The organism is Flavitalea sp., assembly GCF_035489435.1.
Lineage (GTDB): Bacteria > Bacteroidota > Bacteroidia > Chitinophagales > Chitinophagaceae > DATHKG01.
This window is the reverse complement of record NZ_DATHKG010000051.1, coordinates 1-57,671: the sequence shown is the minus strand read 5'-3', so window position 1 is coordinate 57,671 and position 57,671 is coordinate 1. Positions and strand designations below refer to the sequence as shown.

General features: G+C 42.5%; 46 protein-coding genes (1 of these 46 running past the window's edge). 30 read left to right on the top strand and 16 right to left on the bottom strand.

The genetic code is table 11. The annotated features are described in order from the left end of the window. From VK664_RS08255 to VK664_RS08225, 7 genes are all read left to right on the top strand, one after another. Positions 1-1,176 carry the 3' portion of a TolC family protein gene (locus VK664_RS08255; RefSeq protein ID WP_461398164.1) on the top strand. Its footprint begins 183 nt before the window's first position, so only the last 1,176 of its 1,359 coding nucleotides appear in the window; the start codon falls outside the window, past its left edge; its stop codon occupies positions 1,174-1,176. A 35-nt stretch (positions 1,177-1,211) separates the two neighbouring features. Continuing rightward, on the top strand, positions 1,212-2,519 hold the full coding sequence (locus VK664_RS08250; protein WP_461398163.1) for an efflux RND transporter periplasmic adaptor subunit: 1,308 nt from the start codon (positions 1,212-1,214) through the stop codon (positions 2,517-2,519). Positions 2,520-2,577: 58 nt separating this feature from the next. After that, positions 2,578-3,327 carry an ABC transporter ATP-binding protein gene (locus VK664_RS08245; protein ID WP_461398162.1) on the top strand — a complete coding sequence of 250 codons (750 nt, stop codon included), beginning with the start codon at positions 2,578-2,580 and terminating at the stop codon, positions 3,325-3,327. Positions 3,328-3,349: 22 nt separating this feature from the next. Further along, positions 3,350-4,576: an ABC transporter permease gene (locus VK664_RS08240; RefSeq protein ID WP_461398161.1), complete on the top strand. Its 1,227-nt coding sequence runs from the start codon at positions 3,350-3,352 to the stop codon at positions 4,574-4,576. 23 nt (positions 4,577-4,599) lie between these two features. After that, a complete protein-coding gene (locus tag VK664_RS08235) occupies positions 4,600-5,985 on the top strand; it encodes a deoxyguanosinetriphosphate triphosphohydrolase (protein ID WP_461398160.1) in 1,386 nt (461 codons plus the stop codon). Positions 5,986-6,044: 59 nt separating this feature from the next. Continuing rightward, entirely contained in the window at positions 6,045-8,705 is a 2,661-nt protein-coding gene (locus tag VK664_RS08230; protein ID WP_461398159.1) for an MGH1-like glycoside hydrolase domain-containing protein, read from the top strand. Positions 8,706-8,801: 96 nt separating this feature from the next. After that, a complete protein-coding gene (locus tag VK664_RS08225; protein WP_461398158.1) occupies positions 8,802-11,300 on the top strand; it encodes an outer membrane beta-barrel protein in 2,499 nt (832 codons plus the stop codon). Positions 11,301-11,399: 99 nt separating this feature from the next. Here the strand turns inward: VK664_RS08225 and VK664_RS08220 are convergent, their stop codons facing one another. The 3 genes from VK664_RS08220 to VK664_RS08210 all read right to left on the bottom strand — a co-directional run bounded on the left by VK664_RS08220 (position 11,400) and on the right by VK664_RS08210 (position 12,646). Further along, a complete protein-coding gene (locus VK664_RS08220; protein ID WP_461398157.1) occupies positions 11,400-11,612 on the bottom strand; it encodes a copper chaperone in 213 nt (70 codons plus the stop codon). A gap of 34 nt (positions 11,613-11,646) precedes the next feature. Beyond that, positions 11,647-12,006, bottom strand: coding sequence for a hypothetical protein (locus tag VK664_RS08215; protein WP_461398156.1), 360 nt, complete (start codon positions 12,004-12,006; stop codon positions 11,647-11,649). Positions 12,007-12,067: 61 nt separating this feature from the next. Continuing rightward, positions 12,068-12,646 (bottom strand): RNA polymerase sigma factor, encoded by a 579-nt coding sequence (locus VK664_RS08210; protein ID WP_461398155.1) that lies wholly within the window; start codon positions 12,644-12,646, stop codon positions 12,068-12,070. Positions 12,647-12,836: 190 nt separating this feature from the next. Between VK664_RS08210 and VK664_RS08205 the strand changes: the two genes are divergently transcribed. The 4 genes from VK664_RS08205 (at position 12,837) to VK664_RS08190 (ending at position 17,841) form a co-directional block, all read left to right on the top strand. Beyond that, entirely contained in the window at positions 12,837-13,445 is a 609-nt protein-coding gene (locus VK664_RS08205) for an NAD(P)H-dependent oxidoreductase (RefSeq protein WP_461398154.1), read from the top strand. Between the two features lie 3 nt (positions 13,446-13,448). Next, a complete protein-coding gene (locus tag VK664_RS08200; protein WP_461398153.1) occupies positions 13,449-15,392 on the top strand; it encodes a monovalent cation:proton antiporter-2 (CPA2) family protein in 1,944 nt (647 codons plus the stop codon). A gap of 71 nt (positions 15,393-15,463) precedes the next feature. Then, positions 15,464-16,909 (top strand): RapZ C-terminal domain-containing protein, encoded by a 1,446-nt coding sequence (locus tag VK664_RS08195; RefSeq protein ID WP_461398152.1) that lies wholly within the window; start codon positions 15,464-15,466, stop codon positions 16,907-16,909. A 17-nt stretch (positions 16,910-16,926) separates the two neighbouring features. Next, complete coding sequence (locus VK664_RS08190; protein ID WP_461398151.1) at positions 16,927-17,841, top strand: lysophospholipid acyltransferase family protein; 915 nt, start codon at positions 16,927-16,929, stop codon at positions 17,839-17,841. On the opposite strand, the gene VK664_RS08185 is transcribed toward VK664_RS08190, so the two are convergent. From VK664_RS08185 to VK664_RS08165, 5 genes are all read right to left on the bottom strand, one after another. Next, positions 17,838-18,086 (bottom strand): hypothetical protein, encoded by a 249-nt coding sequence (locus tag VK664_RS08185; protein ID WP_461398150.1) that lies wholly within the window; start codon positions 18,084-18,086, stop codon positions 17,838-17,840. The genes VK664_RS08190 and VK664_RS08185 overlap by 4 nt on opposite strands. Before the next feature lie 151 nt (positions 18,087-18,237). Continuing rightward, on the bottom strand, positions 18,238-19,644 hold the full coding sequence (locus tag VK664_RS08180; protein ID WP_461398149.1) for an MBL fold metallo-hydrolase: 1,407 nt from the start codon (positions 19,642-19,644) through the stop codon (positions 18,238-18,240). 108 nt (positions 19,645-19,752) lie between these two features. After that, complete coding sequence (locus VK664_RS08175) at positions 19,753-20,106, bottom strand: ArsR/SmtB family transcription factor (RefSeq protein WP_461398148.1); 354 nt, start codon at positions 20,104-20,106, stop codon at positions 19,753-19,755. Positions 20,107-20,236: 130 nt separating this feature from the next. Continuing rightward, positions 20,237-20,941, bottom strand: a complete 705-nt coding sequence (tsaB, locus tag VK664_RS08170; protein WP_461398147.1) for a tRNA (adenosine(37)-N6)-threonylcarbamoyltransferase complex dimerization subunit type 1 TsaB — start codon at positions 20,939-20,941, stop codon at positions 20,237-20,239. A 21-nt stretch (positions 20,942-20,962) separates the two neighbouring features. After that, positions 20,963-21,619, bottom strand: coding sequence for a 3-hydroxyacyl-CoA dehydrogenase family protein (locus VK664_RS08165; RefSeq protein WP_461398146.1), 657 nt, complete (start codon positions 21,617-21,619; stop codon positions 20,963-20,965). Between the two features lie 33 nt (positions 21,620-21,652). Here VK664_RS08165 and VK664_RS08160 point away from each other — a divergent pair, with 33 nt between their 5' ends. Further along, positions 21,653-22,033, top strand: coding sequence for a RidA family protein (locus VK664_RS08160; RefSeq protein WP_461398145.1), 381 nt, complete (start codon positions 21,653-21,655; stop codon positions 22,031-22,033). Here the strand turns inward: VK664_RS08160 and kbl are convergent. Further along, a complete protein-coding gene (gene kbl / locus VK664_RS08155) occupies positions 22,017-23,228 on the bottom strand; it encodes a glycine C-acetyltransferase (RefSeq protein WP_461398144.1) in 1,212 nt (403 codons plus the stop codon). The two genes, VK664_RS08160 and kbl, sit on opposite strands and share 17 nt — an antisense overlap. 132 nt (positions 23,229-23,360) lie before the next feature. Between kbl and VK664_RS08150 the strand changes: the two genes are divergently transcribed. The 5 genes from VK664_RS08150 to VK664_RS08130 all read left to right on the top strand — a co-directional run bounded on the left by VK664_RS08150 (position 23,361) and on the right by VK664_RS08130 (position 27,256). Beyond that, a complete protein-coding gene (locus tag VK664_RS08150) occupies positions 23,361-23,564 on the top strand; it encodes a hypothetical protein (RefSeq protein WP_461398143.1) in 204 nt (67 codons plus the stop codon). 139 nt (positions 23,565-23,703) lie between these two features. Further along, a complete protein-coding gene (locus VK664_RS08145; RefSeq protein WP_461398142.1) occupies positions 23,704-24,189 on the top strand; it encodes an RNA polymerase sigma factor in 486 nt (161 codons plus the stop codon). A 1-nt stretch (position 24,190) separates the two neighbouring features. Further along, a complete protein-coding gene (locus VK664_RS08140; protein ID WP_461398141.1) occupies positions 24,191-25,513 on the top strand; it encodes an anti-sigma factor family protein in 1,323 nt (440 codons plus the stop codon). Positions 25,514-25,541: 28 nt separating this feature from the next. Continuing rightward, positions 25,542-26,366, top strand: a complete 825-nt coding sequence (locus VK664_RS08135) for an outer membrane beta-barrel protein (protein WP_461398140.1) — start codon at positions 25,542-25,544, stop codon at positions 26,364-26,366. Between the two features lie 335 nt (positions 26,367-26,701). Continuing rightward, positions 26,702-27,256: a L,D-transpeptidase family protein gene (locus VK664_RS08130; protein ID WP_461398139.1), complete on the top strand. Its 555-nt coding sequence runs from the start codon at positions 26,702-26,704 to the stop codon at positions 27,254-27,256. A gap of 330 nt (positions 27,257-27,586) precedes the next feature. Here the strand turns inward: VK664_RS08130 and VK664_RS08125 are convergent, their stop codons facing one another. Then, a complete protein-coding gene (locus tag VK664_RS08125; protein WP_461398138.1) occupies positions 27,587-29,242 on the bottom strand; it encodes a serine hydrolase domain-containing protein in 1,656 nt (551 codons plus the stop codon). Positions 29,243-29,352: 110 nt separating this feature from the next. Beyond that, a complete protein-coding gene (gene acs, locus VK664_RS08120) occupies positions 29,353-31,266 on the bottom strand; it encodes an acetate--CoA ligase (protein WP_461398137.1) in 1,914 nt (637 codons plus the stop codon). 256 nt (positions 31,267-31,522) lie between these two features. On the opposite strand from acs, the gene VK664_RS08115 reads away from it, so the two are divergent. The 11 genes from VK664_RS08115 to VK664_RS08065 all read left to right on the top strand — a co-directional run bounded on the left by VK664_RS08115 (position 31,523) and on the right by VK664_RS08065 (position 42,703). After that, the gene (locus tag VK664_RS08115) at positions 31,523-31,888 is read left to right on the top strand and encodes a hypothetical protein (protein WP_461398136.1); all 366 of its coding nucleotides are present in this window, start codon (positions 31,523-31,525) and stop codon (positions 31,886-31,888) included. Positions 31,889-32,053: 165 nt separating this feature from the next. Then, positions 32,054-33,637 carry a SulP family inorganic anion transporter gene (locus VK664_RS08110; protein WP_461398135.1) on the top strand — a complete coding sequence of 528 codons (1,584 nt, stop codon included), beginning with the start codon at positions 32,054-32,056 and terminating at the stop codon, positions 33,635-33,637. Between the two features lie 83 nt (positions 33,638-33,720). Then, entirely contained in the window at positions 33,721-34,344 is a 624-nt protein-coding gene (gene can / locus VK664_RS08105; protein ID WP_461398134.1) for a carbonate dehydratase, read from the top strand. 210 nt (positions 34,345-34,554) lie between these two features. Then, positions 34,555-36,057, top strand: coding sequence for an MFS transporter (locus VK664_RS08100; RefSeq protein WP_461398133.1), 1,503 nt, complete (start codon positions 34,555-34,557; stop codon positions 36,055-36,057). A gap of 10 nt (positions 36,058-36,067) precedes the next feature. Continuing rightward, complete coding sequence (locus tag VK664_RS08095) at positions 36,068-36,304, top strand: DUF6814 family protein (RefSeq protein ID WP_461398132.1); 237 nt, start codon at positions 36,068-36,070, stop codon at positions 36,302-36,304. A gap of 52 nt (positions 36,305-36,356) precedes the next feature. Then, a complete protein-coding gene (gene gldA / locus VK664_RS08090) occupies positions 36,357-37,262 on the top strand; it encodes a gliding motility-associated ABC transporter ATP-binding subunit GldA (RefSeq protein WP_461398131.1) in 906 nt (301 codons plus the stop codon). A gap of 68 nt (positions 37,263-37,330) precedes the next feature. Then, positions 37,331-38,620, top strand: coding sequence for a phosphopyruvate hydratase (eno, locus tag VK664_RS08085; protein WP_461398130.1), 1,290 nt, complete (start codon positions 37,331-37,333; stop codon positions 38,618-38,620). Between the two features lie 85 nt (positions 38,621-38,705). Continuing rightward, positions 38,706-38,999, top strand: coding sequence for an FtsB family cell division protein (locus tag VK664_RS08080; RefSeq protein WP_461398129.1), 294 nt, complete (start codon positions 38,706-38,708; stop codon positions 38,997-38,999). 221 nt (positions 39,000-39,220) lie between these two features. After that, complete coding sequence (locus VK664_RS08075) at positions 39,221-39,457, top strand: hypothetical protein (protein ID WP_461398128.1); 237 nt, start codon at positions 39,221-39,223, stop codon at positions 39,455-39,457. Positions 39,458-39,503: 46 nt separating this feature from the next. Beyond that, positions 39,504-40,163, top strand: a complete 660-nt coding sequence (gene nth, locus VK664_RS08070; RefSeq protein WP_461398127.1) for an endonuclease III — start codon at positions 39,504-39,506, stop codon at positions 40,161-40,163. A gap of 164 nt (positions 40,164-40,327) precedes the next feature. Next, the gene (locus tag VK664_RS08065; RefSeq protein WP_461398126.1) at positions 40,328-42,703 is read left to right on the top strand and encodes a hypothetical protein; all 2,376 of its coding nucleotides are present in this window, start codon (positions 40,328-40,330) and stop codon (positions 42,701-42,703) included. Positions 42,704-42,711: 8 nt separating this feature from the next. Here VK664_RS08065 and VK664_RS08060 read toward each other — a convergent pair whose 3' ends face one another. The 3 genes from VK664_RS08060 to VK664_RS08050 all read right to left on the bottom strand — a co-directional run bounded on the left by VK664_RS08060 (position 42,712) and on the right by VK664_RS08050 (position 47,968). Then, complete coding sequence (locus VK664_RS08060; protein ID WP_461398125.1) at positions 42,712-43,308, bottom strand: hypothetical protein; 597 nt, start codon at positions 43,306-43,308, stop codon at positions 42,712-42,714. A 99-nt stretch (positions 43,309-43,407) separates the two neighbouring features. Then, positions 43,408-47,049 carry a BamA/TamA family outer membrane protein gene (locus VK664_RS08055; RefSeq protein ID WP_461398124.1) on the bottom strand — a complete coding sequence of 1,214 codons (3,642 nt, stop codon included), beginning with the start codon at positions 47,047-47,049 and terminating at the stop codon, positions 43,408-43,410. A gap of 43 nt (positions 47,050-47,092) precedes the next feature. After that, positions 47,093-47,968, bottom strand: a complete 876-nt coding sequence (locus tag VK664_RS08050) for a hypothetical protein (protein WP_461398123.1) — start codon at positions 47,966-47,968, stop codon at positions 47,093-47,095. 76 nt (positions 47,969-48,044) lie between these two features. Between VK664_RS08050 and VK664_RS08045 the strand changes: the two genes are divergently transcribed. Next, a complete protein-coding gene (locus VK664_RS08045; RefSeq protein WP_461398122.1) occupies positions 48,045-49,427 on the top strand; it encodes a Pycsar system effector family protein in 1,383 nt (460 codons plus the stop codon). 154 nt (positions 49,428-49,581) lie between these two features. Here VK664_RS08045 and VK664_RS08040 read toward each other — a convergent pair whose 3' ends face one another. Continuing rightward, the gene (locus VK664_RS08040) at positions 49,582-51,444 is read right to left on the bottom strand and encodes a 2-oxoacid:acceptor oxidoreductase subunit alpha (RefSeq protein WP_461398121.1); all 1,863 of its coding nucleotides are present in this window, start codon (positions 51,442-51,444) and stop codon (positions 49,582-49,584) included. 121 nt (positions 51,445-51,565) lie between these two features. Further along, complete coding sequence (locus tag VK664_RS08035) at positions 51,566-54,478, bottom strand: glycoside hydrolase family 3 N-terminal domain-containing protein (protein ID WP_461398120.1); 2,913 nt, start codon at positions 54,476-54,478, stop codon at positions 51,566-51,568. Between the two features lie 153 nt (positions 54,479-54,631). Between VK664_RS08035 and mutL the strand changes: the two genes are divergently transcribed. Beyond that, a complete protein-coding gene (gene mutL, locus VK664_RS08030; protein WP_461398119.1) occupies positions 54,632-56,500 on the top strand; it encodes a DNA mismatch repair endonuclease MutL in 1,869 nt (622 codons plus the stop codon). The last annotated feature ends 1,171 nt before the right edge of the window (positions 56,501-57,671 follow it).

Below are 57,671 nucleotides of genomic sequence, written 5' to 3'. Positions count from 1 at the left end.
CAGAGGTTGAGCGAACAGGATTATCTGTTTGCAAAAGCCTCAAGATTGCCGACCCTTAATGGCAGCCTCACACAGTCATTTACAAACAGTAAAAATGCAAACCCCGTTGTGGGAGGTTTTCAGACTCAATCAAGCTTTGCCGGCAACTATTCATTAAACACAGGATGGACACTCTATAATGGCGGATATCTCAGGAAAAACGTTGAGCAACAGGAATTATTTATTCAATCAGCAGGATTATCGGTCAGGGAAGCGGAAAATGACATTACAATCCAGATAACCCAGGCATTTTTGAATATACTGTTGGCAAAAGAAAACATTGTATACCTGGAAGATGTGTTAAATACCTCTCGCTCACAGTATAAACAGGCCGATCAGCGTTACCAGGCTGGTGCAATTTCGAAGAAAGATCTGTTGCTGCTGCAGAGCCAGGTTGCAAGTGACGAGTATACCCTCGTGAATGCACATACTTCTTACCGGCAGAATACAGTGAACCTTAAACAAATATTACAGATACCATCCTCCATAAATTTCCAGGCAGCAGAGCCGGATACAGTAGTTGCTACTGAAGCAATACCGACACTTGAAGAAGCATCAAGAACAGCTCTCCAAAACAGGCCGGAAGTGCAGAACAGCCAGCTTGGCATAACCATCGCTGAAGTAGAACTGGAGAAACAAAGGGCATTGGGCAGGCCATCAATAACCCTGGGCGGAAATATTTCAACCGGGTATTCAGATAATCAAACCACGAAGTTTGTTCCCCAGCTTGATAATAATTTTTTCCAGCGTTTAGGCGTTACCGTTGGTATCCCTATTTTTAATAACAGGAATGTTAAAACCAATGTCGAAAGATCCAGGATAGCGATTGAACAGGCAAAATTAACACTGTTGGGAACTAAGACAACCCTGGACCAGGCTGTGGAGCAAGCTTATATAGCTGTACTTAATGCGCAGGCCCAATATACTGCTGCAGAAGTGCAGTTGAAGGCAAACGAGGAAACCTATAAGATCACATCGGGTGAACTGGAACTGGGAGCAGTAAATGCACTTGATTTGCTGTTGCAGAAAAATCTGTATGTGCAGGCAGCACAGGCTTTTGTTCAGGCAAAATACAATGCAGTACTTAGCATTAAGGTTTACAACTTCTACACCGGTGTTCCTGTAACATTAAATTGAGACTGATTAAAAGCAATAGCATAAACACAAACAAGATGAAAAGATATAGATGGATAATATGGATCGTTGTAATCGCCCTGGTTGGAACAGGTATCTGGTTCTGGAAATTCAGGGAAATGGAAGCACCGCTTGTATTGGAAACCGAAACTCCTAAAATGGGATATATCTCAACCAGCGTTACTGCCACAGGAACTATTCAGCCAGTGGACACAGTATCCGTCGGTACCCAGGTTTCGGGCACTATCAGTAATGTATATGCGGATTTTAACTCAACGGTGAAAAAAGGGCAGTTGATTGCGGAGATCGACAAGTCTCTTTTCGTTGCGGAGGTTCAGCAAATCAATGCAAATCTGCAACAGGCAAAAAGCCAGGTGGTTTTCCAGGAAAGTAATTATAACCGCCAGAAAAGCCTTTACGATATTGGTGCTATCAGCAAGGCAGAATATGAAAACGCCGTCTATCAGCGTAATATCGCAAAAGACAATGTAGTAAGTGTAGCGAGCCAGCTTGATGCAGCCAATCGCAACCTCTCATTTGCGAGTATTTTTTCGCCAATGGATGGTACTGTTATGGCCAGGAACGTCAGCGTTGGCCAGACTGTAGCTGCAAGCTTCAACACTCCCACTTTATTTATTATTGCCAGGGATCTTACTAAAATGCAGGTCAGGGCATCTGTTGACGAAGCAGATATAGGAAATGTTAAGAAGGGACAAAGAGTCACCTTTACCGTTGATGCTTTTCCTGATGAGGTTTTTGAAGGCAACGTTAAGGATATCAGGCTGCAGGCCAATGTTGCAGCAAACGTGGTTACATATGTAACGCTTGTAGATGCGCCCAATGATGATATGAAGCTGAAGCCTGGCATGACGGCAAGCATTACCCTGTTTACAAAAGAGATCCCGAATACGATGCTGGTTTCCTCCAGGGCGATAAAGTTTAAACCGGATTCGGCGATGATGAAAAAATATATTATAGAAGGTGCAGAAGATAATGCTGCAGGACCCCGGAAACGTTCAATGCCTGATGCCGATAACGGCCCGGGAACCATGCCGGGTGATACGACAAAACCGCTACTTAAGAAAAAAGCAGAACGGTCCTCAGACAAAGCAGTGGTTTGGGTGAAAAAAGATAGCACGATCAGTCGGAGAGTGATAGAGACGGGATTGAATGATAATGCCAATGTGCAGGTATTGTCTGGTCTCAACGAAGGTGATGTGGTGGTGAGCGGAATTATCCAGGCCGGGGATGAAAAAAATGGTAGCGCCGCGACTCGTAGTCCCTTTATGCCACCACGCCGTGGCGGCGGGGGTGGTGGTGGCGGTGCAGGACGTGGTCGTCAATAAAGCAATCCGCAACAAATGCGGGACAATCAATGTCGGTACTGAATAAAAAAACAATTTGATGGGCAAAATGATATTAGAGTTAGATGATCTGAAAAGAGAATTCAGAATGGGCTCTGAAGTTGTCCGGGCTTTGAAAGGAGTTTCTTTTGAGGTGAATGCCGGTGAATTTGTGACCATTATGGGAAGCAGTGGATCTGGTAAAACGACACTTCTAAACATACTTGGATGTCTCGATAAACCAACATCCGGAAAATATTTGTTGGATGGAGTTGATATAGGCCTCTTATCAAGAAATGAATTAGCGTCTCTTAGAAATCAAAAAATTGGATTTGTCTTTCAGTCATACAATCTCCTGGCAAGGACAAGTGCGAGGGAAAATGTTGAACTACCTTTACTATATAATTCTTCCATCTCTTCAAAAGAGCGCAGAAAGAAAGCAATTGAGGCACTGGAAGCGGTTAAGCTGGGTGACCGGCTCAATCATTTACCAAACCAATTATCAGGCGGCCAGCAACAAAGAGTCGCTATCGCGAGAGCATTGGTGAATGAACCGGTAATGATACTGGCTGATGAAGCAACTGGCAATCTCGATTCGCGCACCTCGTATGAGATCATGTCGTTGATGCAGGAGTTAAATCAACAACATGGAAAAACAATTGTGTTTGTAACCCATGAGCCTGATATCGCTGCCTTCAGCAACAGAACAGTAACATTGAAAGATGGGAAGGTAGTCAGGGATAGTAAAAATGAAAACATCAGATCAGCGAAGGAAATGCTTGCTGGATTACCGGTAACGGAAGACTATTGATTCAATTGATAAATCATTTGTTATGAACATTCCAAATCTTATCCGCATAGCTTTCCGCGCATTGCAAAGAAATAAGCTTCGTGCTTTTCTCACGATGCTCGGTATCATCATTGGTGTAGCTGCTGTGATCGCTATGGTGGCAATAGGTCAGGGATCAAAACAAAGCATACAGGACCAGCTATCAAGTATGGGATCGAATATGATTACAATCCGGGCAAACAGTAATTCAACTGTCGGCGGTGGTGCAAGGCTTGAATCATCATCACTGCAATCATTAACCCTGGAGGATATTAAAGCGATTGAAAAACAAGCCAATTACATAAGCGCAATCAGCCCTGCTGTACAATCGCGGGGCCAGGTCATAAATGGTGCATTGAACTGGCCAACACAGATGCAGGGCGTAGCTCCCGATTATCTTGAAATCCGCGGCTGGCAGATCAAAGAAGGAGTTGCATTCACAGATGAAGAGGTTAACGGTGCGGCAAAAGTTTGCCTGGTGGGTCAAACTATTGTAGATAATCTTTTCACACCTGGTGATGACCCGGTTGGCAAAATAATCCGATATAATAAAATACCTATCAAGATTATCGGCGTGCTGGCAGAAAAAGGCGAAAATGCTTTTGGATCAGACCAGGATGATGTGGTTCTTGCACCATACACAACCGTGCAAAAAAGAATCATGGCCATTACCTATATTCAAAACATCTATGCTTCGGCAATCGACGAAAAAAGCACAGAACCAGCTACAGCAGAGATCTCTCAAATTCTGCGGGCATCACACAAACTGACAGAATCAGATGACGATGACTTCAGTGTAAGAACACAGGCTGAACTGATCAATACATTTAGCTCGACCAGCGAGCTTCTGACAGTGCTACTCACGGCAATAGCTGGTATCTCTCTGATCATCGGTGGGATAGGCATCATGAATATCATGTACGTATCTGTAACAGAACGAACAAAAGAAATTGGATTAAGAATGTCAATAGGTGCCAAAGGAATTGATATACTGATGCAATTCCTTATCGAAGCGATCCTTATCAGCATTACCGGTGGAATAATAGGTGTATTGCTTGGCATCGGTGCAACAAAACTTATTACCAGCCTGCTCTCATGGCCAACACTGGTTTCCGAATCTTCCATTCTTTTATCATTTGCTGTTTGTGCAATCACCGGTGTATTCTTTGGTTATTATCCTGCACAAAAAGCATCGAGACTGGATCCCATTGAAGCACTGAGGTATGAGTAAATAATTGTAATTTGCCGCATATCATGGAATGGCAAAAGCTTTACAGCGCCAGAAGATCAGGCTCAGAAAACAGAACAGGAAATTCACCGGAGACCATCAGGAATTCTTTTCTGCGCGATTACGATCGCATAATATTTTCATCAGCTTTCAGGCGGTTACAAAATAAGACACAGGTTTTCCCTTTACCCGGCCCTGTTTTCGTGCATAACAGGCTAACCCATAGTCTGGAGGTTGCATCAGTGGGGCGATCGATAGGAAAAGCAGTAGGAGACGCTATAGCTGGAAAATACCTTGGCCAGGACGAAGAATTTAAAGAATTTTATAAGTATGAGCTTCCTTCAGTAATTGCAGCAGCTTGTTTAGCGCATGATATCGGTAACCCGCCTTTCGGTCATTCTGGAGAAGATGCGATCCGGGTTTTTTTCAGACAAATGGAAGGTGAGACAAGGAAAAGATTTACAGATCAGCTATCTGAAAATCAGCAACGCGATCTGCTGTTGTTTGAAGGGAACGCAAATGCCTTTCGTACACTGACACATCATTTCAATGAAAACATTCCCGGTGGTTTCAGGCTTACTTATGCAACACTGGCTTCAATAATAAAATATCCTTCAGATTCTTTAAACGGCTTTAACAAAGGTCAGCTTATTACAAAAAAATCGGGATTTTTTGATCCTGAAATAGGCACTTATAAAAATATCGCTGAAGTACTTGGAATACCTCAACCCGATTCATCAAAAAATGTTTTCGCCAGGCATCCGTTTGTGTTCCTGGTAGAAGCAGCAGATGACATATGTTATCGTATCATCGATTTTGAAGATGCACACCGGCTCAATATTATATCCAGAGAAACTATCAAGGATCTGTTTCTATCTTTTTTTGACTTTGAAGAAGGATACGATTCGCGCGATCGCGTTGAAGCCACCTTTAATTCAATAAATGATGATAATCAAAAGATCCAGTTCCTGCGTGCAAAACTGATTGGATTCCTGATCTTCCGGTTAAGGGATATTTTTATGGACAAAGAGGAAGAACTTCTTAATGGAACACTCACTAAATCGCTGATCGATTACTTGCCAGAGAGGGAAAAAGCCCTGATCAAAACCATAGATGAGTTTTCTGTAGAACATATCTATAATCACAGGTCAGTAGTTGAAATTGAAATCGCCGGATATAATGTTATCGGTGGTCTTCTTGAAGAATTTGTCGGAGCTGTTCTTCATCCAGGATCCTCAAAATCAGAAAAACTACTTCAGCTTATTTCGAAGCAGTTTACAATTACCGGTAAGGAACAATTTCTCTATCATGACGTGCTCTCAGTGGTGGATTATATTGCGGGCATGACGGATCTCTATGCCGTCGATATTTACCGCAAAATAACCGGCATGACTTTTCCACAGATAAGATAGGTGCGATATTGTACATAAATCTTAATTTCACCCCGCTTGCCCTAACACAAAATGAATTCATGACAGCAGAACATCAACGTCTGGCGGTAAACGCTGCAAAACGAATACCTTTAGAGCAGTGGGGCCCGTATCTCAGTGACAGGCAATGGGGCACTGTGAGGGAAGATTACGGACCATATGGCGATGCATGGCATTATTTTCCTTATGATCATGCTCATTGCCGCGCCTATCGCTGGGGTGAAGATGGCCTTGGCGGCATTTCAGACTTCTTTCAGAATTTATGTTTTGCAGTTTCATTGTGGAACGGAAAAGACTCCATACTAAAGGAAAGACTTTTTGGACTGGGAAACAGCCAGGGCAATCATGGTGAAGATGTTAAAGAACTCTACTATTATCTGGATAATATTCCATCGCATTATTACATGGAATTCCTGTATAAATATCCGCAACAGGCTTTCCCTTACGAGACGATAATCGCCGAAAACCAGAAGCGTTCAAAACAGGAACCGGAATATGAATTGCTCGATACAGGGGTGTTTAACAAAAATGAATATTTCGATGTCAGGATCACCTATGCAAAACAATCATCGACAGATATTTTTATCAAAATCAATATTCTCAACCGTGGGGAGAATGCGGCACCTATAACGGTGTTGCCTACTCTATGGTTTTATAATCGCTGGAACCAGACTGAAAAAAAACCGGTTATTGTTACCAGGGATAAATTTTCAGTTAAAGCAACTTATAAAAGACTTGGCTCATACTATCTCTATTTTCAACCTCCAAAGGATCGCTTATTCACCGAAAATGAAACCAACACTGAAAAAGTAAGCGGGATCCCCAATGCCACACCTTTTGTAAAAGATGCATTTCATGATGCTGTCATCAACAAAAAAAATGTAAATGAATTAAGAGCAAAAAAATCAGGGACCAAATTTGCTCCTGTTTATGAATACAATATCGAAGGTGGAAAATCCAAGGACATTTATTTGCGCCTGAGTAACAAAATATCTGATAATCCATTTGCAACCGGCTTCGAATATATTTTCAATCTTAGAAAAGAAGAGGCAAATAGCTTTTACAATGCCATTATCCCTGAGACCGGCAACGAAGATCTGTACAATATCCAAAGACAGGCGCTTTCCGGAATTCTGTGGAGTAAACAATACTATCATTTTGATGTTGAACGCTGGCTCAGTACAAGCGATGGCATTACACCAGTTAACCCGGGCAAACAAAACGGGCGCAATCACGACTGGAAACATCTCAAGAACCAGGATATAATAGCAATGCCCGACAAATGGGAGTATCCCTGGTATGCGGCATGGGATCTGGCTTTTCATTGCATTCCGATGGCTATGGTTGATCCGACTTTCGCAAAACACCAGCTGTTGCTGATCATGCGGGAATGGTATATGAAGCCTGATGGACAATTACCTGCCTATGAATGGAATTTCAGTGATGTTAATCCACCCGTTCAGGCCTGGGCAGCACTACAGGTTTATATCATTGAAAAAAACAAAACAGGCAAAGGGGATATAAACTTTCTAAAACGCATCTTTCAAAAACTGCTCATCAACTTTACCTGGTGGGTGAACCGGAAAGATGCCAGCGGAAATAATCTATTTGAAGGAGGATTTCTTGGACTCGATAACATAGGTGTATTTAACCGGAGTATCCAGTTACCCGGGCAGATGCAACTGGAACAGGCTGATGGAACAAGCTGGATGGGAATGTATGCACTGAATATGATGGATATCGCACTCGAGATAGCCATGGTTGACCGCGCATTCGAAGACACTGCTACTAAATTTTTCGAGCAGTTTGTATTGATAGCCGAAGCGCTGAATGAACAGGGCATGTGGAATGAAGACGACAAATTTTTCTATGACACCCTTGCAATTGCAGGCTCTCCACCCCTGCAACTAAGGATACATTCAATAGTTGGCCTCACTACCCTTTTTGCTGTTGCCATCATCGAAAAGAAGATGCTGGATAAACTGTCTGACTTCAAAAAAAGAATAAGCTGGTTTGAAAATTATCGCCTGAAAAACAACAAATACTGGCCAAACGAAGAACATAGTGACGGTGAACAGATCCTGCTTTCGCTGATTCCTCAGCAAAGGTTGATCTACCTTCTCGAAAGATTATTGAACGAATCTGAATTCCTTTCAGAAGGGGGTATCAGGGCCTTATCAAAATATCACGAAGCCAACCCTTATTCAGTTAAGATTGATGGGGTTGAGTATACAATCCAATATGATCCGGGTGATTCTACTTCCAATTTTTTTGGAGGTAATTCAAACTGGCGTGGTCCGGTCTGGATGCCGATCAACTTTATTATCATTCAGTCGATCCGGAAATACGGTGAATTCTATGGAGAAAGCCTTTTAGTGGAATGCCCGGTCGGTTCAGGCAATAAAATGAACCTGATACAGGTAGCTGATGAACTTACCCAACGAGTGATCAGCCTTTTCCGGAAAGACAAAAACGGTGATCGCAGTCTACATGGCGAATACAACTGGTTCTATCGCCAGCCCGGCAATGAGCATCTACTGTTATTTTTTGAGTATTTCCATGGCGACAGTGGCAACGGGCTCGGCGCAAGTCACCAAACCGGCTGGACCGCTGTTGTCGCGGAGCTTATCCAGGAAGCCGAAAATAAAAAGAAACGGGCGCAGGCACCTGCCCCGGTAATATCTGATGGACTTGAGGAGTGAACACCCGTTCATATAGCTATTTTTCCGCTGATGTTTTTGACCCCGGATGTTTGTAACATCAGGCGGTCATTTGCAACTAATTGTGAAATCAGATATATGAAGCGTTATCAATTCCTGTTCATCTTGCATTTATGCTGTGTGTCGGCTGCATTTGCACAAGTAACACCAGGACAATCAACAGGACAGGCAGCACCTGGCCAGACCATAAAGGGGAATATTGTTGATGAACAATCCCGGCCTTTACCAGCAGCTTCTGTGATGTTGAAGAAAAAGGTCGATTCTGCTGTCGTAAAAATTGCAGTAAGTGACAAGGATGGTAATTATTTATTCGAAAATATCAGTCCGGGAAGCTATTTCCTTAATACTTCTTTTGTTGGATATGCCCAGCATTTTTCAGATCCTTTTGAAGTTTCTGCCACAGCTCAAAAGGCTTTGACCCCGATAAAACTTTCGAAAAATACCAGCGATCTTAAAGCAGTAGAAGTAGTTGTTAAAAAGCCAATTGTTGAAATCAGGGCAGACAAAACCGTACTCAATGTAGAAGGCAGCATCAACGCAGTAGGGCAGGATGCCCTGGAACTACTGAGAAAGTCGCCGGGAGTGATGGTTGATAAAGACGATAACCTTTCGCTAAGCGGTAAAAATGGTGTCCAGGTTTATGTAGATGGAAGACCCACCCCACTTGCGGGTGCTGACCTGGCGGCTTACCTGAAAACACTGCAGTCCTCATCAATCGAAGCAATTGAGATCATTACCAGCCCATCAGCTAAATATGATGCCGCTGGTAATGCCGGTATTATCAATATAAGGTTAAAGAAAAACAAGGCTTATGGCACAAATGGTTCTGTAAATGCAGGATTTAACCAGGGCATTTATCCAAAATATCTTGGAGGTCTCTCATTAAATCACCGCAATAAATACATAAATTTTTACGGTAATTATAATTATAACCATTCAAAGAATGAAAGTTGGATGAACATATACCGGTTGCAACTGGATACTTTGTTTGATGGCAGTTCAACCGGCCAGTTTAGAAATAACTCGCACAACTTCAAAGCTGGTATCGATTATTCATTAAATAGCAGGAATACCATTGGTGTGATGTTTAATGGTAACTATGCCGATATTCAGTTTAATAACAATTCCAAAACGCCGATTTCATATGTTCCGACCGGGGAAGTGGTAAAGATCCTGGCTGCACAAAATAATTCCGAAGGTTCCCGCAATAGCACCAATTTCAACTTCAACTATCGCTATGCAGACACGGCCGGGAAAGAACTGAATGTTGACGCAGATTACGGCATGTACCGTATCATGACAGACCAGTTACAACCCAACATTTATTTTGACCCGGTTACCGGCAACATGATCTCTTCAAGGATTTATAATATGCTTTCACCCAGTGATATTAATATCTATACCCTGAAGGCCGATTATCAGCAAAATCTCCTGAAGGGAAAACTGGGTCTTGGCGGTAAGGTATCTTATGTTAATAGCGTTAACGATTTCCAGCGTTTTGATGTATTGAGTTCTGCAAAAAAGATGGATACGCTTCGCAGCAATGCATTTGAATACAAAGAAAATGTAAATGCTCTTTATTTGAATTATGACAGGGCTTTCAAAGGCTTTATGATTCAGTTGGGTTTTCGTGTGGAGAACACAAATATTGAGGGCTATTCAAGCGGATTCCGGCAGGATGGAACCGGTTACATGAAATATGATTCCACTTTCAACAGGCATTATACCGACCTGTTTCCCAGTGCAGGTATAACTTTCAATAAAAAACCAACAAGCCAGATCGGTATAAGATATAGCCGGCGGATTGACCGCCCGGCTTACCAGGATCTGAACCCATTCGAATTCAAGATTGATGAGTATACATTTCAAAAAGGTAACACTACTCTCAGGCCCCAATATACAAACAGCATTTCGGTTACCCATACCTATAAGTATAAACTGAATACCGTGTTAACTTATAGTCATGTAAAAGACGTATTCACTTCACTCATTGATACAGCTGAAAAATCAAAGAGCTTTATTTCCAAATCAAACCTGGCCACCCAGGACATTGTGAGTCTGAACGTCAGTTATCCATTGCAGATTAAATGGTTCACAGCTTTCGCAAATTTGAATTCTTATTATACAAAATATAAGGCGGACTTCGGGCCCGGACGTACCATTGATCTTGATGTGTTTGCCATGAGTATTTATATCCAAAACACAATTAATCTTGGAAAGGGTTGGACCGGTGAACTGACAGGATATTATAACTCACCATCCATCTGGCAGGGAACTTTTAAAAGCAAAGAAATGTATGGTGTTGATGCCGGGATTCTGAAAACTTTATTAAAAGGCAAGGCAACTGCTAAAGTATCTGTCAGCGATATTTTTAAAACGATGCGGTGGGGAGGTATCAGTGAATTCACCGGTCAATACATAAGTACCAGGGGTGGATGGGAAAGCCGGCAGTTAAAATTAAACTTTACATATCGTTTTGGAAATACCCAGGTGAAGGCTGCACGTCAACGCAAAACAGGAACTGAGGATGAAAACAAAAGGGCTGGAACACAATCATCAACAGGAGTGAATAATTAAGAAAATTTTTATTGATTGAAGGTCACTGTCAGGTTGAACAGTGACCTTCTTCAATTGTATCCGTTGAAAAGAAACTTTTAGAATGATTGAATTAAATTCTCATTCCAGCTCCTTGCAGTAATAACCTATGTTGGTAAGTGCTTCCTCAACTACCTGTGGTGCGAGATTGCTTGATTCAATCCGAAGCACTTTATCCCTGTCTTTCAAATCAACATTCCAGCGCCTGACGCCGGGAATCTTTTCAATATGACTCTCTGCTTCCGAGATATTTTTTTTATACCTCAGATTGGTTTTGAAAACAAGTATATCCATACTAAGGTATTTAAAGATGACAAAAAGGACTCATTCAATTAGTTGACTCACTCTCTTCCGAACTTTTGCTCCAGGGGGCCCGGCATCGGTTACGCAGATCCTGCTTGAAAGCTTCCCTTTGTTCAGGAGTCATGTCCTGCAGCTTTTGATTCATCCGTTCTTTCCATTGCTGTCTTTTATGCTTCCAGCCGCCATGAAACCCGCTGAAAAGTATCTTCGATAAAATCAGCAGACCCAACGCCTGCCAGAAAGTGATGGGATTGATTCCTGTGACCGCTGCGGGCAAAATCATATTCCAAAGGGTCATCACAATAAATGAAACCAGGGCAGCTACGGCTACAACGCAGACAAAAATCAACACTGCTTTACTTCCTCTTTTCATACCTGAATGCATATAAATACTTTTAATAATTGGTGGCCTAATCGATTGGTGGCCTAATTGATCTTTTAAAAACTTAGAGTTTCAGAAGCTCTTCCCTCATTACCTGCAGTCTTGCACGAAGATGAAGAACTGCATATCTTTTTCTTGATAACAATGTATTGATGGGGACTCCCGTTCGTTCAGCGATATCTTTAAAAGGAATGCCATCCATTTCATTCATCATAAATACTGATCGTTGTTCTTCCGGCAATTCAGCCAGGGCAGCGGTTAATTCCTCCCAGAATAAACTCCTGATGTAATCAGTTTCAGGATTTTCATTTTCTTCGGTAAAAATATCAGTCCAGTCAAAAGTCAGTTCACCGTCTTTGTCAGGATAAATGTCTTCCAGTAAATCCGGTTTATGTTTGCGTTTGCGATCAATTATTTTATTCCGTGCAACAGTAAATAACCACGAGGTCACCTGGTCAATAGGCTGTGTGTTGCCGATAAACTGGTAAAAAACGTCCTGCAAAATATCTTCAGCATCAGCTTCATTTTTAACCCTCTTGCGGATGAACCCAAGAAGGCGTTTGCTGTAAGCGTTGATAGTCTGAGTGATATTCGATTTTTGGGTCGCTGTCATGCCGCTTGGTATCGTCATAGCCTCATACATGTATGATATGGTTGACGATTAATAGAAAGGGATATTTTAAAAGTCCGTAAAAAATTTCAGGCCGTTGCCGGTTTCGGCCAGCAAATGTCCAGGTCCAATAACGTTCAAACCTAATATAATCTTTATTATTTCCAGCCGGGATATTTTCCGATGCGGAAGTAGTTATTTGTAATTTGCAGATTATTCTAATATGGCTAGAGTGTTGATTTTATTTGCCCACCCTGCTTTTGAAAAATCAAGGGTTCATAAGGCTATGGTTAAACAAGTGCTGAAAGTAGAAGGCATCACTTTTCACGACCTTTACGAGTCTTATCCTGACTTTGATATTGATCTTGACAGGGAGCAGGAACTTTTACTGCAACACGATGTTATAGTTTTTCAGCATCCATTTTACTGGTACAGCTGTCCTGCTATTCTAAAGCAGTGGGAGGACCTTGTACTGGAACACGGATGGGCATATGGCAGGGGAGGCACCAAACTGAGTGGCAAGATTCTTTTTAACGCGATCACGGCAGGAGGAAGAGAAGAAATTTACCAGGAATCCGGATATAACCGCTTCACGATAAAGCAGTTGCTTGTTCCATTTGAGCAAACGGCGCAACTATGTAAAATGATATATCTGCCGCCATTTGTCATTCATGATACGCACCGGATGAATCCTTCTTCAATAGAGCTTGGCGCTCTGAGATATAAACAGGTGATCGAAGATTTCAAAAATGATAAAATCATTCAAAAGGACCTGCAGAATCTGAAATATCTCAATGAAATTATCCCGGCTCCTTCAGAACTAAAAAACTAGAAAATGGATCAAAAAGATTTTCTTTTCCAGGCAATGATTTACCTGGCCGCGGCCGTAGTGATGGTCCCGGTTGCCAAAAAACTCGGTCTCGGCTCTGTACTCGGATATTTGTTAGCAGGCATTGTTATCGGTCCGGCTTTTCTTGGATTTATTGGGCAGGAAGGACAGGATCTCATGCATTTCGCTGAATTCGGTGTAGTGATGATGCTTTTTCTGATCGGCCTTGAGCTTGAGCCGGAATTATTATGGAAACTGCGCAAACCGATTCTGGGCCTGGGGGGTTCACAGGTGGTTTTAACCACAGCTGTTGTTACGATGATAGCCATGTTATTTGGCTTCGCCTGGCAGCCTGCACTGGCAATCGGCATGATTGTGTCGTTGTCTTCAACGGCGATAGTTTTACAGACCCTTAACGAAAAAGGATTGATGAAGCTGGCGGCAGGCCAAAGCTCCTTTTCGGTACTTCTTTTCCAGGATGTGGCTGTAATTCCAATGCTTGCTTTGTTTCCCTTACTTGCAACTTATGTTCCGCCGGAAGTGGCGGACGCGGAGCATCACACAAAAACACTGGTGGATGGATTACCCGGCTGGGGACATACGCTGGTAGTGCTCGGTTCCGTAGGAATCATTATTCTTGCCGGAAGATACCTTATCAAGCCACTGTTTCGCATTGTAGCCAGGACCCGGTTAAGAGAGCTTTTTACCGCCTCCGCATTATTGTTGATTGTGGGTACGGCGGTGTTGATGACACAGGTTGGTCTTAGCCCCGCCCTTGGTACTTTTCTTGCCGGTGTGGTACTTGCTAACAGTGAATACAAACATGAACTTGAAAGCGATATTGAACCTTTCAAGGGACTCTTCCTGGGCCTTTTTTTTATTGCGGTAGGTGCCTCGATAGATTTTGCATTAATCCTCCAACAGCCGCTGACTGTATTTAGCCTGGTTGCGTTACTGATAATAGTGAAGGGATTGGTGCTTTACTTACTCGGCAAAATTTTCAAACTCGGCACAGATCAAAACCTGATATTTTCTTTTGCACTCAGCCAGGTGGGCGAGTTTGCTTTCGTATTGTTTTCATATTCGTTAACTGAAGGTATCCTGCCGAAACCAACTATTGATATCATGATTGCTGTTGTTGCAATCAGTATGGGCCTCACACCGCTGCTTATGGTCCTCAATGAAAGATATGTTCAGCCAAGAATCGGTTCATGTACGGAGGTGCCGGTTGATAAGTTACCTGATAACATTGACGAAAAAAATCCGGTGATCATTGCAGGTTTTGGAAACTTTGGCAGCACCGTTGGCAGATTTCTAAGAGCACACAAAATCGGAACAACTATTCTTGATATTGATTCTGACCGTGTGGACCTGCTAAGAAAAATGGGTTTTAAAGTGTATTATGGAGATGCATCGCGGTACGACTTGTTAGTGTCGGCTGGTGCAGATACGGCCAAACTAATTATCATAACACTTGAACCCCCTGATAAAAGGCTTGAGATGATCGAGACGATCAAAAAACACTTTCCAAATCTTCGCATGCTGGTGAGAGCCCAAAATCGTTTTGATGCTTATGACCTGATGAATGCAGGTATGCTCCATGTTTACCGCGAAACGATTGATACCTCCGTTCGCATGGGGGTTGACGTGATGAAGCTACTAGGCTACCGTGCTTATACCGCGCAGCGTGCCGCCCGGACCTTCCTGAAAATTGATGAGAAAAACCTTAGGAAACTTTCAGCTATCCGTGATCCCGATCAATATATACTCGCCGCGAAAGAAAAAATTGAAGAACTTGAACAAATAATCCAGGCGGAACGTGGTGATCTGATCCTGCAGGAAGACGGCGCCTGGGATGAAGAAAGCCTCATCGCTGAAATGCAGGAAAACGGCGTCAGGTTGTTAACATCCTCTGCTCCTGAACCCGGTTCGCAAGAGAACGGTTCCTGAAATCACATTCCATATCTTTGCCGGCTGCTTCGAAATAAGCTGTGTATTTATTCGTTAACGGTGCCTTACTTATGCAAACTATTATACAGGACATAAAAGATCTGTTCGCAACGATCAGCCAGGAAGAAATTACATCGCTTGAAAAAATTCCCCAGTCGGGCAGCGACAGGTTTTATTTCCGGTTGATTACTCCTTTGCGTTCATATATAGCAACTTTTGGGAAAAACATCCGGGAGAACAATACCTTCATAAATTTCAGCAAACATTTTCGTCTGGCTGGCAGCCCGGTTCCGGAAATTTTTGCAGTGAATGAGTCGACCACAATTTATCTGCAGGAAGATTTTGGTGATGTATCCCTTTTGAATGTGCTCGAAGCAGAAGGGCACGGTGAAACTGCTTATAAGTTTTTTCAGAAAAGTCTCAGGAAACTGGCCGAAATTCAGATTTTCGGTGATGCAAATCTCGATTATAGCATATGCATTACGAGCCATGAATTCGGCAAGCAGGCTATCATCAGCGACTTGTTATATTTTAAGTATTATTTTCTTGACACCCTCGGGATTGCTTATGACAAAGAAAAGCTGCTCGATGATTTTGAGGCGCTCGGTACTTATCTTACTTATGTAGATTATAAATATTTCATGTTCAGGGATTTTCAAAGCCGCAATGTAATGGTGAGTCGTGATGAAGTTCATTTCATAGATTACCAGGGCGGTATGAAAGGCGCACTTCAGTATGATGTTGCTTCGTTGCTATGGCAAGCCAGGGCCGAATTGTCTAACGAGTGGAAACTCAGCCTGCTTGATTATTATATGGATTGTGTGGAAGAGATCCTTAGCACCACCATCGATCGTGCGCGTTTTGTAAGCCAATATAATGGATATGTGATGATAAGGCTGCTGCAGGTACTCGGCGCCTATGGTTTCAGAGGTTTATTCGAGAGAAAGGCGCAGTTCCTCACCAGCATTCCTCTTGCCCTTCGTAACCTTAAGTGGTTTGTAGAAGATAAGAGAATTGGAATCGGTCTTCCTGAATTTGAAAGACTGCTTGGCATTATCGTGGAAGATGAAATCATCAGTCGTTTCGAGCCGATCCAGGCCACTGAAGAAACCCCGCTGGTTGTAAGGATCAGTAGCTTCTCATACAAAAACGGGATTCCGATTGATGCCACTCCAAATGGCGGTGGATTTGTTTTCGACTGCCGTGGGATTTTAAATCCTGGCAGACAGCAGGTATTTAAAAGCCAGACCGGGCGGGATAAGGACGTTAAGGATTTCCTGGAACAACAAACAAAAATGCCGGATTTTCTCAACGGTGTATTTACGCTAACAGATATAGCCGTGGAAGATTATATCAAACGTGGTTTCAGTAACCTGATGATCAGTTTTGGCTGTACAGGTGGCCAACACCGTAGTGTATACGCTGCCGATGCCCTGGCGCGGCATCTCCGGAACAAATTCCATGTCAATATCATTCTTAATCACATGGTCCAGGACGAAAAAAAATGGATAAACTAGGCGTATAACTATTTCACATGTACTATCTTATTTACGGACCTATATACCTGCTCTCCCTTTTACCACTGCGTGTTTTATATGTGTTGGCAGACTTTGTATATGTGGTGCTCTATTACCTGGTGGGATATCGTAAAAAGGTGGTGATGAAAAATCTTGAGACTGCTTTCCCCGAAAAAACAGAAGCTGAAAGAAAACGGATTGCAAAGAATTTCTATAAAAATTTTGTTGATACTTTTATTGAAACCATTAAACTACTTTCTGCCAGTAAAGATTTTTTATCCCGTCATCTTACAATAAAAAACGGGGAGTTGATTCAATCACTTTACAACCAGGGCAAACGTGTGCAGGTTCATCTTGGACACAACTTCAACTGGGAATACGGCAACGCTGCATTCGCAGTGTTTACCCCTTACCCCTTTCTTGGTGTTTACATGCCAATCACAAATAAGAACTTCGACCGGATGTTCCGTAAACTTCGTTCAAGATTTGGCACCATACTTATCCCGGCTACGGATATGCGAAAAGCCATGCTGCCCTACAGGAATGAAGTTTATCTACTGGGCCTGGTCGCGGACCAGGTGCCCGGGGATGTTCAAAGGGCTTTTTGGATAGATTTTTTCGGAAAGCCTGCACCTTTTACGAGAGGACCAGAAAGAGGTGCCAGGGCGGGTAATATTTCCGTGGTGTTTGCTCAAATTTATAAAACAAAACGAGGGCATTATATTACAGAATTCAGCTTAGGTGTTGACGACCCTGCTTCCCTGAAAGAAGGAGAACTGACTAAACACTATGTTCGTTTCCTGGAAGAAGTTATCCGTAAATATCCTGACATGTGGCTTTGGAGCCATCGTCGTTGGAAACGCGACTGGAAGCCCGAATACGCCGGGAACTGGATTGGCGACACACCTCCTCCTTCTTCTGATTTATCCTAATTTTCAAAACGGGAGATAACCTTACGGAGAATCCTGATCTGGTTGCAGATCTCTGCGATCCGCAGCGGATGATCCAGGATATTTAAAGCTTGCAATTCAAGTTCAAGTTCGGTGATTCTCCGGGCATAATATTCCTTTTCGTCAGGATTGCAATCAGAGAGACTTTTGCGTGATTTTTGCTTCGCGGTAATTGGCCCCTGGTATAGTGGTAATGCGGTTTTTAATGCGCGTGTTGTGTACCTCATAGTATGGTTTTCAATTCATGAGCGGCACTTAATAAGCAAATGCTTCATAGCCTGAGCAAATTAACTGAATACCATACTAAAAGACTAGAGTATAAATTCTAAAACTTCGTAAGTACTAATACTTATTCATATCATGTACTTATCAAGCGTGTCAGTTAAGCACGCTTTTATCTTTTGCGACTTCAATCTTTTGTTGATCCTTGATAGCCGTCCATCCACCAACAATATTGCGGAGATTATGTATTCCCTGTCTTTTAAGCAAAGACGCGGCAATAACACTGCGGTAACCGCCGGCACAATGCACATAAAGATTGTGGTACTCCTCGATGTTCGCCATGCTGGCGGGATTGCTCATTTCATTCAGCGGAATATTCATAGCACCGGCAACATGACCATCAGCAAACTCTGCCTCCCTTCTAACGTCAATTACAATAAGGTTATCATCGAATGGAATATCCATGGCAAGTTCATCTGCTTCAATATCGATGATCAGGTCAATGTCATTGCCACCTGCTTTCCAGGCTTCAATGCCCCCTTCCAGGTAACCCATCATTTTAGAGAAACCCACGCGGGCCAGACGCACTACCGTTTCTTTTTCCTGGCCTGGCTCTGTCACCAGCACCATTGGTTTATCGAAAGGAAGCAAACCACCGGCCCATTCTGCAAAGCGGCCTTCAAGCCCGATGCTGATTGAACCAGGAATAAATCCAAGGGTAAACTCTTCAGCTTTTCTTGAATCCAGGACAATTACTTCTACCTGGTTTTTCCATTCTTTAAAAGCAGCCACAGACAATGGGGTGAGCGCAGTATTCAAAACTCCTTCAAGACTATCATACCCTTCTTTGTTAATTCGTGCATTGATTGGAAAATACTGTGGAGGTGCAGTAAGGCCAGACGATACAGAAGCAATAAACTTTTCTTTTGTCTGGGGCTGGAGTGCGTAGTTAGACAGTTTCTGTTCTCCTATCGTACTAAAAGTATCGGTACCAATATTTTTTCCGCAACTACTGCCTGCGCCATGGGCCGGATAAACTATCACATCATCTTCCAGGGGAATAATCTTGTTGTTTAATGACTCATAAAGCATCCCTGCCAGTTCTTCCTGGCTCAGGTTACCACTGCTAAGATCGGGGCGACCAACATCACCCACAAAAAGAGTGTCACCGGTGAAAATTGCATGTTGTTTACCGGATTCATCTTTTAACAAATAACAGGATGATTCCAGCGTATGGCCGGGTGTATGAAGCACTTCAATACTCACTTTACCAAGCTGGAAGATCTCGCCATCTTTGGCCAGGTGAATCGGGAACTCCGTTTCAGTTGCCGGTCCAAAAACGATAGGAGCTCCGCTTGCTTTACTAAGGTCAAGATGACCACTTACAAAATCAGCATGAAAATGGGTTTCAAAAATATATTTGATGGTAGAATTTCTTTCTTGCGCCAGCTGCAGATAGCTATCAATATCTCTCAGGGGATCGATCACGGCTGCTTCTCCCTCACTTTCAATATAATAGGCTGCCTCACTCAAACAGCCTGTGTATAGTTGCTTAATAAACATGATGCAAATTTAATAAATTAAAAAGTCAAAAGTCAAAAGTGCCAACCCCCGGCGGCTTATGCCACGGATTTTAACTTTTGACTTTTGACTTTTTGTTCTTTTAACTAATCAGGCATTTAAATCTTCCACACATTTCATGATGTGGGAAACCCGGTCAGTACTGACCGAATAATAAATGAACTTGCCGTCACGCTCGGTCTTCACAATTCCTGCCCTTCTCAGGATCGCCAGGTGTTGTGATGCTACAGATTGTTCGAGACGCAGGCGGATGTAAATCTCTGTGACCGTAAGCCTTTTGTTTTCATCGATTAGCTTAACGATCTGCTGACGCAGTTTGTGATTAAGTGCCCTTAGGATCATGGCTCCTTTCTTAAGATTTAGAAAGTCCACTTTCACGGGGCTACCTTCTCCGGACTCTGCATTCAACACCATCGAATAATTGGTGGTTGTAGTTACATTCATGAGCACATCAGAGCTTTTTAAGATTAAACATACTACTTAGCATTGGCTCAGTAGAACAAACTTAGAATCGGCAAATTTAATATGTAAATCTTAAATGCAAAGGTCAAAACTGATTAAAACTTATAGTTGCTTAATTTCTTTTATAAGTGTAAACTTCCTTAAGATAATACGGGGGAACATAGGCCAGATCAGCGAAAACCTTGCCTACGTACGATTGGTAGGATAAATATGCGAGATTAAAATATGCATAATCCCATTTTAGGAAATGGGCATTTTGATGCACGTTCAGGCGTTTCCACTTATCACTCCCGCTTCCAAAAAAGCCAATCTCGCGGTTTATCAACTGATCTGCATATGCAGTTTCGTCGAGTTTGAGTGCGATCGGAGGAACTATTTCCGAAAGATCAGAGTCGAAAACGGCCGTAAATACTTCCTCCCTTCTTGCGTCTATCATGGGAGCATAGTAAAGCGAAGACTTTGGCCCTACCGGATTGAAGTCCAGCGCTGTATATTTTGAATTCACCATCGACCAAGCCATCACTCTAAGGGTATTTTCAGTGATCAGAGGGATAGACAATGCATAAGCAAGTCCTTTTGCCGATGCCATTCCAACCCTGATGCCGGTATATGATCCCGGACCAGCAGTGACCGCGATTGCCTGCAGCTGCTTTAACTCAGTTGAGCTCTCTGCGATCAACTTAAGAATAGCCTCATGGATCCACGAAGCATGGTCTTTCTGATCTGTATTTATCAGCTTGCCTACTTCAAGGCCATCATTACCGATTGAAATGGAAGCGATCTCTGTTGAAGTGTCAATATTAAGAATGAGTGCCAATCTTGGATAGATTAAAATTTGTTATTTGTTTGCAAAGACGGGATCGGTTGAGTTAACTTCTTTAACGAGTTCAGCCGAAATCTCATACCGGTTATTCCTGACCTGTAGTGATCTCAGTAATCTTAATATCTTTCCAGCTCCGACTTTCGCCGCCCATTCGAATGGTCCATAGGGATAGCTTGTACCCAGCCTCATGGCTATGTCTATTTCTGATCTTGAGCTCAAACCTTCTTCCAGTGCGAAAAATGCTTCATTAACTATCATGGCGATAACCCGGGGAGTGACCATTCCTGGTAAATCCGGTACCCGGATATATTGCCAACCCAGCTTTTCAGCAAGAGATTCTACCCTGGATAATAGCTGATCTGTAAAGGCTAGTTCAATGATTTCCCTTTCTAGCATACCGGGCCATGAATTGATGCGGATAAAACGATCGTCTCCAATGGTAGCAAGGTTATCATTCACGCCTCCAATAAGTACCGTTTTTGGCAGTAAAGCGCGGAGTTTAGATATCCTTTCGACATCCATTTCGAATTTCAGGTCGAAATAATAATCTGCTTCAACCATTAAAAGAGAACTCAGTGAATCCGGCCAGATATACTCAATACCATCTTTTGTACTATTCTTTCCCAGAATTTCCGCTTTTAACTCTTCATCTGCAAGAACTGCGATCAACATGATAAAATATTTTAAAAGACATAAATTTGGTCAATGGAAAAGAAGATCATCGAAACCAAACAAGCACCAGCGCCAATTGGTCCCTATAGCCAAGCTGTTCAGGCAGGAAACCTGCTTTTTGTTTCCGGCCAGGTAGCTATCAACCCGGCAACCGGAAATGTAGAAGCGACAGACATCAAAGCTGAGACAATCCAGGTCATGAAAAATCTCGAAGCTGTATTGACGGAGGCTGGTTACCAGTTTTCAAATGTTGTAAAAACTACCATATTCCTCAGTGACATGAACCTTTTCGGCGCCGTCAACGAGGTCTATGGAAGTTTTTTCAGCAGCAATTTTCCCGCCCGCGAAACTGTAGCAGTAAAAGGCTTACCGAAAAATGTAAATGTTGAAATCAGCGTTATTGCGTCAAACTAGCCGGCGAACCGGTTAAAACTTTCAACTCCTTTCCAACTTTTGTGAAAGCAGCGATAGCCCGGTCAAGGTGTTCCTTCTCATGAGCGGCACTTAACTGAACCCGGATCCTTGCCATGCCTTTTGCAACCACGGGAAAGAAAAAGCCGATAACATAAATGCCTTCTTCAAGCAGTTTTGCAGCAAAGTTTTGTGCAACCACCGCATCGTATAACATGATGGGAACTATCGGGTGATCGCCCGGTTTGATGTCAAAACCTGCTGCGGTCATATTCAGGCGAAAGTATTTTGTGTTTTGCTCCAGCTTGTCTCGAAGCTCTGTTGTTTCGCTCAACAAATCCAGTACGGCAATAGACGCTCCGACTATGCTAGGTGCAAGGGTATTGGAAAAAAGGTAGGGTCTTGAACGCTGGCGAAGTAACTCAATAACTTCCTTCCGGCCACTGGTGAATCCACCTGAAGCGCCACCTAAAGCCTTACCCAATGTGCCGGTAATGATGTCGATCTTTCCCATTACTCCACGATATTCATGGGTTCCCCTCCCGGTTTTTCCTAAAAATCCGCTCGAATGGCATTCGTCAATCATGATTATTGCATCGTATTGTTCTGCCAATACAACAATTTTATCCAACTGGGCGATGGTTCCATCCATACTAAAAGATCCATCTGTGACAATAATCCGGCTCCGGGCTTCCTGGGCTTCTTTTAATCTTGATTCCAGGTCCTCCATATTGTTATGTTCATAGCGGAAACGTTTTGCCTTACAAAGGCGCACTCCATCAATAATTGATGCATGGTTCAGCGAGTCGGAAATGATTGCATCCGGTTCACCAAACAACGGTTCAAACACACCACCATTCGCATCAAAGGCTGCAGCATATAAAATAGTGTCCTCTGTTCCAAGGAAAGCGGAGATCTTCTGCTCCAGCTCCTTATGTATGTCCTGGGTTCCACAGATAAATCTTACGCTACTCATACCATAACCCCGGTAATCGATATATTTTTTTGCAGCTTCCAATACCTTTGGATGAGAAGACAGGCCCAGGTAATTATTTGCACAAAAATTCAAAACCTTCTTACCATTAACAATAATTTCAGCTCCCTGCGGAGATTCTATGATTCTCTCAGTCTTAAATAATCCATTAGACCTGATTTCTTCCAGTTCGGCCGATAGCCTGCTTACCAGATTTTCATTCATAATTTTATCGTGGTTTCGTACGAAGGTAAAAGATTGTTGTCACAGGTTGTTCCTGGCCGTCACACAAAAAACTTTAGTAATAGTGTAACATTCACTGGAAAACCTCGTCATATATTTGAACATCGAAATTTTATGAAAAGGAATTTACTGATACGTTTTATGGTGGTAAGTTTCGTTGCGGTTTGCAGCCTTGTTTTTATCCAGACCGGTATAAACAAGCAAATCGCTGAGGATCAATGTAATGACGAAATACCCTTGACCACAAAAAAAAGGGTTTCAGGTGAATTTATTATCCTGCAATCGGTTACACGTTATCTCACAGCTGGCTACCATTAAAACCTGGAAAACAAAAAATACCTTATGGCTCCCCCGGGAGCCATTTTTTTTAAAAATAGTTCTTCGGTTTTGTAACTTTCGGTCTCATTGTACGTACAACTTATATAACTGCCTCAATAATGCCAGTCAAGCACTGTTTATGACAGAAAAAGAGTATAATCAATGTGTTAACGAATATGCGGACAATGTGTTCCGTTTTATCATGAAAAATCTCCGGCATGAGGAGGACTCGCGTGATGTAGTGCAATCGGCTTTTGAGAAGATGTGGATCAACCGGGCGGATGTGGACAATGCAAAATGTAAAAGTTACCTTTTTACGGTTGCCTATCACCAGATGATAGATCATATCAGGAAGGCAAAAAGAATCACGCTGAAAGATGAATTCAAAGAAGAATCGAGGATTTACGATAAACCGGTTCAGAATACAAAGAAAATACTGGAACAGGCTTTAGGACGATTGCCGGAAACACAGCGATCATTGGTTTTGCTGAAAGATTATGAAGGTTACTCCTATGAAGAGATTGGAAAAATAACGGGACTCAATGAGAGCCAGGTAAAAGTATACCTGCACAGAGCAAGGATCCAGTTAAAGAATTATTTGGTAAGTCCCGAAAATGTAATGTAACATGAACATCAATCGTGATAACTACGAAGAATTTTTTGTTCTCTATATAGATAAAGAACTCAACCCGGCCGAACGTGCTGCAGTTGAAAACTTTGTTAAACAAAACCCTGATCTGGAAAGAGAAATGGAAATGCTTGAGCAAACCATTCTGCCACTGGATGAAATGGAGACATTTGGTAACAAAGATGTTTTATTCAGAAAAGAAAACGAACCGGTAAATGAATTGATCAATGAATTGAATTGTGAAGAGTTTTTTGTTCTGTACGCTGACAATGAACTTAACAATAATCAAAATGCACTTGTAGAAGAATTTATCTATCGCCATCCACAATACCAGGAACATTTCGAACTTATACAACAGGTAAAATTTCAACCTGAAAAACATATTGTGTTTCCGGACAAATCCATACTGTACCGGTCAGAACATGATAATAAAGTAGTACCAATGTTTTCCAGGATGCGTTCCTGGAAAATGGTTGCAGCTGCGGCAGTGCTTTTGATGATTGGTGGCACTCTATGGTATGCTCTAGATAACACAACAGGAACCGGAAATGATTTAAGTGGTGTAGCTTCCAATAATCAATTGCCTTTGAAACCTACCGTTATTGATAGTGTAAAGAAACCTACCGAACAACAGTCAACGCTAACCGACAATAATGCAAAAGAAAGGAAGGAAGTTTTACCGGCCACCATTTCAACAGAAAGCCGGATCAATAAATCCCCGGATTTAGCTTCCACTAATGGCCATGATAAGAAAGACGCATCAAAACCAGCAAAGTTAAATGATGCTGAGTTGAAAAAGCTGGTCGAAAATAGTGGTCAGTCAACCGAAAAAGCATTCGCCCAGACACCATCAAAAAAAGATAACAGCAAAAGTAACATTATCAGCATTCCAAACGTAACACAAGAGAACGCGGGCACGAAGATTGAAGGTTTGAAAAATGAGAGCACGAATAAGAACAATGGTCCTAAAAAAGATGGTTCTGACAAAGCTGATGGATTGAATAAAAACATTGACAAGGGAAATAATTCAATCATTGTTCCGGAAAAACCAAATAAAGATGAAGTGATGGCGATGGTTGAACCGGAAAATAATAATTCAAAAAACAAGGTGGCCATTGGACCTGTAGAACTGAAATCAGATAATGTGTTTACAAGAATGGCTAATGAAAACGACGAAGAATTCGAACAATCAAATAAGAAAAATAAAATGCGTGGTATTTTTAGAAAAGTAACCCGCGTCTTCGACAAAGCTACGAACAGGGAACCCTCAGAAAACAGACGAGATGTTCGCATAGCAAGCTTTTCCATCGGTCTCAAATAAATTCAAAAAACATAGTAAAAAGACAAACATGAAAAGGATAATTATACTCCTGACCGGGATAACTATGGGTATATCAGGCATAGCTCAGACCGATTCCACTACGAAAACGCCTGATACCATTAAGATTGGCACAATGATCATTGTGAAAACACCTGGGGACGAACCCGGCGATAAAGAAAAAACCCGGATCTATCACAGGAAAGAATATAAGCCTTCTGCGGTCAGCACAAACTGGCTGGTACTTGATCTCGGCTTTGCCAACTACGATGATAAAACTGATTATGCCGCTTCTTTTGCCAGCGGGTTTACAGGCGCCGGTGTAGGTAAAGATCAATTGAAACTTCGCACTGGTAAATCCGTCAACGTTAATATCTGGCTATTCATGCAAAGATTAAACATGGTAAAAAATGTTGTGAATCTGAAATATGGTCTCGGACTTGAATTGAACAACTATCGTTATAGTGAACCTGTGCTTTTTGAAACAAGTCCGACACAAATCGTGATCGACAACAGCACAAACTATTCGAAGAATAAACTCGCAGCAGACTATGTTACCATTCCAATGATGTTAAACTTCAACTTCACACCAAACAAACGTCGCGGCTTTGGTTTAAGTGTGGGTGCAAGCGCAGGATACCTGTACTCAAGTCGTCAAAAAACCATCACAGATTTAGAAGGCAAGGAAAAGCTTCGTAACGATTTCGATCTTCGCAAATGGAAAATTTCTTATATCGGGGAATTGCAACTCGGACCAGTAACTCTTTATGGTTCCCTGGCAAGCGAAAGTATGTTTGAAAAAGGCCTGGATCAAACACCATATAACTTCGGACTCAGGCTTTCCAGCTGGCATTAAACATCAGAATAAATTCAGAATAAAATGCTGAACAGGATTCTGAATAAATATGAGCGCCTGTATGAAGAATGTAGAAAAATAATTGAGATTTCAAATAGCTCAACTCCCAAAACAGAAGAAAATCATAATTAAATAAAGAAATCACAAAAAAAAGTGCGTCTGTTGACGTGCTTTTTTATTTTTGAAGAGTCTGTTAAAACTTATCCCCTTTAAAAATAAAGAAACCATAGAAACGTTTCTTCTTTAACCCACAAAATTCGATAAGCCGTGTTAAATAATAATCTATCACTAAATTTTTAAACTATCGCCTGGTCTTTACTTAAACCATGGTTATTATGAAACGCAAACTTCTTTTCGCCATCCCGGTCATTGTGGGGATTTCTTTGGGTGCCTTCAGATCTGTTGAACAACGTTTAATTAAGAAAAGACTTTTTCGGAACGGACCGACGGGTACGGTATACCTTGTTGTAGACAAGACGGACTATGAACTGAAAGTATATGATGACGAAGGTTGGTACGCAACTTACCCCGTTGTATTTGGAAATAAGAACCCTGCCGATAAGATGATGGAAGGTGATCGTAAAACCCCCGAAGGCAATTTCAAAATCATCTCTAAAAGAAGACATGAGAAATGGCATAAAATGCTGATGCTTGATTATCCTAATAAAGACAGCTGGGCAAAATTCAATGAACGTAAGGCGAAAGGCATGATACCAAAAGGCTCAAAAATTGGTGGGGGCATTGCTATTCACGGTACCTGGCCCAACGATAATATTGTGGTGGATGATTTTACAAACTGGACAAACGGTTGTATCGCTTTAAAAAACGACGACCTTGACGAGCTGGAAGGTTTTCTGCCCGTAGGCACACAGGTTTCTATCCAAAGATAAGATAAGCGATTAAGGATCAACGTCTTATTCCCCGAATTTTATACTATACAGTAAGTGTTAACTCTTTGGCCCCCGCTTGCACCGGGGGCTAACTTATTGTATCTTTCCGGCAGGCCAAGGAACGAAAATTCAACAGAACGAAAGTTTAGATGCTGAATTCAGCGGCCCTATTAATCCGGAGACAAATAAAACCATACTGCATTGTAATTGAAAACGGCAATGCACCGTCTCTCTATGAAAACCCCACAAATTCCAGCCAGTGGGGTTTTTCATGTATTATAGCTTTGTTTTATAGCTTTGTTTTATAGCTTTATTTTTCATGTATAATAGCTATTTCGATAATGGCGATAAAGCTCCCATTCTAAACTCCTGGATTAATGCCGGGTTCTCGGGTGACAAGGTAAAATACACCGGGATCGTACCATTTTCAGCGTTAATGATAAACTGCCCTCTTAGTTGGTTCCCGGCACGTACAGGACTAACCGAAGTAATTTTTCCCGCAGCCTTATAAGCGAGCCGGCTGTATTTAAGCAGCGAATCTACCGGGTTATCAGGAAAAAAATTTTCCGCGAAGATGCCGCTTGCAGCTGCGTTTTGCCAATCCGGGAAAAGCGCTACCAGTTCATTTTTTCGTTGTTCCAGGATGTCGGAAGCGGGCAAAATACGTCGCTGAAGCCCAGCCCTTTTTACTAATGTGTCGAGAATATGAGGATTGATTCGTGCTGCGCCTGCATAGGTCCGGTTAGCCAGGGTAATGATGCCGATTCCATAATCAGGCATTATTCCCCAATGAGAGCCAAAACCCGGAAGACCGCCGCTATGGCTGATTACCGTTTTGCCTTCGCAGTCCTGCATCCATCTAAGTCCATAACAATAAGCTGTGACAACAGGGCAATTCCGGCCATCTGCGTAACGGTATTGCAAATTCATGGCGTCAAATCTCCAGGGATGATGCATCTCGCGCAGAGAACTTCTTCTCATGATCCCTGATTCCGGGAGATTTGAGGCTGGCCAGGCTTCCAGGTGAACAGCCAGGTATTTGGAAAACTCATCAACCGAACTGATCAGCGCACCCATAGCCCCCCAGGATCCGTCAGGCTGATCATGTAGCAACTCTTCTTCATTCCATTTTTCATTTAGCCAACGGTAACCATGCGCTAGTTGCGGGGGCGGAATATTGGCATATTCATAACCCGAGTTTTTCATTCCCAGCGGCACAAAAATCTCATCATGAATATATTGCTGGTAAGGCCTGCCCGAAACCACTGACACAATCTTGCCGAGTAATGCAAAACCGAGATTACTGTACTCATAACTCACTCCGGGTGGGTTCGAAAATGTAATTTTTTTGTTCATGAGATCAGTCAAATCCTTATCAGTATCGGCTAGCTGCCGGTCACCCCAAGGGTTGTCTTCGGGGAAACCGGCGCTATGGGTGAGCAAATGCCGGATCGTGATTTCAGGCGCATCAGCTGTAGCATATTGTTGAAGGTCCAGGGCCGGGACATATTTTGCAGCCTTATCTTCCAGCGATAGCTTCCCTTCATCGCGCAGTTTCAGGATAGCCATTGCCGTTACACTTTTACTCATCGAAGCTACCCGGAACATGGTGGATGAGGTGACCGGTATCTTTTTGCTGATATCCGAAAAACCAAAATTTGCGGTATGAACCAATTTTCCATCTACAACAATGCCATAAGCCAATCCTGGTATATGATTTTCTTCAATAAATTTTGTTAGCATACTGTCCGCTGCAGGATATGCATTTTTAAGTTTTTCTAACCTAGCCTTATCCTCAAAATAAGCCGCTTTGTAGTTCATATTGCTGCGCGGAGCTTTACTTACCGGCACTTGTGAATTCGGATTATTGCAGTAAGCAAAACCAACTGCGCCAACCAGGGTAATACCCGTCCACTTGATTATGGGGAAGGAAGGACCGGCTTTCAGGACTATAACGATCTTAGACTTAATACCGATAAGAGTCATCAGCAAACTGTTTTAATATTGTTTGTATCAATAATTTCTCGCTCTGCCCGGTTATTTTTCTCTTGTCAAAAAGTACATAGCTCCCTATAAACTATGGGTGATATTAGAAATCATAATTTACCTTCTGCAATTACTTTTACAACTCCCGGATCAAGCAGGGTGGAAGTATCACCCAGGTTTTCTGTTTCTCCTTCGGCAATCTTCCTCAGTATCCTTCGCATTATTTTACCGCTTCTTGTTTTTGGCAGGCCGGTTACAAACTGAATTTTGTCTGGCCTGGCGATAGGTCCGATTATCCTGGTGACTGTGAGGGAGATATCTTTTTTTGTGAGTTCCGCATCATTGTGCAGGTCGTTGAAAATAACAAATGCGTAAATACCCTGCCCTTTAACGTTATGAGGGTAACCGACTACTGCGCTTTCAACAACCCCGGCGTGCATATTAATAGCATTTTCAACTTCGGCTGTACCAATACGGTGGCCACTCACGTTCAAAACATCATCTACACGGCCTGTTATCCGGTAAAAACCATTTTCATCCCGAAGGCAACCATCTCCGGTGAAATAGAGGTTCTCATAAGATGAGAAATAATTCAAACGGCATCTTTCATGATCTCCATAGGTTGTTCGCAATATACCTGGCCATGGGAAGCGGATGCAAAGATTGCCGCTTACATTATTTCCTTCCAGCACTTTCCCATTCTCATCTACCAGGACTGGCTGAATACCTGGTAATGGCAAGGTTGCAAATGTCGGTTTCGCCGGGGTTACACCAGCGATATTTGAGATCAGTATCCCGGCAGTTTCAGTCTGCCACCAGGTATCTACAATCGGACTTTGTTTTTTACCAATGTTTTCATCGTACCAATGCCAGGCTTCTTCATTGATGGGTTCTCCAACTGTTCCCAATACTTTTAGTGAACTGAGATCATGACCTTTGAGGGGTTCAAGTCCGAAGCCCATCAGTGACCGGATAGCGGTTGGAGCAGTGTATAGGATATTCACCTTGAATTTATCGATGATCTGCCAGAACCGGCCTGCATCGGGCCAGGTTGGGATCCCTTCGAACATCAAAGAAGTAGCGCCGGCACTCAGCGGTCCATAAACGATATAACTATGACCGGTGATCCACCCAATATCCGCTGTACAGAAATGAATATCCCCGGGTTTGTACTGGAACACGTTTACAAAAGTGTAGTTGGTATAAACCATGAAACCTCCGCAGGTATGAACAACGCCTTTCGGTTTGCCGGTAGAGCCAGAGGTATATAAAATAAACAACATATCCTCGGCATCCATCTCCTCGGCAGGACAATCGGGATTGCCCTGTGTTTCAACTTTTCTGATTTCATCTTCCCACCAAACATCACGTCCTTTGATCATGCTGACCGGTGTTCGTGTTCGGGTGAGAACAATCACTTTTTTAACAAATTTGCATTGAACCAGGGCATCGTCTATTACGCCTTTCAGGGGGATCTCTTTATTGCCCCTGAATGCACCATCGCAGGTTATTACGAATTCAGCCTGGGCATCCTGCAATCTGTCTGCAATACTCTGGGCACTAAAACCGCCAAAAATCACTGAATGGACCGCGCCAATCCTGGCACAGGCAAGAACGGCTATCGCGAGCTCCGGAACCATTCCCATATAAATACAAACACGGTCGCCTTTTTTTGCGCCGATATTTTTTAAAACATTTGAAAACTGGACTACTTTATTAAAAAGCTCGCGGTAGGTCAGCATCCGGTAATGTTCTGCCGGATCATTAGGCTCCCAAAGGATTGCAGGAGTATCTGCTTTTTCGGCCAGATGACGGTCAAGGCAATTTTCAGTGATATTTAGTTTACCCCCTGCGAACCATTTGATATCGGGAGTTGTAAAGTTCCATTGGAGGACTTTATCCCATGGTTTGCGCCATTTAAAGGTTGAAGCGATCTCACCCCAGAACCCTTCCGGATCGTTTACACTTTTTTCGTAGGCGTTTTGGTAGTCTTCCGGAGTTTTTAACTGATAAGAATAAGACATAACTGGTTTCAGATTTTCATATTAAAGCCCTACTCCACAAGGAGTAACATCAGGCGGTAAATTAGCCCAATAAAAAATATCAGCAAAAATGTGACAGGTATTGAGAAAAAATGTGACAGGTATTAAGAGTAAATGACGTCTTAGTCTGGGGGTGTGTAATTGATAGCTTTGAAGATGATAAGCGTTTTTATTGAAAAATTATTAAAAAAATGTTAACGGATTCCTTTTCCGTTCTTTGAAGACTATATTTGCAGCGATGATATCACAGAAAAATAAATATCAGAATAATTCATTAGGCAGGTCGCTTCTTGCTGTGGTGATGATATTTCTGTTACTTTTTCTGACGACAGCTAATTTTTTCTTCTTCTCAGTAGATTCGAAATCGTCATATTCCCTTATGTCCAACCAGGATGATGAATCCGAGGCGTTTCCTTGTTCACCATCAGGGCCAGACGAAAAAGCACCGGGCGGACCAGTTTCGTTTTCAGAAGAATACATCCACGGTCATCTTGAAATCAGTGATTTTTTACTCAGTAACCGATTGTTCAAACACCTGATCACAGCATCAGAAAAAATTGAACTTATCCATTTCGAGTTACTTTCTCCTCCTCCCGAATGTTAGTTCTCTATTAAGGATTTGTGTGCCCATACATTGAGCACATTGAATGACTATTTTACAATTGCACATAGTGATCACATTGCATAAGCTTTAAGCAAACCTTAAACCCGCAGGGTTATTATTACCATTTCATAATTCATAACTCATAATTCATAACTCTCTTACGCTATGTCTAACCAAGCAAAAAATTATTTACGTTCATTTGGATCCGATTTCCCGGCTTCCGTAGTAGTGTTTCTTGTAGCACTGCCTTTATGCCTTGGAATTGCGCTGGGCTCAGGCGCACCATTATTTTCCGGTCTAATAGCCGGTATTGTGGGTGGGATAGTAGTAGGGTCATTAAGTGGCTCTCAGTTAAGCGTAAGTGGACCGGCCGCCGGGCTCACCGCCATCGTGGCTATAGCAATAATAAAACTTGAAGCTTACGAAGTCTTCCTGCTTGCTGTAGTAATCGGTGGTATCATTCAATTGCTGCTTGGCTTTCTGAAGGCGGGTATATTAGGAGATTATATCCCCTCAAACGTAATCAAAGGGATGCTGGCTGCTATTGGTTTGATCCTCATATTGAAACAGATCCCGCATTTTGTAGGTTACGAATCAGATTTTCAGGGCGATGAATCTTTTGAACAGAAAGACGGAAAGAATACTTTTTCTGAACTCTACTTTTCAATCAAAAACCTTTTGCCTGTGGCGCTTATTATAGGTGTCGTCTGCCTGGGGATACAGATATTGTGGGATAAGTTACTTGTAAAAAAATTAAAATTTCTGAAGCAGGTTCCATCTCCCCTGATCGTAGTTATTGCCGGAACGCTGATCAACGAGTATCTGAAAGTATCAAAGCCGGAGATTGCTCTTACTGCCGCGCACCTGGTAAATATTCCGATGGCCGAGTCGCCGAAAGAGTTTTTTTCGTTTTTTACCTTCCCTGATTTTAGTCATCTTGGAAATTTTACAATCTGGACAACGGCGCTTACTCTTGCCATTGTTGCCAGTCTTGAAACACTGTTGAACGTGGAAGCATCTGATGAGCTTGATCCGCTTCAACGTGTTACTCCAACAAACAGGGAATTAAAAGCGCAGGGAGTGGGAAACATTATTTCCGGTTTGATTGGTGGATTACCCATCACTTCAGTGATTGTAAGAACCTCAGCCAATGTTAATGCCGGCGCAAAAACAAAGTCATCTACCATCATGCATGGTTTGTTATTATTGTTATGCGTGGCGTTAATCCCCGCTTTATTAAACCGGATCCCGTATTCTTCGCTTGCAGCTATCCTGATTTACACCGGATATAAACTCACAAAGGTTACATTGTATGCTGAATATTTCAGGAGAGGCTGGGATCAGTTTGTACCATTTGTGGTTACTGTACTTGCTATCCTGTTTACAGATCTGCTGATAGGAATTCTGATAGGTTGTTGCGTCGGATTATTTTTTGTTATGAGAAGCAATTTCAAATCAGCAGTCTTTGTGGTTAATGACAACAAAAATTATCTTTTCCGATTGAGGAAAGATGTGTCTTTTCTTAATAAACCAATTATTAAAAACAAACTCGAACAGGTTCCCGAGGAGTCTTTCGTTTTAATTGATGCTGCAAGGGCAGATTTTATAGACAAAGATGTAATTGAGGTGATAGAAGATTTTATGAAGCGTGCCCACCTGAAAAACATTAAAGTGGAACTTAAAAAAAGTGCTCATAAAGAACAGGGTTTCGGAGATCCGAAATTCGCTTCGGCCTCATCGAAACATTGATTGCTATAACAAGCCCGATTTAGTCGTTGATCGAATCCTTCTGCCAAAGTTGTACTGAGGCGATAAACTTAAAAAATGAACAGATGAAATCTTTTGAGAAATTACTACTTGAAAACAAAGCATGGGCAGCCGAAAAAGTAGAAGAAGACCCAAAGTTTTTTGAAAGGCTTGCGCATATACAGACACCTGAATTTTTATGGATAGGTTGCAGCGACAGCCGTGTTCCTGCAAACGAGGTAACCGGGACTGATCCCGGTGAAATCTTCGTTCATCGTAATATTGCCAACCTGGTTGTTGAAGATGACCTCAATGTTCTCTCTGTAGTTGAGTATGCCGTTACTCACCTGAAAGTTGAACATGTAATTGTATGTGGCCACTATGGATGCGGTGGTATCAAGGCTGCAATGGGTGATCAAAGCTTGGGCATCCTTGACAAATGGCTGGTGAATATCAAAAGGGTTTACCAGCAACATTTCGAAGAGGTCAATTCTTTGCCGACGCAGGAAGAGCGCGCAGATCTGCTAACTGAATTCAATGTAAAGCAACAGGTGATCAATTTGTCAAAAACAGATACTATAAAACGAGCCTGGGAATCCGGACATCGCGTGAATATTCACGGCTGGTGTTATGGATTGAAAGATGGCATCCTAAACAAAATATTACATATTGCACCCCCTAAAGTAGATGAGAAATATGTGATCGTTTAGCCTGAACTATTTGGCTTTTTGCCATAACATCTATTTACTATGAAAAGCTCCTGTAACCGGTACCTTCCGGGCAGGGGCTTTTTTATTTATTCAGATGATCCGGTTATTTATCATATGTTACGGCAGCCCTGAGTTCATGAAAATTTTATGGGAGCAGCACCCGGTAAAAACTTTACTTATATTCGGTGCTATAAAAACGCAAGGCTGCTTATGAATTCACCAACCCAGGGGATTTGGAAAGTTATTACTGCTTCATCGGTTGGAACTCTGATCGAATGGTACGATTTTTACATATTTGGCAGTCTCTCAACGATCATCGCACAAAAATTTTTTCCTGACACCAACCCGACTGCCGCACTTTTATCAACCCTGGCAACCTTTGCGGCAGGATTTATTGTTCGTCCGTTTGGTGCATTATTTTTTGGCCGGCTGGGTGATATCATTGGAAGAAAATATACCTTCCTGCTAACACTTGTGTTGATGGGTGGGTCTACATTCCTGATAGGTTGTGTGCCAACCTATGCAAGTATCGGAGCGCTTGCGCCTATATTGGTGCTTTTATTAAGGTTATTGCAGGGGCTTGCATTAGGAGGGGAATATGGAGGCGCAGCTACCTATGTGGCGGAACACGCACCAGTCAACAGACGCGGCTTTTATACCAGCTGGATACAAACTACAGCCACTCTCGGCCTTTTCATATCCCTCGGGGTTATCCTCTCAATCAGAAGACTGGTAGGGGTGGAAGAATTTACAAATGGAAACGGCTGGAGATACCCGTTCCTGCTATCCATCATACTGGTAATTGTTTCCATATTTATCCGCCTTCGGATGAACGAGTCGCCCTTGTTCAGTAAACTCAAAAAAGCCGGCAAAACTTCGTCTAACCCGCTGAAAGAAAGTTTTGGTAATAAGACGAACTTCAAAATGGTGCTGCTGGCCTTGTTTGGTGCGACTATGGGTCAGGGTGTAATCTGGTATACCAGCCAGTTTTATGCACAAAATTTCATCCTCACCAAATGCCTTGTTGAATACGAACAGGCAAATTCAATTATACTCATTGCACTTCTGATCTCAACCCCGTTTTTTGTTTTATTTGGTTCCTTGTCTGACAAGATCGGTCGCAAGCATATCATTCTTACCGGTATGTTGCTTGGCATTATATCCTACCATTACATCTTCCAGGAACTGTACAATATTGCTGATGTAAGGGCCAAAACTGTTCAGCCTGAAAAGGAGCTGGTACAGAATTCAAGATCCCTCAGTGCCGGCAAAGAATATATCCAATTGAAAACGGTGACGCAATATTATACCGACGGTTCACTGATGAGAACCTCGAGCAGGCTGAGCACCCATAGCGCGATAAAGCTGCCGCCACCTAAACAGGAAATAGTTCTGGGTGAATCTGCGAAGTGGAAAATGATTGGGTGGATCGCTCTTATGGTGATTTTTGTTACTATGGTTTACGGACCCATTGCTGCCTTTCTTGTAGAGCTCTTTCCAACCCGCATCAGGTATACTTCCATGTCCCTGCCCTACCACATTGGCAATGGCGTATTCGGTGGATTAGTGCCTTTTATTGCTACACTCATTACAACCATCCCGGGAAGCAATCATCTTTCGGGTCTTTGGTACCCGGTCGGGGTTGCGATACTAAGTTTTATTATCGGCGCATTATACCTGACCAACCGGATAGATAAAAATGTAACTGATTAAAAAACTGAAAATGAAACTACTGAAACGATACCTGGGAATTTTATGGATCCTGCTCGGACCGGTCATTATCATCGTCCTTATCAAAGCTGCTGTTTTTAATATCAGCTCCGGCGGCACAGGTGATATCAATAAACCCATTCCCTGGATAATAGTGATTGCCATATTCACCCCGATTGCTATCGGGCTGTCAATCTTCGGATGGTATGCCTGGAAAGGCGAATTTGATGTTATCGAAGATCATTCATGATACCATCACCCGATGCGCTACAGTATTGATCATTAATCACTAGTTTTGTCAGATGTCTATTGAAGTAACCAATCTTTCCAAATTGTATGGCGGACAGAAAGCGGTCGACGCAATCTCTTTTCGTGTAGACAAGGGTGAGATCGTCGGCTTTCTTGGACCGAATGGTGCTGGCAAATCAACGACGATGAAGATCATCACCGGCTTCCTGAAACAGGATGGCGGTGACGCAATAGTTTGTGGATTGAATGTAAAAGACAAACCGCTTGAAACAAAAAGCCGGATTGGATACCTGCCCGAGGCGAATCCACTTTATTACGAAATGTATGTGCGGGAATACCTGGATTTTATAGCAGACATCCACCAGGTTGACAATAAAAAACAACGGATTGAAGAAGTGATTTTAATGGTTGGATTAAGCGTAGAGAGTAAAAAGAAACTTGGGCAACTTTCGAAAGGGTATAAACAACGTGTGGGTCTTGCAGCGGCGCTGATCCATGACCCCGAAGTCCTGATTCTCGATGAACCTACCACCGGTCTCGATCCAAACCAGATTCTTGAGATCCGTGAAGTGATCAGGAAACTCGGGCAACACAAAACAGTTTTATTTTCTTCGCATATACTACAGGAAGTTGAAGCGGTTTGTGATCGTGTAGTGATTATCAACAAAGGCAAACTTGTTGCGAACGATACCATATCTGCCCTGCGTGGAAATATGGAACAAGCCAAACATATAAGAGTAACTTTCCAGGAAAAAATCAATGCCGGCTTGCTAAACGGATTGCCATCAGCTACCGGTGTCCGTTCAATTGATGAATACAATTGGGAACTTCAAACCAGTTCACCGGACAACCTCCGCAAACAATTGATGGAACTATCTTTGAAAGAAAATCTGAATATAGTTTCTTTGCAGAGCGGTGAGCAGAGTCTCGAGGAATTATTCAGAGAACTAACGAAGTAATAAAAGAAATAACGAAAACAGACACAAACAGGAACACAACAATCAGACAAATATAAACAAGTAATACAATGAGTTACATTTCCGAGATTCATGCGAGACAAATTTTAGACAGCCGTGGAAATCCAACGATCGAAGTTGATATCCTTACAGATGAAGGTGCGCTTGGACGCGCAGCAGTGCCAAGCGGTGCAAGTACTGGTATTCATGAAGCGGTTGAATTGCGTGATGGCGACAAAAAGGTTTATGTTGGTAAAGGTGTATTGAAAGCAGTTAAAAATGTAAATACCCTTATTGCAGAAAAACTGCTAGGTTTTGATGTGGCAGACCAGGCAGGGCTTGACCAGGCGCTGATTGATCTTGATGGAACGGAGAACAAATCTCATCTCGGAGCAAATGCAACTTTGGCCGTAAGTATGGCTGTTGCAAAAGCTGCTGCTGCAGAATCAGGCTTACCATTGTTCCGTTATATAGGCGGCACCAATTCAAGGACTTTGCCAATACCAATGATGAACATCCTGAACGGTGGCGCTCATGCTGATAATAAAATAGATTTCCAGGAATTTATGGTTATGCCGGTCGGAGCTACCAGCTTCAGCGAAGGTTTACGTTGGGGTGTAGAAATCTTTCATGCATTGAAAACAGTGTTGAAGAAAAAAGGATTCAGTACAAATGTGGGAGATGAAGGTGGATTTGCACCAAATATCCAAAGTAACGAAGAAGCAATCGAAATAGTTTTAACTGCTATTACTGCTGCCGGTTTTGAAGCAGGTTCACAAATCATGATTGCGATGGATGCAGCAAACTCTGAACTTTGGGATAGCAAAAAGAAAAAATACGTTTTCCATAAAAGTGATGGCAAGGAATTGACAAGTGAAGAACTGGTAAAATATTGGGAAAGCTGGGTGAATAAATATCCAATCTGTTCTATTGAAGATGGTATGGCTGAGGATGATTGGGATGGATGGAAATTACTGACCGAAACAGTCGGAAAAAAATGCCAGCTTGTTGGTGACGATTTATTTGTTACAAACGTAACCCGTCTGCAACAAGGGCTTGACCGTGATATTGCGAATGCATTACTTGTTAAAGTTAATCAGATCGGAACTATCACAGAAACGATCAATGCAGTAACACTTGCTCAAACTAATGGATATAACACCATCATGAGTCATCGCAGCGGTGAAACAGAAGATACAACCATTGCTGATCTGGCAGTAGCATTAAACTGTGGCCAGATTAAAACCGGATCTGCTTCAAGAACTGATCGTATTGCAAAATATAATCAATTGATCCGCATTGAAGAGTCCCTGGGCAACAACGGAATTTACCCTGCCGGAAAAATTAAGTTCGGCAAGTAAAATCAATATTATTTTAATAATCGGTTACTGATCGGTGTTAGCGCACCAGCCGCGGCCACTGATCAGTAACTTTTTAAATTGTGCCATGAAACTGATTCAACAACTTCCCGCCTGGCTGAGAAATAAGTACTTCCTTACCGTAGTGGTTTTCGCGGCCTGGTTGCTATTTTTTGATGACAGGGATATTGTAACCCAGTTCAGGCATAACCGCGAGTTAAACCAGCTTGAACAGAGCCGCAACTACTACCTCGAAGAAATCCGCACCACTTCTGCCGAACTGGAAAAACTTAAGTCAGACCCGGCTACCCTTGAAAAGTATGCCAGGGAAAAGTACCGGATGAAAAAAGACGATGAAGATCTCTTTATCATAGCGGAATAAATTTCCAGTCATTAGTAACATTCCTATTCCCCTTCCGGCAATCATTTGTTATCTTACCTGCCGGCGCCCATTACAGACCGATTCCCCCAATCCCTAATCCCATTGAAAATCAGAGAAATCTGAATCCCATGCAATAAGCGACTTCTTTAATCGTTTTTGTATACGGACGGACACCCGAAACTGACTATTTCGGATTTTTTTGGACATAAATGGATTTGCACATGTATTTACTCTTTACACCAGAGGAACTTATACAGTATCTGTATAAAGAAACCTCTCAGGAAAAAACTATTGCTATAGAAGCAGCACTGCGTGAAGACTGGACCCTTCGCGAAAAGCTGGAAGTTTTAAAAGCATCTACTCAGAAATTAGAAACCATTCTCGAATCACCAAGGGCAGAAGTAATAATGAATATTATGAACTACGCCCGAAATACTGAAGTGAATTCGGTTCCCTGAACATTGATTTAGGCTCATCTTCCTGTATTTTCGCAGTCATTTATTGATGACACGAAAAGAACGTTACAAAGTCGTAATAGACTTTTTCCAGCAGCATGCGCCCGACGCAGAGACTGAACTGATCTATGATAGTCCTTACCAGTTACTGGTGGCGGTTATTTTATCAGCCCAGTGCACAGACAAACGCGTAAACCTGACTACTCCTGCAATATTCGAGCGATATCCAGACCCTGATGCACTCTCAAAGGCTACGATAGAGGAACTATTTCCGCTTATCAGGAGCATCTCATATCCAAATAACAAGACCAAACACCTGATCGGAATGGCCCGGATGCTTATGGACCAGTTCAACGGCGAGGTGCCCCTTTCGGTGGAGGAACTTGTAAAGCTCCCCGGTGTCGGCAGAAAAACGGCCAATGTTATCACTTCGGTTATTGATCAACAACCAAATATGGCTGTTGACACCCATGTTTTCAGGGTTTCCGCAAGACTTGGTCTGACTGTTGGCGCAAAAACCCCGCTTGCCGCCGAAAAACAGTTAGTCAGTAATCTCCCGAAAGAATTAATCCATAAAGCCCATCACTGGCTAATTCTCCATGGCCGGTACGTCTGCCTGGCCCGCAATCCTAAATGCGGAGAATGCGGCCTGCGGAATATTTGCGTTTATTACCGCCGGGTTGTTATCAGCGCCAGATCGGCTTTTTAGGTCGATCTACTATCGCTCATCCTATTACCGGGACTCAAATCAAGGCCCCCGAAAAAAGTAACCAACCGCCCATCATAGGGTATATTAAAATCTCTGATCATTTTTTAATTTTGTAGAATATTTGGAACGGTGAGCCGTCAATCATTTATAAAAACCGGCATGTGATGGAATGTAATTGTACAAACTTTAATTCAGTCTTTTCTTTTCGACCTCTTATAAACACCTGGACAGAGCTTGCTCAAAATGGAAGGGAAGGTTCGAGACAACTTTACAGCGAGCTGCTTGAGAAAGTCAGCCGGGTTCCGGAGCTTTTGCTGCCGATAACAGACGAGAGTGTTATCGAAAAAAACCGGAATCTCATAGAGCAGATGATGGCGACCATTTTTCCTGTTACCTTATCTGACAAGGAGGACGTATATGGTACACTCATCCCTTTTAAGCTTAAGGTGATCTACGGTTCTGAAAGATTCAGGAAACTTTTCCTGGGCAGTGCGGATAACCGGATCATTATGCCTGATATCCACAATCCGAATTCTTTGGAAAAGGAGAAACTGATAGGAGCATATCAACTGATCCTTTCCCGGCTGTATAATGTTCCTATACCTGATATTATGACAACTGTTCACTCTTACAGTTGTCCTAACACCACATTAGACAGGTACATGGAACTTGAGATTGATACCAGGTTTGTGAACGTTACCTATAAAGGTGACCTTCCTCCGTTGTCGGCAGAGTGCCTGAACGGATGGATGAATGGCTACGAGATCCCGGATATTCCAGGTATCCAGCAGGCCTTTACGCTTGAAAACTTCGAGTTTGAAGGAATGGTGATCTTTAACCTGAAAGATGTTACGGAACGTGAAGTGTATAATATTATCCGGAACAGGCTTCTCCAGATCGATAATTTTTCAGATGCGACCATTTTTAGTGAACTCCAGCGGCAGATCCAGAACCTGGTTAGTGTACCCGGTGCTCAAACCGCCATCAAGCCGTTTTACCGGGTAAATGATCACCTGGTAATTTCCGAATTGTATTCTAATACAACTGTACCTAAGGAAGTAATGCCTGCCCCGGAGAAAGTAAATGAGCTATACAATGTTGTCGTGGATGCATTCAAAGACGCCCAGGGTCCGAGAGTAATTCCATTTATCACCCAGGCTCTTATAAATAAGTATCCTTTCCTGGATTCAGTGGTGAAGATGGGCTACAAAAGTGCTATCATGTGCCCCTTGTTTACCTCATCAAAGGTGATGATAGGGATGGTTATGATTATGTCTGAGAAAGAAAACCAATTCACCTGGAAACATGTAGCCAAACTTGAGCCGGCGATTCCTTTATTCAAACTTGCGCTTGAAAAAACCCAGCAGGACCTGGATCACCAGGTTGACAGGGTGATAAAAGACCAATTCACCGCAGTTCAGGATGCTGTTGAATGGAGATTTACAGAAACAGCACTAAATTATCTTATCAGTAAACACCGGGGCGAACAGACCAAGATTGACCCAATCACATTCAATCATGTATATCCATTATATGGTGCAATTGATATCCGTAATTCTTCTGTTGAAAGAAATCTCTCAATCCAGCAGGATATGCTTGAACAACTGAAGCTCGCACAAAATATCATCAAGCTTGCAAAACAACAAACATCGTTTCCACTTCTTGACGAAATATTATTTAAGCTGAAGAAGTATATACATGCTGTTAACAACATACTTTTCGCAGATGAAGAAATCGCTATTCATCATTTTTTGAAAACAGAGATTGTAAATATGTTTACTCATATTCAGTCAATCATACCTTCATTGGATAGTGAAGTCAAAGTTTATCTTGCTGCTATTGACTCACCGGTTGAAATGCTTTACAATCACCGTAAGTCATATGAAGAGAGCATAACCACCATTAATAATGAAGTAGCCAGGTTTATAGATGAAGAACAGAAGGCAGCACAAAAGATATTTCCACATTACTTCGAACGTTTTGTAACAGACGGAGTTGATTTCAATATTTATATCGGGCAATCAATAACCCCTGATAAAAAATTCGATTTTTTCTACCTGAAAAATCTGAAGATCTGGCAATTGAATACACTGGCTAAAGCCGCGATACTAACAAATAAATTAGAGAAGAAACTGAAAGTGCGTTTGCAAACATCACAGCTGATCCTTGCACATAGTCAGCCTATTTCTATAAGCTTCAGAACAGCCGAAAGGAAATTTGATGTGGATGGCGCTTACAATATAAGATACGAGATCATCAAAAAGCGGATAGATAAGGTTCATATCAAGGATACAAATGAAAGGTTGACTCAGCCCGGTATGCTGGCTATTGTTTACTCACAGACCCATGAAGCCAATGAATATCTAGAGTATATAGATTTTCTTCAAAACCAGGGTTTACTGACCGGCGAAGTTGAGAAGTTCGACCTGGAAGATTTACAGGGAGTCAGCGGTATGCGTGGACTAAGAGTTGGGATCAACTTCAATGAAGATATTGCTGAAAACCAGCAGTCAAAAACCGCGGGTAGCCTGATCAATTAACAAGGTCTCTAATAAGATCTCCCGGTATCTGTTTTGACCGGCTTAACTGTATCAGAATCGGGTTTCGGTTTATTCAGCCGGGTAATATTGCGCCTGGCTGCTTCACGCCTGGTTGCTTCACGTTTCAGCAAATTATTTTTTACCAAATCACGTTTGATGGAATCACGTTTGATGGAATCAGGTTTACCTGAATTCAGTCCGGCGGAATCTGGTTTCGTGGTGTCAGGTGACATTATCTCCTGCGCAGGTTTCGCAGCAGGAAACTTCCATACCCATCTTGCAAGGTAAAAGCAGGATAATAAAAACATCAGTATCTCAAGAGCAATAAGCGATTTCAACAATAGCTGTGACGGGGGTTTGCGGCCATCCCCAAAAGATGAATTTTGTTCCTGCATTGCAATTGCCAGTTGAATCAGCCAGGCAACAACGATTGAAACCAGGAAGAAAACAATTGCAAGTTTGATATTGATGATGTTTTTTTCTCCAACACCTTTGGAAACAAGTACACCAACACAGCCCGAAGCGGAAAACAGGCTGATACCGCTGATCCACTTACTCCATTCAACAAGTCCCTGGTTACCCTGGTATGATTTATTTTCGTTCATACATGCTCATATATTTCGTTCATACATGCTCATACATATTAACAATATACGCAATTAATGAATGGCGGTAAAATCAAGTGAACGGATCCAGGCTGTTTGTCAAAACTGAAAACCCAGGGTAACGAAGGGCAGACCGCCATCAGAAGAAAATCCATAACAAGCGGCTATAACATAACGTTTGCCGGGAGCAAGCCATAATCCACCTCCATAACCGTTGTGCCATCTGCCGGACTTTTCATCCTTCACCCATACGCGGCCTAAATCATGGAAAGCCAGGATACCGATTGAACCTGGTAAAAGATAACTCCTGAAGTCGGCAATCCTGATACGGAGGTCAATGTTATTATAAAACATTTTGTCGCCCGCAAAACGGTACTTTCTGAAACCGCGAAGGTTCTCCAGGCCACTCAGGTACTGTGCCTGGAAAAATTCATACTTACCGTAATTGATTCCAGCGCCCACACGTGCAGCAACCACCAGGTCTGCAGGAACATTAAAACTGAGGTATAAGGATAGGTCTGTAACAAGCTGGGCAAAATCATTTGCATATTCATTCACGCCTTTCACAACCCTTGCTGTGTTTTTCCAGAATACCCCGCGGGTAGGTATCATTTCGTTGTCCCGATTATCAATATTCGCCTGGAACTGCCAGCCCAGGAAGCCTTTCGGTTTGTTTAAAAGAGCCGTGTCTATCCCTTTAAGATCTGGTTGAGAAATAAATCTTCCAATGTTTTCTTCAGGTTCTATCCAATAACGCTGAAACACAGGTCCAGTAAGTAAAGTTAGACTCTCACCAGCATCTGTTCTCATCATACCAAAACCCTGTATAAGATTATAACGGGAACGGTAATACGAAATTTTCTTGTCCCCTTCGTTTACGAATTCTGTTTCATTGCCGATACCAAAAAAGTTTTGAACATTATCCGGGGCTTTAATATCTGCTTCTGCCACGATATCAGTTTTCCCAAACACATCAACCGCATCTATTTTATAACGGAAATTATAAGCCCCTGTTGCGAGCGCTTTGTTAGCCCTGAATTGATGAATGAGTTTATGAGGTTCTTTCCTGAAACCATGAGTTGTGATTTTAACAGATAAACCAAGAAATACACCATCATCCGGATTGAAGGCGGCAGATATTAAAGGAGCTACAATATTGTAATTATAGGCTTTACGATTATATCGGTTTATCTCCGGATCACCCGATAACCGGTTAACTACATGTCCTGTGCCGCTTAAGCTATTCGTATCAGGCTTAAAATCGTAGTAAATTGTCTTTGACCCCTGGGCTATACCATTATTGATCAACTTATCAGGACCACTCCCGCCTATAACACGTAATTTGATAGTGCGGGACGCATTGCCTGTAATCAAAATACTATCTCCTGCACCCTGTCCCCAAAGTCGTATTTCTTTAGTTTTACCCCGATAAAAAGTCCTGTTATACAACTCGGAAGAAAGTTTACCTTCCTTATTAATCTTAAACATTCTGACTCTTACAGAGCCATCCCCGTTTCTGAGCACATCAAAAAACTCCCTTTTATCTGTCCCTACAACATCAACTTCTTTTTCAAGAAAATGAAAATATTCAAGCACCTCATCTTTTAAGAATGTTCTTCTTTGTTTAAGCGTGCTTGCGATCCATTTTGCCCGAAAATTTTGTACTTCAACCGGCTGTTTTGAAATTGCTGAATCTATGAGTTTGTCAGTCATCAGGGGTATGAATGAGTCAATAGCCTTAATCCATGTTTCCTCATTCAGGCCATTCAGAAAAGAACGATCAATATACCTCGCATTAAAGTTGAAAGTTTTTATGTTCCGGGCCTTTGCCCTGAACCCCTGGAACTTCGGTAATATCCATGGACGGCTTATTGCCTTGGGAATAACACCGTTATTTATAAAAAATGGTTGATCCCTGTCTCTTGGTATGGGAAAAAAACGTTTTTCTTCAGACTTCTTATCTTCCGAATTACCCCAACGCCATTGATCCTCGTGCCGATCAAAATCCATTATGAACATGTCAAGTAACCTTGCCCATAACACAGCCTCCTGGTTTATGCTATTGTCATTATCTTCCTGGAGCTTTTCAAAAATATCCGTTGAGCTATATGTTTTTTTTAGCTCCGCGGGTTCCCGTTCCTCAAAAAGATAAAGTCCGTTTCTAAAGTCGGATCTGTATTGTTTAAGAGCAGGATCATCGGGAACATATACAACTTCGGGGTTTGCATGTGGTATCCCGGTTGCCGCCGCAAGGGCAGGGACCGATAAAGCCGCATAAGGATATGAAGCCGACACTCCATCAACTACTGCTTCTTTAACAAAGGTTTGCCTGAACTCTTCGGGCAAAGTTCTGTCAGGAAACTTTTCAATGCTTCTTAACACATACTGATTTCCTTTTGAGTCCTCGAGTCTCAGTGATTTGGATTGAAACCCGCCTCCCCTTTTCACCGGTACCAGTCCTCCTTTTTCTTTTTGGATATTAAAGGTTCTTACTTTGAGGGGGGTGGTCCACTCCTCCCGGTAGTTCGATCCGAGCAACCATTTTTTAAAACCCCCTGCTTTATAATAAGGTGCCGGAATCATTTGCATTGAATCAGGAAACAATCCAGGTTTGTCGGCCTCAGTTTCGGCCAGGGAAGTAGTAAACCCTCTTAGTTCCCCCGTAAAAACCGGTTGCTCCGGCGAAGGTGATTTTGAAGAAAAGAACTTTAATCGTACCTCTCCTGTTTTCATTAATTCCAGCACACCAAAGCCTGTTCCCTCATCAGCAAATACAGTTCCCGGGCCTTTTCGGACCTGCGTATTTTTTGAACCGGCGCCACTCACTATATACTGCTGGCCATTTTGTTCTATAAGCTGGAGTGCATGTTCATGACCCGCAATTCGGATGCAGTAAGGATGACCAGACAAAACTTCATCTATACGCTTTGTATAGTCTCTATACTCCGGATTTTTTAGATCCTGGATATTGCCAAATCCGCCACGCCCAAAGGCATATATAGAACCCAATATGGGTAAAGGGATATATAGATTTTCACCCAGTTCCGTTAGCGGAAAAAGATGTTGCTTCCAGGTGAAATAGCCGCCATGCTCACCGTATGATTTGAAAGGGTGATGTGCCGCATAAATGACCAGCTTGTTGCGGTTACGATAAAGCATGTCTTTCAATTGAATAACCACTTCGTCCTCGGTTTTACACTCGCAATCAGAAGTTTCACCAGGACGGTTTTGTCTTTGCAACCACCACTGGCTATCCACGACTATCATGACTACAGATTCATTCAATGGAATTTCTACCGGTCCCGGACAACCGCTTTCCGGCGTGAACATCATATTTGGCAGTTGCCTTCCTTTGACATACGATTCCTCGTACCCGAGTTGATCCAAACCATGGGGCCCTCCCTTCATCCAATCATGATTACCAGGCATCATGATGCCTTTTGCACCTTTGCCATTTACCAGATCAATCTGCAGATCAAGTATTTTTTTCTTTTCCCCGTAATTTGGGGAGCCGGGTTCGGGCATACCAATTGGGTAGATATTATCACCCAGGTATACAACAGCCGTATTCGTGTCTTTAAGAGAAAAAATACGGGCGATCAGTTCAAGCTCAGGATGCCGGCCATTTTTTAGTTGACCTGCATCGCCAATCATGATCAGCCTCTGCACAATTGAATCCTCCTGTGCCAGGGTTGACAGGCTGCAAAAAAGAAGAATTATTATTGACCAGAAATTACGCATGCTGTTAGATTTGGTGAACATGCCCATCGTAGAACAAATAAGTTTAATTGCCGGGCTTGCTATCAGGTTGATATGAAAACTTAATAATCGTTGCCTTACCCTGTAAACCTTCATTTGAAATAAACATATCTCCTTCAGGCGAAAAGCAAATTCCTTCAGGCTGTGAAAATATATCAGGATTCAATGAATATACCTTTTCAACTTCACCTTTAAGTGAACAAATCATCAATACTTTTCCAATTGAGGCGATTACAAAAAGCTTATTCAACACTGGATGAACGGATGCGCCTGATGGTTTACATTCAGCGGAATAATCTTTCATCAGCTTTTTGACTGCCCTCAACGAAATAATATAGACGGGTTCGGAAGAAAATTTTTCGCTTAGCGGGTCAAAACTATAGGCAACGATTGCTTCCTGAATCATTCTCTGCTCCTTTGAAAGCAGTACTAGTTTTCCAGTTGTTTTATCATAATACAGGCTTTCAAATTCAATTTTCGATTTTTTCTTAAAGGTAATTTTCCTGGAGTTTGATGGATCGTTTACCGGAACTACATTGATATTTCCATTGCTTTCCATCACATAGTAGCTCGAGTCAATAACTGCAATATCCTCGTAGTCTTTTTCTCCGCCAAAATTTATAGCGGAAGGTTTTCCATCTCCGAAATCTACCCTGAAGATTTTTCCATCTTCATCATTTATAGCCGACAAAGTCCGGTTATTGATATAAGTTATACCGGAAATCTCGAGCAGCTGTTTATGTAAAATAAATACCTGCCTGTTTTTACTGTCGTAGCCCGGAACCTCCGGCAAAAATGATTTACCGTTTTTACCACTGCAGGATACGAGAGTAAGAGGCACAAATATATACATCAGTATCCGGTATAGCAGTTTATATGCGATGCCCGAATTACCAACCATAGATTTGCTTTTTATAAAATCTAACGGAAATCCGAATTTAATAATGCTTAATTTCAAAGTTCAAAGTTAACAAAGCATGACGGAAGCCGCTCAACAATTATTGGTACAGGTCCGGCAATATGTTGTCAATCTCCTCCACTCGAAATTGAACCCTGCGTTTATCTTTCACAATCTCGACCATACAAAAGATGTCGTCAAATCCTCCGAACTGCTTGCTGATTTTTACAAAATAGGCGACGAAGACAGGCTTCCATTAATCGTAGCAGCCTGGTTCCATGATACAGGATATATTAATGGGATGGCAAAGGGCCATGAATACGTAAGTCAGAAAATTGCAAAGGAGTTTTTGGAAGGTAAAGCTAATGAGGATTTTATCGCTAAGGTAAACCACTGCATAGATAGCACCCGCGTTCCGCAATCACCTGGCAGTCAGATTGAAATGATTATGTGCGATGCCGATCTTTTTCACCTCGGCACCGAAAGTTTTGATGAAAGAAACAAACTGCTCCGCAAAGAAATAAATAAGCTCAGCGATATTAAAATCAGCAAAAAAGAGTGGCATAAAATGAACCTGCAATTTCTGCAGCAACACCAGTATTTTACAAGCTATGGAAAAGAAAAACTCGAACCGATCAAGCAGAAGTTCATCAGGGAAATTGAAGCTAAAATTGCAGTTGAAGAAAAAGATGAGATTGTGAAAATTGACATTAATTTGCCCCGCACCGTTGGGCCTGCTAACACTGTTCCCCCGGTACAGCTTTCAGCAGGTTTGTCGCCGGTAGCAGCACCCGAAAAGAACAAGCAGGATAAAGAAAACAAGCAGGATAGAGAAAATGTAAAACGTGAAATTGAGCGGGCAAAACGTGATACAGAAACCCTGAAGTCTGAAAATTTAAAGCTGGATTCTGAAAAGATAAAAAAGGATAGCAAGGTAGAACGCAGCATTGCCACTATGTTCAGAATCATATCCGACAACCATGTGAGCCTTAGCCAGATGGCGGATAGCAAGGCAAACATCATGATATCGGTTAATACCATTGTCATGTCTATCTTAGTTTCAGTACTCCTGGGTAAGCTTCAATTCTATCCTGAATATATATTGCCAACCATCATCCTCCTCGGTGTTTGCCTGTCGGCTGTGGTCTTTGCCATTCTTGCAACAAGACCCAATGTTAGCAGCGGCACATTTACAAAAGAAGACATCATAAACAAAAAAGTGAACCTCTTATTTTTCGGCAACTTTTATAACATGGGTCTGCAGGATTATGATTGGGCAATGAAGGAGATGATGAGCGATCGTGAATATCTTAACAGCAGTATGATTAAAGATATTTATTTCCTCGGGGTGGTGCTGGCGAGAAAATATAAATATCTAAGGATATCTTATAACATATTTATGTTCGGGTTGATAGTTGCCATTATTGCATTTGGCATTGCGTTCGTCATTTCCGAATCCTGAAAAATCCGAATACACCGATTTGCACATCGTGTAAACTGAATGGGACATCCGAATAGTATATACAACCAGGAATTCGAATAATGCGGATACCGCCCTGCATTCGAATGCAGGTTTCGAATGCGGGATTCGAATTCTAAACTGTTACTAACTGTTACTAAAGATGATCCCCTTCCTGCAGTGTTTCCCTTAATTTCTGAACCAGTTCAGTTTTTGTGATTGGAACACCCATGATTTTATTATAGCCTTTTGCATCGACCAGGTACTGATCACGTATGATCTTGATAAGCTGACCGTTATTTATTTCCGGAATGAGTACCTGCTCATAATTTTTGAGAATTGTGCCGAGGTTTTTTGGAAATGGTCTCACGTAACGGAGATGGGCATGCGCCACTTCATGTCCTTCAGCCTGCAGTTGGGTTACCGCGCTTTTAATGGATCCATATGTTGATCCCCAGCCAAGTACAAGTAATTTTCCCTTTTCAGGTCCACTGTCCAACTGTTGGTCAGGTATATATTGAGCGATCTTGTCAACTTTTTCCTGGCGGATTTTGACCATCAATTGGTGGTTCTCCGGTTCGTAATTTACATTACCGGTAATATTCTGTTTTTCGAGTCCCCCGATCCGGTGTTCAAGTCCCGGAGTACCGGGGATGGCCCAGGGTCTTACCAGTTTTTCATCTCTCAGATAAGGCTGAAACTTTTCTTCGCCATGACCCAATTCTGTTTTGAACTTAACTTCGATCGGTTTCAGATCATCACTTTTTGGAAACTTCCAGGGTTCGGCACCATTTGCAATATATCCATCACTGAGAAGGATTACCGGTGTCATATGTTGCACGGCAATCCTGACAGCTTCGTAAGCGGCCGCAAAACAGTCGCTCGGTGTAGAAGCGGAAATAATTGGCATCGGGCATTCGCCATTACGGCCATAATAAGCCTGCAGCAAATCGCTTTGCTCAGTTTTTGTGGGAAGTCCCGTAGATGGTCCGCCTCTCTGCACATTTATGATAAGTAATGGAATTTCAAGCATAACTGCAAGCCCCATGGCTTCGCCCTTAAGTGCCATACCCGGTCCTGAAGTCGTTGTAATTCCCAGTGAACCGCCATAAGCAGCCCCAATCGCAGCAGTAATGCCGGCAATTTCATCTTCGGCCTGGAAGGTCCGTACGCCGAAAGCTTTATGCCGGCTCAGTTCATGCAAAATATCTGAAGCCGGGGTAATTGGATATGTGCCAAGGAAAATCGGCAGACCGCTTTTCTGGGAAGCCGCGATCAACCCGTAGGACAGGGCCTGGTTTCCCATAATCGATCGGTATACACCCGGATCCATTTTGGCTTTTTCAACACGAAAGCGACTGGTAAAAGTTTCTATCGTATCGCCATAATTGTATCCTGCCTGGAGTGACTTCACATTGCTATCCAGGATCTCTAGTTTTTTCCCGAATTTCTCCCTGAGGAATCCGATCGTGTTTTCCATGTCGCGGTTATACATCCAGTAGAGATAACCGAGCACAAACATATTTTTTGCCCGATCTTTCTCCTTGGTCCCCATGGTAATATCCTTGAGGGCCTCTCTCGTAAGACGTGTCACATCGATTTTTGTGACCTGGTAATTGGTAAGGCTATCATCTTCGAGTGGATTTATACCATCCGGATAGTTTGCAAGACGTAGATTTTTTGCATCGAAACCGTCTGTATTCACTATGATCCGGCCGCCTTTTTTGAGCGCCTTCAGGTTGGCCTTCAGTGCGGCGGCATTCATAGCAACCAGCACGTCGTATTCATCTCCAGGGGTAAAGATCCGATCGCTTGAAAATCTCAACTGGTAACCGCTCACACCTGGTAAGGTACCCTGCGGGGCACGGATTTCTGCAGGGAAATCCGGGAAGGTAGCCAGGTCAATCCCAAGCATCGCTGTATTGTTGGTAAACTGGCTTCCGGTCAACTGCATTCCATCACCCGAATCGCCGGCAAACTTTATAATAACCTCCTGGAGAACTTCTTCTTTGCTGCTCATTACTTGCTTTATGTCGCGCAAAATTAATATAAGTTAAGGGAACCGCATGAAAGGGTCCACCTGGGATAACTCAGTTTTACAAAGTTCTCCGGATTTCGAAAGGTCAATACTCGCTTTTGATCTACTTTTTTATCATTGCATGATATATAACTTCATGAACCTTAGGCCTTACATTGATTTTCCCGAATTTATTGGGATCTGGGCTGTTAACCCGGTTTGATAGGAATATATATGTCAGATTATATTTCGGATCTATCCAGAAACAAGTCCCGGTAAACCCTGTATGTCCATAGGTATCCGGTGAGGCAGACAAGGTTGGATAAGGTTCCTTTCTGGTTGCGTTATCTTTTTCCGGTTTATCAAACCCATATCCCCTGCGGCTGATAGCACTCTGATAAGCTGTAAACAATTTGATTGTTTCTTTTTTGAAAAACTGGTGTCCATTATAAGCCCCGTTGTTCAACATCACCTGTGACAAAACAGCCAGGTCATAAGCATCACTGAACAAACCGGCATGTCCTGCAACACCACCAAACATGGCCGCCCCCGGATCATGTACATCTCCCTGGATTAACTGTTTCCTGAACAAAAGGTCATCCTCGGTCGGTGCAATACGGTTTATTGAAAAACGGTTCAGTGGCTTAAATCCCGTTGTAGACATATTCAGCTTATCATAAAACTCTTTTTTCACATATTGATCAAGGGTCATGCCCGAGATCGCTTCCACTATTTTACCAAGAAAGATAAAATCATTATCACTGTACACGTATTTACCTTTCCCAACAACTTCGCTTTGCAATATGCGACGGTAAATGGTATCCATCCAGTCATCACGCATGTACATATTGGCTGCAACACGCATCAGGTGCAATGAATCCAGCTTTGGAACATAGACTGAATACTTAGGCAGTCCTTCAGGATTAAGATCTATTGTTTCACGATAAAAAGGGATAAAGGATTTTAATCCGGCCTGGTGAAGCATGATATCCTTTACGGTAAGATCCTGTTTATTACTGCCTTTAACCCATGGAAGATAATCACCTAATTTTTTATTAAGCTTCAGTTTACCCTCATCGTACAACTTCATTAATGAAACAGTCGTTGCCATTACCTTGGTCACAGAAGCGAGGTCATATAAGGTTTGGGGATATACCTGTTCGGTGCTGTCGTATCCAAGATATCCAAATGCTTTTTCATAAGCGATCTTTCCATCCTTTGCAACAAGTATTACTGCCCCGGGAATAGCTTGCTGACGGATTGCATCTTCAACAATCGAATCGATCTCCATCAGCTTTTCCTTATTCAATCCCACTTCCGCCGGCTGTACTTTTCGCAGCATCCTGTTTTCAGTAATACCATAACCATAATTGAAGGGATCACAAACTGTTACCGGTAATTTTCCTTTTGCGAAATATCGTCCATATAAAAGATCAGCCGCTTTCTGATGAGTTGCAGCATCATCTTCATAACAAACAACCAATACAGGGGCATCACAAACCTGCTTCACTGCATAAGGGTTACCGAATAACATGGTAACGGTTTTGTTTGTCGTCTGTACCTTGTTCACCAGGTATGCCGCAGCACGGCTGACACCAAAATTGTTTGCCGGGAAACGATTTAAATTGTGAAGACCGATTACAACTACATCGTAACGATTCTGCAACAATGAGAGCATAGCATCGGCCTGAACCGAATCCATTTTATAGTCAAAATAAAACGCATTTGCATTGTAGTCTTTCCGAAGTTGTAAGGCAAATTCGTTATCAGCGTTTAAGCCGATACCGAGATATGCCACTTTTTTTCCGGTACGAAGCGGAAAGCTGGCTGAATCATCATTACGCAATAAAGTAATCGCGTTTTCAGCTACCAGTTTTCGCATCTTGTCGATGCCGGCATTCAGGTCCTCAGTCAGATGATGCAGATTAACCGGCTGAATATTATTCAAACCATAGAGATATTTTGCTTTGAGCACTCTTTTCACATGATAATCGATCTTGTCCCAGCTGAGCTGATCTTTCCTGATCGCTTCACGAATCTTGTCGATCGCCATTGGTACATCACCTGGCAGGCATAACATATCATTACCTGCAATCAGCGATTGAACCGAAGCATCACCATCCGGAAAATATTTTGTTACACCTTTCATTTCCAGCGCATCGGTAAAAGTAAGGCCCTCATATTTCAATTCAGACCTGAGTAATTTTGTGACGTTATTGTAAGAAATGGAAGTAGCCCTGTTTGAAGTTGTATCAATAGCCGGTATCGATAAATGTGCAACCATCACTGATCCGACCCCTGCGCTGAACAGCTGCCGGAACGGGTAAAGTTCCAGGGAATCAAGTTCAGCGCGGCTTTTTGTAATTACCGGGAGATCATAATGTGAATCAACAGAAACATCGCCATGACCGGGAAAATGTTTGGCGCAGGCCATCACGCCAACATCCTGCATACCCTTCATGTATTGAAGTGCCCATTCTGAAACACGGTACTTATCTTCTCCAAATGATCTGTCGTTGATAACGGGATTAGCCGGATTGTTGTTGATATCAACTACCGGCGCATAGTTTACATGGATACCGATTCGTTTACATTGCTCACCTACCAGTTTGCCATACTGGTAAATCAGTTCCGGGTCCTGCACTGCACCAAGCATCATCTGGCGGGGGAGACCGGCCACGCTGTCGAATCGCATTCCCAGGCCATTTTCGCCATCAATGGCAATCAGAATGGGGGTTTTTGCAATACGCTGGTATTGATTGATAAGGGCCGCCTGCTTCATTGGGCCACCCTGGAATAAACAGATACCTCCCACATTGTATTTCTTAACGGCATCTTCTACTTCTTTTTCATAAAATGTTACCCTTCGGGTCGCTCCAGAACCGCTTACCGAAGACATTCTCACAACCATCAACTGGGCTATCTTCTGATCCTTATCGAGCGATTGAAATACACTATCCACCCATTTATCGGCCGCCACCTGCGCGAAACCCGGGCTACTTATCACCAGGCCGATCACTAAAAACAATTTGTTCATATGTTTTTTTGAGAAATTTTTACAAATTAAGAAGAATAGCGGATTTTAGTTTGACAGATTGATTGTCAAAGTAAAGGTTTAAATTTGATGCTCGTTTGTGTAAATAAGAACCTTTTCTTCAGAACGTATCGAGGCCCGGTTTCGTGTAATACAATGACAGATATCATTCAACTTCTATCGGATAACATCGCTAACCAGATTGCTGCAGGAGAAGTAATCCAGAGGCCCTCGAGTGCAGTAAAAGAACTACTGGAAAATGCCGTTGATGCCGGCGCAACCGAAATCAAACTAATCATTAACGACGCAGGCAAATCGCTGATCCAGGTGATAGACAATGGTCGCGGCATGAGCGAAACGGATGCAAGGATGTGTTTTGAAAGACATGCTACTTCCAAAATCAAAAATATTGATGACCTATTCCGGATCCGTACCATGGGATTCCGTGGAGAAGCATTGGCTTCGATTGCTGCTGTTGCACAGGTAGAACTAAAAACCAAAAGAGAGGAAGACGAAACAGGTACTTATATCGAAATAGAAAACTCGATGGTTGTGGTGCAGGAACCTGTTGCCTGGAACACGGGCACCAGCATAGCCATGAAGAACCTGTTTTTTAATGTTCCGGCCCGCAGGAACTTTCTGAAAACAAATGCCTCCGAGATGAGGCACATAGTTGATGAATTTATCCGTGTGGCACTCGCGTTCCCGGAACTATTGTTTTCACTTACAGCAAACAATCAACAGGTGTTTCACCTTGAAAAAGGTTCACTGAAACAACGCATCGTCCAGATTCTCGGGAATAATTACAATGCGAAACTTGTAACGGTGCAGGAACAAACCGATTATATGAACATTTATGGTTTTGTAGGCAAACCTGAAACTGCAAAAAAAACCAGGGGTGACCAGTATTTTTTTGTGAACAACCGTTTTATCCGCAGCCCCTATTTAAGTCATGCGGTAATGAGCGCTTACCAGCAGATGATCGGTCCTGAAAGCTTCCCTTTATATGTATTGTTTATAGATCTTGATCCTTCGCAGGTTGATATAAACGTTCATCCAACAAAACAGGAAATCAAATTTGAAGATGAAAGGATCATCTATGCTTTTATTCAGTCTGCTGTAAAACATTCACTGGCGCAATACAGCATCACGCCAACTTTGGAGTTTGATCTTGATCCGGGTATTCAAAGTCTGGAGGCTATAACCCAACCATTTACTGCCGATAAACAGGCGCAGGCCACCAGTTCAGACATCTACAAAAACTTCACACAAAAAAACCAGGCACATTCTATTGATTCAGAAAATAAATCTGAACTTAAGCATTGGAACCAAAGCCAGCCTTCAGAGAAAAAATTTGTTTCGCTTATTGACCAGTTAAAATCGGAAGAAAAAGCAGCTTCGGAAACAAATTCACTTACATCATTGCTGCCAAATCGCGTGGAGATGCGGGTGCTGGAAACGGTTATGCCATACCAGTTAATGCATTCCTATATTGTTTGTTCCACCACCAGGGGTTTCATACTGATTAACCAGCAAACAGCTCACGAACGGATTCTTTATGACCGCTATGCTGCTTCATCAAATGGCAATTCGATTGCTTCACAAAGAAGTTTGTTCCCGGTCACCATCCAACTTTCAGCACAGGACAATGTATTGCTCCAGGAACTGATACCGGATCTTAACCAGCTTGGTTACCTGATAGAACCATTCGGTAAAGATACTTATGTTATTCAGGGCACACCTGCGGATCTTGAACAGGGGAATGAAAAGGCGGCTATCGAAAATGTACTTGAACAGTTCAAACATTTCGCAACTGATATCCGGTTTTCAAAACGTGAAAAGCTGATACGCACGCTTTCATGTCAGCATTCTATTAAACCAGGCAAATCGTTAAATCACCAGGAGATGTCTACGCTGATCGGCCAGCTTTTCAATTCGGCTCAGCCTAATGTCAATGCTTCGGGTCAGCCGACTTATATTGAGTTTAAGAAGGATTATCTCGAGCAGTTGTTTAAGCGGGTATGAACTCTTTTTACTGCTCCGTGATACATTTTTCATCTGCTATGTGATTGTGAATTGTTGATTTTACATGTTCATGGCGTTCACTCGGTTCTTCCCTTCGCCGGATGGGCCTTTCGGTTGGTTTGATTTGCCACTGTGATTCCTGGTTAATACCTTTCGTTATGCCGCTCTCTGCTGTTGTCTCCGATCGGCTTTTAGTTCCCTGATCGGCTTTTTTAGGTATGCTTGTAGTGCTGGTTGCTGTTGGGCCCTGATCGGCTGCGGTAACTCCGGGCAGGAATCGAAGGTGGCAATCAAACCAACCTCAGGCCCATCCTGCACGTTCTAATCTCGTTCACTTAGGGGATATGCGACTTGTACAACATAATTCAACATTCGCTTTATTGCAATAACCGGCATTGACATTATCGGCATTGCAGAGATTGAAATGACATTGCTGTGTTACCGTTCTCTGAATTATAGTCACCAGCCACGCGGTTATCGGAAAAACGATTGCCAAAATCCATTTGCAACAATCTTAACCAATCTTAGCTACCAAAATTTCGGTTGTGCATCATTGCATTTGCTTTCTTTTCATCTAATTCGCAAGCAATCTGGTTCCAGTGCATTAATAATATTCCCCATAGGGCCAAGGAAAAAATAACGATGGGTATTGCATCGATTGCTCGTTACAGCCTGGCAATGATTCAGCATAGTAGTGATTCAGCGTTTGCAGGTGGTTGTGATTCAGCGTTTGCGATTGCAGCTTTCACGCGTGGCAGTGTTATCGGGGGCTGCGTTTGCAAGTGGCAGTTTTTGCGGGTGGCTGCGTTATCTCCCAATCGAATGTCAGATCGGTTTGTATATTAGATCGGGAAGGAAATTGCAAAACAAATATCAGTTCATTTGTCTTCTATGACTGATTAAGTGATTGGCTTATTCACAAGATTTAATACTGATTGAATGATGGGACAACGAAGCCTGCTATAGCGGACTGGTAAGAATTGTTATGACTGGTATGAAATTCCCCCAAGTGGATGAGCTAGTTGGGAGCGGGATTGTGCCTTTGCGCGGCCTTCGTACCGTGGTCGGAGTTACTGAAGCCGATCAGGGCGATACTGCAACCAGCACTTGAAGAAACCCTAACAAAGCTGATCAGGGCAAAAAAGCCGATCGGAGACAACAGCATAGAGCG

What these genes read in the sequence shown, in the direction of transcription:
- VK664_RS08250 (WP_461398163.1), top strand. Translation starts at nt 1,212, where the DNA reads ATGAAAAGATATAGATGGATAATATGGATCGTTGTAATCGCCCTGGTT.
- VK664_RS08245 (WP_461398162.1), top strand. Translation starts at nt 2,578, where the DNA reads ATGGGCAAAATGATATTAGAGTTAGATGATCTGAAAAGAGAATTCAGA.
- VK664_RS08240 (WP_461398161.1), top strand. Translation starts at nt 3,350, where the DNA reads ATGAACATTCCAAATCTTATCCGCATAGCTTTCCGCGCATTGCAAAGA.
- VK664_RS08235 (WP_461398160.1), top strand. Translation starts at nt 4,600, where the DNA reads ATGGAATGGCAAAAGCTTTACAGCGCCAGAAGATCAGGCTCAGAAAAC.
- VK664_RS08230 (WP_461398159.1), top strand. Translation starts at nt 6,045, where the DNA reads ATGACAGCAGAACATCAACGTCTGGCGGTAAACGCTGCAAAACGAATA.
- VK664_RS08225 (WP_461398158.1), top strand. Translation starts at nt 8,802, where the DNA reads ATGAAGCGTTATCAATTCCTGTTCATCTTGCATTTATGCTGTGTGTCG.
- VK664_RS08220 (WP_461398157.1), bottom strand. Translation starts at nt 11,612, where the DNA reads ATGGATATACTTGTTTTCAAAACCAATCTGAGGTATAAAAAAAATATC.
- VK664_RS08215 (WP_461398156.1), bottom strand. Translation starts at nt 12,006, where the DNA reads ATGCATTCAGGTATGAAAAGAGGAAGTAAAGCAGTGTTGATTTTTGTC.
- VK664_RS08210 (WP_461398155.1), bottom strand. Translation starts at nt 12,646, where the DNA reads ATGTATGAGGCTATGACGATACCAAGCGGCATGACAGCGACCCAAAAA.
- VK664_RS08205 (WP_461398154.1), top strand. Translation starts at nt 12,837, where the DNA reads ATGGCTAGAGTGTTGATTTTATTTGCCCACCCTGCTTTTGAAAAATCA.
- VK664_RS08200 (WP_461398153.1), top strand. Translation starts at nt 13,449, where the DNA reads ATGGATCAAAAAGATTTTCTTTTCCAGGCAATGATTTACCTGGCCGCG.
- VK664_RS08195 (WP_461398152.1), top strand. Translation starts at nt 15,464, where the DNA reads ATGCAAACTATTATACAGGACATAAAAGATCTGTTCGCAACGATCAGC.
- VK664_RS08190 (WP_461398151.1), top strand. Translation starts at nt 16,927, where the DNA reads ATGTACTATCTTATTTACGGACCTATATACCTGCTCTCCCTTTTACCA.
- VK664_RS08185 (WP_461398150.1), bottom strand. Translation starts at nt 18,086, where the DNA reads ATGAGGTACACAACACGCGCATTAAAAACCGCATTACCACTATACCAG.
- VK664_RS08180 (WP_461398149.1), bottom strand. Translation starts at nt 19,644, where the DNA reads ATGTTTATTAAGCAACTATACACAGGCTGTTTGAGTGAGGCAGCCTAT.
- VK664_RS08175 (WP_461398148.1), bottom strand. Translation starts at nt 20,106, where the DNA reads ATGAATGTAACTACAACCACCAATTATTCGATGGTGTTGAATGCAGAG.
- VK664_RS08165 (WP_461398146.1), bottom strand. Translation starts at nt 21,619, where the DNA reads ATGTTGATCGCAGTTCTTGCAGATGAAGAGTTAAAAGCGGAAATTCTG.
- VK664_RS08160 (WP_461398145.1), top strand. Translation starts at nt 21,653, where the DNA reads ATGGAAAAGAAGATCATCGAAACCAAACAAGCACCAGCGCCAATTGGT.
- kbl (WP_461398144.1), bottom strand. Translation starts at nt 23,228, where the DNA reads ATGAATGAAAATCTGGTAAGCAGGCTATCGGCCGAACTGGAAGAAATC.
- VK664_RS08150 (WP_461398143.1), top strand. Translation starts at nt 23,361, where the DNA reads ATGAAAAGGAATTTACTGATACGTTTTATGGTGGTAAGTTTCGTTGCG.
- VK664_RS08145 (WP_461398142.1), top strand. Translation starts at nt 23,704, where the DNA reads ATGACAGAAAAAGAGTATAATCAATGTGTTAACGAATATGCGGACAAT.
- VK664_RS08140 (WP_461398141.1), top strand. Translation starts at nt 24,191, where the DNA reads ATGAACATCAATCGTGATAACTACGAAGAATTTTTTGTTCTCTATATA.
- VK664_RS08135 (WP_461398140.1), top strand. Translation starts at nt 25,542, where the DNA reads ATGAAAAGGATAATTATACTCCTGACCGGGATAACTATGGGTATATCA.
- VK664_RS08130 (WP_461398139.1), top strand. Translation starts at nt 26,702, where the DNA reads ATGAAACGCAAACTTCTTTTCGCCATCCCGGTCATTGTGGGGATTTCT.
- VK664_RS08125 (WP_461398138.1), bottom strand. Translation starts at nt 29,242, where the DNA reads ATGACTCTTATCGGTATTAAGTCTAAGATCGTTATAGTCCTGAAAGCC.
- acs (WP_461398137.1), bottom strand. Translation starts at nt 31,266, where the DNA reads ATGTCTTATTCTTATCAGTTAAAAACTCCGGAAGACTACCAAAACGCC.
- VK664_RS08115 (WP_461398136.1), top strand. Translation starts at nt 31,523, where the DNA reads ATGATATCACAGAAAAATAAATATCAGAATAATTCATTAGGCAGGTCG.
- VK664_RS08110 (WP_461398135.1), top strand. Translation starts at nt 32,054, where the DNA reads ATGTCTAACCAAGCAAAAAATTATTTACGTTCATTTGGATCCGATTTC.
- can (WP_461398134.1), top strand. Translation starts at nt 33,721, where the DNA reads ATGAAATCTTTTGAGAAATTACTACTTGAAAACAAAGCATGGGCAGCC.
- VK664_RS08100 (WP_461398133.1), top strand. Translation starts at nt 34,555, where the DNA reads ATGAATTCACCAACCCAGGGGATTTGGAAAGTTATTACTGCTTCATCG.
- VK664_RS08095 (WP_461398132.1), top strand. Translation starts at nt 36,068, where the DNA reads ATGAAACTACTGAAACGATACCTGGGAATTTTATGGATCCTGCTCGGA.
- gldA (WP_461398131.1), top strand. Translation starts at nt 36,357, where the DNA reads ATGTCTATTGAAGTAACCAATCTTTCCAAATTGTATGGCGGACAGAAA.
- eno (WP_461398130.1), top strand. Translation starts at nt 37,331, where the DNA reads ATGAGTTACATTTCCGAGATTCATGCGAGACAAATTTTAGACAGCCGT.
- VK664_RS08080 (WP_461398129.1), top strand. Translation starts at nt 38,706, where the DNA reads ATGAAACTGATTCAACAACTTCCCGCCTGGCTGAGAAATAAGTACTTC.
- VK664_RS08075 (WP_461398128.1), top strand. Translation starts at nt 39,221, where the DNA reads ATGTATTTACTCTTTACACCAGAGGAACTTATACAGTATCTGTATAAA.
- nth (WP_461398127.1), top strand. Translation starts at nt 39,504, where the DNA reads ATGACACGAAAAGAACGTTACAAAGTCGTAATAGACTTTTTCCAGCAG.
- VK664_RS08065 (WP_461398126.1), top strand. Translation starts at nt 40,328, where the DNA reads ATGGAATGTAATTGTACAAACTTTAATTCAGTCTTTTCTTTTCGACCT.
- VK664_RS08060 (WP_461398125.1), bottom strand. Translation starts at nt 43,308, where the DNA reads ATGAACGAAAATAAATCATACCAGGGTAACCAGGGACTTGTTGAATGG.
- VK664_RS08055 (WP_461398124.1), bottom strand. Translation starts at nt 47,049, where the DNA reads ATGCGTAATTTCTGGTCAATAATAATTCTTCTTTTTTGCAGCCTGTCA.
- VK664_RS08050 (WP_461398123.1), bottom strand. Translation starts at nt 47,968, where the DNA reads ATGGTTGGTAATTCGGGCATCGCATATAAACTGCTATACCGGATACTG.
- VK664_RS08045 (WP_461398122.1), top strand. Translation starts at nt 48,045, where the DNA reads ATGACGGAAGCCGCTCAACAATTATTGGTACAGGTCCGGCAATATGTT.
- VK664_RS08040 (WP_461398121.1), bottom strand. Translation starts at nt 51,444, where the DNA reads ATGAGCAGCAAAGAAGAAGTTCTCCAGGAGGTTATTATAAAGTTTGCC.
- VK664_RS08035 (WP_461398120.1), bottom strand. Translation starts at nt 54,478, where the DNA reads ATGAACAAATTGTTTTTAGTGATCGGCCTGGTGATAAGTAGCCCGGGT.
- mutL (WP_461398119.1), top strand. Translation starts at nt 54,632, where the DNA reads ATGACAGATATCATTCAACTTCTATCGGATAACATCGCTAACCAGATT.